The 57671-nt window shown below is 44.2% G+C and carries 51 protein-coding genes and 2 riboswitches (2 of these 53 only partly in view); of the genes, 34 read left to right on the forward strand and 17 right to left on the reverse strand.

Annotated elements, in window-relative coordinates:
* On the reverse strand, positions 1-1506 hold the 5' end (the start) of the coding sequence (smc, locus tag ACAX20_RS09720; protein ID WP_371185811.1) for a chromosome segregation protein SMC. 2010 nt of this gene lie to the left of the window's left edge; 1506 of the gene's 3516 nt are visible here — the first part of the coding sequence; its start codon is at positions 1504-1506; the stop codon falls past the left edge of the window.
* Positions 1507-1810: 304 nt separating this feature from the next.
* Between smc and cysZ the strand changes: the two genes are divergently transcribed.
* Positions 1811-2560 (forward strand): sulfate transporter CysZ, encoded by a 750-nt coding sequence (gene cysZ, locus ACAX20_RS09725; RefSeq protein ID WP_371185813.1) that lies wholly within the window; start codon positions 1811-1813, stop codon positions 2558-2560.
* Between the two features lie 147 nt (positions 2561-2707).
* Complete coding sequence (locus tag ACAX20_RS09730; RefSeq protein ID WP_371189635.1) at positions 2708-4051, forward strand: anti-phage deoxyguanosine triphosphatase; 1344 nt, start codon at positions 2708-2710, stop codon at positions 4049-4051.
* Positions 4052-4096: 45 nt separating this feature from the next.
* Here the strand turns inward: ACAX20_RS09730 and ACAX20_RS09735 are convergent, their stop codons facing one another.
* The 3 genes from ACAX20_RS09735 to ACAX20_RS09745 form a co-directional block, all read right to left on the reverse strand.
* Complete coding sequence (locus ACAX20_RS09735; RefSeq protein WP_371185814.1) at positions 4097-5212, reverse strand: patatin-like phospholipase family protein; 1116 nt, start codon at positions 5210-5212, stop codon at positions 4097-4099.
* Positions 5213-5575: 363 nt separating this feature from the next.
* Positions 5576-7411, reverse strand: a complete 1836-nt coding sequence (locus ACAX20_RS09740) for a protein kinase domain-containing protein (RefSeq protein WP_371189636.1) — start codon at positions 7409-7411, stop codon at positions 5576-5578.
* Positions 7412-7645: 234 nt separating this feature from the next.
* Positions 7646-7783, reverse strand: coding sequence for a hypothetical protein (locus tag ACAX20_RS09745; RefSeq protein WP_371185815.1), 138 nt, complete (start codon positions 7781-7783; stop codon positions 7646-7648).
* Between the two features lie 13 nt (positions 7784-7796).
* Here ACAX20_RS09745 and ACAX20_RS09750 point away from each other — a divergent pair, with 13 nt between their 5' ends.
* Positions 7797-9848, forward strand: a complete 2052-nt coding sequence (locus ACAX20_RS09750; RefSeq protein WP_371185816.1) for a transporter substrate-binding domain-containing protein — start codon at positions 7797-7799, stop codon at positions 9846-9848.
* A gap of 159 nt (positions 9849-10007) precedes the next feature.
* On the opposite strand, the gene ACAX20_RS09755 is transcribed toward ACAX20_RS09750, so the two are convergent.
* Entirely contained in the window at positions 10008-11069 is a 1062-nt protein-coding gene (locus ACAX20_RS09755; protein ID WP_371185818.1) for a CNNM domain-containing protein, read from the reverse strand.
* 349 nt (positions 11070-11418) lie between these two features.
* A complete protein-coding gene (locus tag ACAX20_RS09760; RefSeq protein ID WP_371185820.1) occupies positions 11419-13041 on the reverse strand; it encodes a GMC family oxidoreductase in 1623 nt (540 codons plus the stop codon).
* A gap of 410 nt (positions 13042-13451) precedes the next feature.
* On the opposite strand from ACAX20_RS09760, the gene ACAX20_RS09765 reads away from it, so the two are divergent.
* From ACAX20_RS09765 to nth, 8 genes are all read left to right on the forward strand, one after another.
* Positions 13452-15359: an EAL domain-containing protein gene (locus ACAX20_RS09765; RefSeq protein ID WP_371185822.1), complete on the forward strand. Its 1908-nt coding sequence runs from the start codon at positions 13452-13454 to the stop codon at positions 15357-15359.
* A gap of 212 nt (positions 15360-15571) precedes the next feature.
* Positions 15572-16150 carry an electron transport complex subunit RsxA gene (gene rsxA, locus ACAX20_RS09770; protein ID WP_371185823.1) on the forward strand — a complete coding sequence of 193 codons (579 nt, stop codon included), beginning with the start codon at positions 15572-15574 and terminating at the stop codon, positions 16148-16150.
* Between the two features lie 12 nt (positions 16151-16162).
* Positions 16163-16717, forward strand: a complete 555-nt coding sequence (gene rsxB / locus ACAX20_RS09775; RefSeq protein ID WP_371185825.1) for an electron transport complex subunit RsxB — start codon at positions 16163-16165, stop codon at positions 16715-16717.
* 11 nt (positions 16718-16728) lie between these two features.
* A complete protein-coding gene (gene rsxC / locus ACAX20_RS09780; protein WP_371185827.1) occupies positions 16729-19074 on the forward strand; it encodes an electron transport complex subunit RsxC in 2346 nt (781 codons plus the stop codon).
* 2 nt (positions 19075-19076) lie between these two features.
* On the forward strand, positions 19077-20135 hold the full coding sequence (gene rsxD, locus ACAX20_RS09785) for an electron transport complex subunit RsxD (protein ID WP_371185828.1): 1059 nt from the start codon (positions 19077-19079) through the stop codon (positions 20133-20135).
* 9 nt (positions 20136-20144) lie between these two features.
* Complete coding sequence (gene rsxG, locus ACAX20_RS09790) at positions 20145-20792, forward strand: electron transport complex subunit RsxG (protein WP_371185830.1); 648 nt, start codon at positions 20145-20147, stop codon at positions 20790-20792.
* On the forward strand, positions 20776-21483 hold the full coding sequence (locus tag ACAX20_RS09795; protein ID WP_371185832.1) for an electron transport complex subunit E: 708 nt from the start codon (positions 20776-20778) through the stop codon (positions 21481-21483). The genes rsxG and ACAX20_RS09795 overlap by 17 nt, the downstream gene beginning before the upstream one ends.
* A 72-nt stretch (positions 21484-21555) precedes the next feature.
* Positions 21556-22188 carry an endonuclease III gene (gene nth / locus ACAX20_RS09800; RefSeq protein ID WP_371185834.1) on the forward strand — a complete coding sequence of 211 codons (633 nt, stop codon included), beginning with the start codon at positions 21556-21558 and terminating at the stop codon, positions 22186-22188.
* Between the two features lie 106 nt (positions 22189-22294).
* Here the strand turns inward: nth and ACAX20_RS09805 are convergent, their stop codons facing one another.
* Together ACAX20_RS09805 and ACAX20_RS09810 are read right to left on the reverse strand one after the other, a co-directional pair.
* A complete protein-coding gene (locus ACAX20_RS09805) occupies positions 22295-22810 on the reverse strand; it encodes a methylated-DNA--[protein]-cysteine S-methyltransferase (protein ID WP_371185835.1) in 516 nt (171 codons plus the stop codon).
* Between the two features lie 39 nt (positions 22811-22849).
* Positions 22850-23611, reverse strand: coding sequence for an isocitrate lyase/phosphoenolpyruvate mutase family protein (locus tag ACAX20_RS09810; protein ID WP_371185836.1), 762 nt, complete (start codon positions 23609-23611; stop codon positions 22850-22852).
* 161 nt (positions 23612-23772) lie between these two features.
* Between ACAX20_RS09810 and ACAX20_RS09815 the strand changes: the two genes are divergently transcribed.
* From ACAX20_RS09815 to ACAX20_RS09825, 3 genes are all read left to right on the forward strand, one after another.
* On the forward strand, positions 23773-24669 hold the full coding sequence (locus ACAX20_RS09815; protein ID WP_371185837.1) for a LysR substrate-binding domain-containing protein: 897 nt from the start codon (positions 23773-23775) through the stop codon (positions 24667-24669).
* A complete protein-coding gene (locus ACAX20_RS09820) occupies positions 24639-25181 on the forward strand; it encodes a hypothetical protein (RefSeq protein ID WP_371185838.1) in 543 nt (180 codons plus the stop codon). The genes ACAX20_RS09815 and ACAX20_RS09820 overlap by 31 nt, the downstream gene beginning before the upstream one ends.
* 105 nt (positions 25182-25286) lie before the next feature.
* Positions 25287-26048: a DUF2268 domain-containing putative Zn-dependent protease gene (locus tag ACAX20_RS09825; protein WP_371185839.1), complete on the forward strand. Its 762-nt coding sequence runs from the start codon at positions 25287-25289 to the stop codon at positions 26046-26048.
* A 75-nt stretch (positions 26049-26123) separates the two neighbouring features.
* Here ACAX20_RS09825 and ACAX20_RS09830 read toward each other — a convergent pair whose 3' ends face one another.
* The 4 genes from ACAX20_RS09830 to ACAX20_RS09845 all read right to left on the reverse strand — a co-directional run bounded on the left by ACAX20_RS09830 (position 26124) and on the right by ACAX20_RS09845 (position 30712).
* Complete coding sequence (locus tag ACAX20_RS09830; protein WP_371185840.1) at positions 26124-26990, reverse strand: alpha/beta hydrolase; 867 nt, start codon at positions 26988-26990, stop codon at positions 26124-26126.
* Between the two features lie 17 nt (positions 26991-27007).
* On the reverse strand, positions 27008-27886 hold the full coding sequence (locus tag ACAX20_RS09835; protein ID WP_371185842.1) for a polysaccharide deacetylase family protein: 879 nt from the start codon (positions 27884-27886) through the stop codon (positions 27008-27010).
* 295 nt (positions 27887-28181) lie between these two features.
* A complete protein-coding gene (locus tag ACAX20_RS09840; RefSeq protein WP_371185844.1) occupies positions 28182-28964 on the reverse strand; it encodes a penicillin-binding transpeptidase domain-containing protein in 783 nt (260 codons plus the stop codon).
* Positions 28965-29125: 161 nt separating this feature from the next.
* Positions 29126-30712: a Na/Pi cotransporter family protein gene (locus ACAX20_RS09845; RefSeq protein ID WP_371185846.1), complete on the reverse strand. Its 1587-nt coding sequence runs from the start codon at positions 30710-30712 to the stop codon at positions 29126-29128.
* A gap of 175 nt (positions 30713-30887) precedes the next feature.
* Between ACAX20_RS09845 and ACAX20_RS09850 the strand changes: the two genes are divergently transcribed.
* Positions 30888-31403: a hypothetical protein gene (locus ACAX20_RS09850; protein WP_371185848.1), complete on the forward strand. Its 516-nt coding sequence runs from the start codon at positions 30888-30890 to the stop codon at positions 31401-31403.
* A gap of 375 nt (positions 31404-31778) precedes the next feature.
* On the forward strand, positions 31779-32657 hold the full coding sequence (locus tag ACAX20_RS09855) for a hypothetical protein (protein WP_371185850.1): 879 nt from the start codon (positions 31779-31781) through the stop codon (positions 32655-32657).
* Between the two features lie 206 nt (positions 32658-32863).
* Here the strand turns inward: ACAX20_RS09855 and ACAX20_RS09860 are convergent, their stop codons facing one another.
* Positions 32864-33916, reverse strand: a complete 1053-nt coding sequence (locus tag ACAX20_RS09860; protein WP_371185852.1) for a fatty acid desaturase — start codon at positions 33914-33916, stop codon at positions 32864-32866.
* A gap of 5 nt (positions 33917-33921) precedes the next feature.
* Entirely contained in the window at positions 33922-34965 is a 1044-nt protein-coding gene (locus ACAX20_RS09865; RefSeq protein ID WP_371185854.1) for a flavin reductase family protein, read from the reverse strand.
* A gap of 461 nt (positions 34966-35426) precedes the next feature.
* Between ACAX20_RS09865 and gloA the strand changes: the two genes are divergently transcribed.
* The 8 genes from gloA to ACAX20_RS09905 all read left to right on the forward strand — a co-directional run bounded on the left by gloA (position 35427) and on the right by ACAX20_RS09905 (position 46224).
* Positions 35427-35816, forward strand: a complete 390-nt coding sequence (gloA, locus tag ACAX20_RS09870) for a lactoylglutathione lyase (RefSeq protein WP_371189638.1) — start codon at positions 35427-35429, stop codon at positions 35814-35816.
* A 58-nt stretch (positions 35817-35874) separates the two neighbouring features.
* A complete protein-coding gene (locus ACAX20_RS09875; protein WP_371185856.1) occupies positions 35875-36411 on the forward strand; it encodes a YaeQ family protein in 537 nt (178 codons plus the stop codon).
* Between the two features lie 2 nt (positions 36412-36413).
* Positions 36414-37772: a M28 family peptidase gene (locus ACAX20_RS09880; RefSeq protein WP_371185857.1), complete on the forward strand. Its 1359-nt coding sequence runs from the start codon at positions 36414-36416 to the stop codon at positions 37770-37772.
* Between the two features lie 208 nt (positions 37773-37980).
* Positions 37981-39840 carry a DUF885 family protein gene (locus ACAX20_RS09885; RefSeq protein ID WP_371185859.1) on the forward strand — a complete coding sequence of 620 codons (1860 nt, stop codon included), beginning with the start codon at positions 37981-37983 and terminating at the stop codon, positions 39838-39840.
* Between the two features lie 153 nt (positions 39841-39993).
* Entirely contained in the window at positions 39994-42381 is a 2388-nt protein-coding gene (locus ACAX20_RS09890; protein WP_371185861.1) for an ATP-binding protein, read from the forward strand.
* Positions 42382-42842: 461 nt separating this feature from the next.
* Positions 42843-43217, forward strand: a complete 375-nt coding sequence (gene rcsF, locus ACAX20_RS09895; protein ID WP_371185863.1) for an Rcs stress response system protein RcsF — start codon at positions 42843-42845, stop codon at positions 43215-43217.
* A 25-nt stretch (positions 43218-43242) separates the two neighbouring features.
* On the forward strand, positions 43243-43962 hold the full coding sequence (gene tsaA / locus ACAX20_RS09900; RefSeq protein WP_371185865.1) for a tRNA (N6-threonylcarbamoyladenosine(37)-N6)-methyltransferase TrmO: 720 nt from the start codon (positions 43243-43245) through the stop codon (positions 43960-43962).
* A gap of 546 nt (positions 43963-44508) precedes the next feature.
* Entirely contained in the window at positions 44509-46224 is a 1716-nt protein-coding gene (locus ACAX20_RS09905; protein ID WP_371185867.1) for a proline--tRNA ligase, read from the forward strand.
* A gap of 100 nt (positions 46225-46324) precedes the next feature.
* Here the strand turns inward: ACAX20_RS09905 and ACAX20_RS09910 are convergent, their stop codons facing one another.
* Positions 46325-46759 (reverse strand): GNAT family N-acetyltransferase, encoded by a 435-nt coding sequence (locus tag ACAX20_RS09910; RefSeq protein WP_371185869.1) that lies wholly within the window; start codon positions 46757-46759, stop codon positions 46325-46327.
* A gap of 262 nt (positions 46760-47021) precedes the next feature.
* On the opposite strand from ACAX20_RS09910, the gene ACAX20_RS09915 reads away from it, so the two are divergent.
* Positions 47022-48128, forward strand: coding sequence for a hypothetical protein (locus ACAX20_RS09915; protein WP_371185871.1), 1107 nt, complete (start codon positions 47022-47024; stop codon positions 48126-48128).
* Positions 48129-48232: 104 nt separating this feature from the next.
* Here ACAX20_RS09915 and ACAX20_RS09920 read toward each other — a convergent pair whose 3' ends face one another.
* Entirely contained in the window at positions 48233-48427 is a 195-nt protein-coding gene (locus tag ACAX20_RS09920; protein ID WP_371185872.1) for a hypothetical protein, read from the reverse strand.
* A gap of 793 nt (positions 48428-49220) precedes the next feature.
* Here ACAX20_RS09920 and ACAX20_RS09925 point away from each other — a divergent pair.
* Both ACAX20_RS09925 and ACAX20_RS09930 read left to right on the forward strand, forming a co-directional pair.
* A complete protein-coding gene (locus ACAX20_RS09925) occupies positions 49221-49577 on the forward strand; it encodes a rhodanese-like domain-containing protein (RefSeq protein ID WP_371185874.1) in 357 nt (118 codons plus the stop codon).
* Between the two features lie 160 nt (positions 49578-49737).
* Positions 49738-50400 carry a cupin domain-containing protein gene (locus tag ACAX20_RS09930; protein ID WP_371185876.1) on the forward strand — a complete coding sequence of 221 codons (663 nt, stop codon included), beginning with the start codon at positions 49738-49740 and terminating at the stop codon, positions 50398-50400.
* Between the two features lie 48 nt (positions 50401-50448).
* On the opposite strand, the gene ACAX20_RS09935 is transcribed toward ACAX20_RS09930, so the two are convergent.
* Positions 50449-51039, reverse strand: coding sequence for a hypothetical protein (locus tag ACAX20_RS09935; protein WP_371185877.1), 591 nt, complete (start codon positions 51037-51039; stop codon positions 50449-50451).
* A gap of 177 nt (positions 51040-51216) precedes the next feature.
* On the opposite strand from ACAX20_RS09935, the gene ACAX20_RS09940 reads away from it, so the two are divergent.
* From ACAX20_RS09940 to ACAX20_RS09970, 7 genes are all read left to right on the forward strand, one after another.
* Positions 51217-52446 (forward strand): pyridoxal phosphate-dependent aminotransferase, encoded by a 1230-nt coding sequence (locus tag ACAX20_RS09940; protein ID WP_371185879.1) that lies wholly within the window; start codon positions 51217-51219, stop codon positions 52444-52446.
* 7 nt (positions 52447-52453) lie between these two features.
* The gene (gene yfbR, locus ACAX20_RS09945) at positions 52454-53062 is read left to right on the forward strand and encodes a 5'-deoxynucleotidase (RefSeq protein WP_371185881.1); all 609 of its coding nucleotides are present in this window, start codon (positions 52454-52456) and stop codon (positions 53060-53062) included.
* Between the two features lie 88 nt (positions 53063-53150).
* Positions 53151-53428, forward strand: a riboswitch (cobalamin riboswitch).
* 174 nt (positions 53429-53602) lie between these two features.
* Positions 53603-54409 (forward strand): ABC transporter ATP-binding protein, encoded by an 807-nt coding sequence (locus tag ACAX20_RS09950; protein WP_371185883.1) that lies wholly within the window; start codon positions 53603-53605, stop codon positions 54407-54409.
* Positions 54399-55412 (forward strand): FecCD family ABC transporter permease, encoded by a 1014-nt coding sequence (locus ACAX20_RS09955; protein WP_371185885.1) that lies wholly within the window; start codon positions 54399-54401, stop codon positions 55410-55412. The genes ACAX20_RS09950 and ACAX20_RS09955 overlap by 11 nt, the downstream gene beginning before the upstream one ends.
* A gap of 53 nt (positions 55413-55465) precedes the next feature.
* Entirely contained in the window at positions 55466-56095 is a 630-nt protein-coding gene (gene cobO, locus ACAX20_RS09960; protein WP_371185886.1) for a cob(I)yrinic acid a,c-diamide adenosyltransferase, read from the forward strand.
* A 9-nt stretch (positions 56096-56104) separates the two neighbouring features.
* Complete coding sequence (locus tag ACAX20_RS09965) at positions 56105-57049, forward strand: cobalamin-binding protein (protein WP_371185888.1); 945 nt, start codon at positions 56105-56107, stop codon at positions 57047-57049.
* 45 nt (positions 57050-57094) lie between these two features.
* A riboswitch (cobalamin riboswitch) is annotated at positions 57095-57295 on the forward strand.
* Between the two features lie 27 nt (positions 57296-57322).
* Positions 57323-57671, forward strand: partial view of a TonB-dependent receptor domain-containing protein gene (locus ACAX20_RS09970; RefSeq protein ID WP_371185890.1) — the beginning only. It continues 1586 nt past the right edge of the window; only the first 349 of its 1935 coding nucleotides appear in the window; its start codon is at positions 57323-57325; its stop codon lies beyond the right edge, outside the window.

The following is a 57671-nucleotide window of genomic DNA, read 5'->3' on the forward strand; positions in this document are numbered from 1 at the left end:
TTCCGTGACGGTAACCAACGCATCATAACGCGCTTGGCACTGCTGTATTTGTTGCGTCAGCTTAGCAACCTGCTGTTGCTGCTCGGTCACCGCAAGCTGTTGCTGTTCGACACCATCATCGATTTGATCTACGCCATCTTGTAGGGTCGCTAACTGCATCGCAATATCTTGCTGCTCATTGCTCATGTTGGTCAATTGTTGTTGCAATGCTTGATGCTTATTATCATTAACTTGGCCGCGCAATTGCTCGATGCGTTGCTCCGTTTTTGCCATCAACTGTTGCGTCGATTCGATATGGGTGCGATTAATACTGACGTTTTGCTGAAAGGAGGCGTGCAACGTTTGTAATGTATCCCAATGTTGTTGCCATGCCTGCTGTCGGGTGATCACATCATCGAGTTCATCACTGATATTGCGCGCCAATTGTTGTTGTTTTTCAAGCTCTGGACTGAGCTTTTCAAGCAAGGCTGTCGCACTGTGGCGCACGTTATCAACGCTTTGCATGTGTTCTTTAAGTTGCGCTCTTTCTTGTTGATGACGTTCGATTGTCTTTTGCAAACGGGTACGCTGTTGCTTATTGTGCTCGATACGCTGCTCTAGCCCCGCAATAGCTGAGGTTAGCTGTAACTTTTGTTGCGTTAACTGGTTAAGCTTTTCGCTGCCATCATCTTGTTTAACCCGAGCATCGACAATATGGCGCTCGGCGGCACGTTGTTGCGCTAACAACTGTTCAAGGATGTTTTTTTGCTGGCTTTGTTGCTTTGCCAATGAGTCAAGCTTTTGCTGACAGTGCTGAAAACGAATAGCGGCAAGTTCCGCTTTGACGTTTCGCTCATCAGCCTTAAGCGCTTTATAGCGTATCGCCGCTTGTGATTGGCCATGCAATTTTTCAAGATTAACCGCTAGCTCTTGACGAATGTCAGCAAGGCGCACAAGATTGTCGCGGGTGTGACGAATACGGTTTTCGGTCTCTTTACGGCGCTCTTTATATTTTGAGATCCCGGCAGCTTCCTCAATAAAGACTCGTAGCTCTTGTGGTTTTGACTCAATAAGCCGAGAGATCATGCCCTGCTCGATAATGGCATAACTGCGTGGCCCCAGCCCTGTACCAAGGAAAATATCGGTAATGTCTTTACGACGACATTTACTGCCATTAAGGTAATAGGTGTTTTGCGCATCGCGATTGACCGTGCGACGAATGGATACCTCACTGCGATCCGCCATAGAGCCTGATAAACTGTTATCGCTGTTATCAAATACCAATTCAACACTGGCTTGACCAACCGGTTTACGTGCGCTGGAGCCATTAAAAATGACATCCGTCATTGCGTCACCGCGCAAGTTTTTCGCCGAGCTCTCACCGAGCACCCAACGTACTGCATCGATAATATTTGATTTACCACAACCATTGGGGCCAACAATCGCGGTCATATCTTGCTCAAAGGGTACGTGCGTCACATCAACAAAAGATTTAAAGCCAGCAAGTTTAATTTTTTTTAAGCGCATACAAGCAAATTATCGTCAAAAGTCAATATAAAAGGGCATCAAGGTAGCTCATTCATATCGGTTAGATACACTCAAAATCCCGATATCACCTTAATAAAAACTGTTTGCCACTGTAGCAAATAAACACATGCTTTGTAACATTTTTCGTTGTTGTCGCGTCCCCCAGTTTGGGTATACTAAAGCCTATTGACCTTGCTCGATTATATTTCATGCTAAACCGTTAAAATTTAATCGATACGTCACTGAACAAACATTGCTTATTGACGCTGCAAATGCAGCGAACCGACGTTCTAAGGAGTGATTTATGCGTACGGCACAGCTTGAACCTTCAGCCAACAGTGGGATCGGCTATTTTCTTAAAGGCTTTGAATTAATTCGCAGCAAAGGTATTCGCCGTTTTGTGTTCGTGCCATTGGCTGTTAACCTGATTCTTTTTTCAGTCGCATTTCATTACCTTAGCCTCCATATTGCAGAATGGGTAGCCGCCTTTGACGCATGGTTGCCTGACGGTTGGGCTTGGCTAACGACTTTTGTTGGGCCCTTAATGTACATCAGCGCGTTAGTGATTTTTTCATTTTTTTTCTCCACGTTTGCCAATTGGATCGCTGCGCCGTTTAACGGTTTGCTCAGTGAAAAAATGGAACAAATGCTCGCCGGATACGAGATCAGCGATAGCGGTTTTTTGGATGTGGTTAAAGACATTCCGCGTACGTTAAAACGCGAATGGCGTAAGCTGATGTACTACCTTCCTCGCGCCATCGGCTTTTTTATTTTACTATGGCTTATCCCTGTCTTTGGCCAGCTGATCTGGTTTTTATTCGTTGCTTGGATGATGGCAATCCAATACTGCGATTACCCTTTTGATAACCGAAAAGTCGCTTTTGAAGACATGACCGGCAAACTGGCCGAGCACAAAGGTAAATGCTTTAGCTTTGGCAGCGGGGTGGCGATTGCGGCGATGATACCTATCGTTAACTTGGTGGTAATGCCAGTAGCGATTTGTGGCGCAACGGCGATGTGGGTTGACCACTTTCAACAAGATTACCGCGCCTAAAACATATGTATTCATCACCGCGACGGCGCCGAGAAAACATATAAATTAACGATAATTTATAACAACTTAGCAAGCGTGTTAGGTTTGCCAATTGCGCAAAACTTGGGTATGTTAAAAAGACCAACTGCCCAAGTGATGCCGCCTATGATGATGAATGAGAATTGGTTACAACGACGTTCAGAGCACGCCTTTCGACGGTCAGATCATCGCTCCCCCTTTCAACGTGATAGAGCGCGCATACTGCACTCTGCGGCGTTTCGTCGCTTGCAAGCCAAAACACAAGTGATGGGCGTAGGGAAAAGCGATTTTTATCGCACTCGATTAACACATTCCCTAGAGGCGGCACAAATTGGCTCGGGCATTGTTGCCCAATTGCGATCCAAATTTGCTCGCCACTGTGAGTTTTTACTGCCAAGTGACGATGCCCTCGTTGAAGCCTTATGTCTGGCTCACGATATTGGTCACCCGCCGTTTGGTCACGGTGGTGAAGTTGCCTTAAACTACATGATGCATCAGTTTGGCGGCTTTGAAGGTAACGGCCAAACCTTGCGCATCGTCAGTAAATTAGAACCCTATACCGAACACTATGGTATGAATTTGTCACGTCGTACATTACTCGGCCTATTAAAATACCCGCAACTTATCGACCGCTTAACCAATCAACAAAACCGAACTCCCCCCGTTAATTTTCGCCAGCTCAAGGCCAATGATTGGTTGCCACCTAAAGGCTTATTTCATGACGATCTCGACATCTTAGAGTGGATTCTGTCACCGCTTAGCGACCAAGATAAAGAGCGCTTTCAGAGCCATCAAGAAAACTCCCGAGGTCATCATAAAACGTGTTTTAAATCATTCGATTGCTCCATTATGGAGCTCGCTGATGACATCGCCTACGGCATTCATGATCTCGAAGATGCCATCGTAACCGATGTGGTCAATTACGACAGTTTTTATCAAGCGGTGGTGATCCCATTAAAAAAAATCGATGATGCCTTTATTGATAGGCATAGCGATGACATCACCGAAAAACTGTTTTCAGGTAAGCGGTATTTACAAAAAGATGCGATCGGCATGTTAGTTAACTATTTGATCACCGCTATCGAGTTGGTCGATTTAAATGATCAACCGCAGCACACATTTCAAGAGCCGTTATTGCGCTACAATGCCGCCCTACCTCCTGCCCAAGCAAGCGTATTAAAACTGTTTAAAGATTATGTTTATCGTTATGTGATCAAGCAAGCAGACATCCAGCGCATGGAATACAAAGGTCAACAGATTATCATGGAGCTGTTTGAAGCGTTTGCCAGTGATCCTGAGCGGTTATTGCCACCGCAAACCAGTGCCCAGTGGCTTAATGCTTGTGAGCGAGGATGCAACCCACAACGAGTTATTGCCGACTATTTATCCGGCATGACCGACGCGCATGCCATGAAAGTCTATAACAGTTTATTTACCTCAGTTGATTCGGTGGCCAGCAAAGATCATTACTAAACAATGACCTTGCCATGCCTGCGACCAATGTCAACAGCGCAAGGCTTAGCGAGACTGTTCTGGCACCGTCATGAGTTGTACATGTTGGTGCGCATCAGCGCGGCCAACCAAGTTCGAAAACTCATCCGCTAACTCATGACTCAGGCTGATAACCTGACGCCAATAACGCATGCGCTGCTCATCGTTAAGGTGTTTAAAGTCTTCACGATCGGGAATTTTTTGGTACGGTAAACGACCAACAAAGTCGGCCGTTGGTGACAATACCAGCACGTTATCAAAATACGCAGGGTTGGCTTGTCGTTTCGGTAAAAACTTATCAAACCAGCCGGGTTTGAACTGATGATAAAAGTGCGGGTACAGCACCAAGCCCGGCTTGCCAAGCTCATTAACACGATCGGCACAGGTTTGTGGTGCTAAGAATGGCTGGTCAAAATGATAGTCAATAATACCACCATCTCGATACATCCCCGAACCGGCACCGGTAATATCTTGCACGCCATGAACCAACAAAGGGATCGCGCCAGTCGCTAATAGCGCCTGATAGGTGTTGTCAGCCGTCAATGATACCAACTGAGTATCGATACCATCATGGTAATTAAACGGCACTTGCTGGGGGTTGCGACTAAACACTAGGCGTTGATAATGACGAGACAAACGGCGCCGGTCAATGCTGTTACTGAGTGCACTGTGAAGTAAACCCAGTAATTGTACCGGTTTATTTTCATAGCGGGTTAAGCCTTTGGATTTGGCCACTACGATATGATTTTCAAATATCGGATTATTGGCGATCTGTGTGGCGCCATCTTGGCCCAACACATCCGCCAACAATCGCTCACTTTGGATCGATATTTGTTTCATAGTCGCGTTGTTGGGATAGTGTAAGCTCGCATACCCGTCAATCAAGCGGTTCATTGCCGCTAGCGGATCAGTCTGACCATAGCAGGCAAATCGCCAGGCACCAGCAGATGAGCCAAGCGTATATAAAGGCGATTGACGGTTGTTAAAAAACTCGCCACAAAAATAGCGATCAAGACCGGCCAACACAAACCACTTTGGTCCGCCACTTGCCCCAATTAACGCTTTAAAAAGCCCTTGCTGTAAACCATGTTGTTGAATTTGCTCATAAGCGGTTTTACCCGCATGTAACTGCAGAGCGGCCATTGCGTTATTCCTTGACGGCGTTTGCTGGTGTCGATGCCGATAAATGATACTAAAGCTTACCGCGTGAACCAAGAATAAATTACCAGACTAGGTAGAGTTAGAGTGCGCGTGCGTCACCGGCTAAGGATGATTGCTACCGCTTTTAACGCATCGTCTTAGGCCCTGTTAACCATTATTTAAATTTTCCACAATGAGCGATTTTTGTAATCGCAAAACAGAATGAACCACGTTTTGGTTGTTCGATATGAAAGCATGCTAATACAACGAGGCCGAAAAACAGCCAGTGCCGCTTGGGTTGAGGCTAAAATCGTTTTAACCAAGGCAACACTGATGCCATCTCTCAGTAGACTGATTCAGCAAAAATTAACACGCCCTAGGGTTTTTCGGATAAAACTGCTCAGGCATTTGGTTAATGTGCTCAAAAAAGCGTGTATCCTTGTACGGTAATTTCATAAATCCAGCGATACCGAGTTGATCAATGGTCGGCAGTAGCGCCAATAAATCAGCCAAGCAACGTTCGAATTCTGGTTGCTTTTGATGATCGAGTAGCATTAGATTACTGTGGATTTTCAAGTGCTTTTCCAGCACCTCAAAAATGATACAACCGGTATGATGGATGCCATTTAAGGTTTTCAATACGCGCATTATATCATCAGGCAAATGCAGATACTCGTCAGGATCTTTACCGTCTTCAAAGTAAGAGTGCAGTTTACTGACGTTATCAATATCGGTCGTTGCGGATACATCAAAAGGGATCACCTGCTCATCATTAACAAACGGCTTACTGGCATCATCACGCTCAAAATGCAGGGTATCTTTGGCATTAAACAAGCAAGATTTAAAAATACCGACACGATGGATCCCTTGTGCCAAGCGGATCATATTATTGACCGCGGATTGAAACGCATACTCTAGCGCGGGGTCAAACAAAGTAATATTGGAATCAACGTAGACTCCATCTTTTTCCCAACGAATAGCCAGGCCACCTACAACGGGATATTTGGCGAGACGACTGACTGCGGCGATAAACGCCTTTTCGGTTGCGCCCATGCCCGCTAAGTAATTCTTATAATATTTTTCCAGCTGCACATCGTCAACGTCGATAAGGCTTTGATCGCTGCCTTGTTCACGTAAAAACGATTTACGCGAACCATAGACAACCGTGTCCATATCCTCATGGTGGTGCTTAAGCTTTACAGGGATGAGCGGTTCAGCGCGTGGTTTGGTTGGCGTATCTTTAAGAACCAGACGTTTTAACAACGGTAAATTCGCAAATAAATAATCCGCAGCTTGGCGACGGAATATGGGATCATCACCTAACATCACATCAAGAGATTTAGCCAATATTTGCGGTAAGCCAAGTGAGCTTGCGGTGATCACTTTATAACCGTAGCGACACGATTGGCCCGATGCTAAAGCGTAAATGGTTGCCGCCATACCTTGCTCATCAAACCGTGGTGACGATAACGCACCATGGAGCTGTTCCTCGCCAATGAAATAGATATCTCCCATACGGGCATTGGTTTGCTGTAAGTCGCTACTCATCAAGTCCATAACGTTATTTGCCGTTGTTTGACCTTGTTTATCGACTTGCGCCCAAACCGACGAGCCCCAATCAATTAACTGCAGTTGCTGCGTTGCCTCGTCCCAAACCATATTCGACGGCTTGATATCACCATGCACTAACGGCTTACCAACACGATTATTGCGCGGATCAGCGATGTATTGCAGTAACGTCATAAGTTGCACCGTAATGCAGACCACTTGTTCCGTAGATAGTGGCCCCTGACGCAAAGAAATCACATCTAAATCTTCACCAATGGCGCGGCTCATGTGAATAATCGACTGGCGTTTTATTTTCAGATAATCGTATATTTTGGGAATGGCGACGTGCTCTATGGTCGCCTGCATTTGCGCTTCCTCAGCCAACCTATCCTGAACATGCATCGGCAAATCAAGTCGCGAGAATTTAAAGACCTCCGACGCCCCCTGCTCATTAATACCGGCAAACACAAAGCCATAAGCGCCTTTGCCAATCATCTCAACATCACGATAACCTAAACGATTAAGCTGACGCACACATAAATCTATCCATTTCTTTAACTTTGCAGCATCTTTTGAGCTGAGCAAATAAATCGATTGATCTTCGGCAATGTAAAAGTGTTTTAATTTTTGTTCTGCCACAGCGAGTTCCAACATATATCGTGCACGCATAATATCTTATACCAATCCCACTAGCTTTTACCCCGTTCAGAGTGAGCAAAAGTTTAATGGGATTGGTATTATCCAATAGTGAGCAATATATCCTTGTTCCGCGCAACAATCTATCCCCAAGAGACACAATCTCATCACTCGCCTCAAGTGGCATGATGCGGGTGACAGATCCATCATCAACGGCGATTTATTCGATAAATCGTCATCCCTTCACTATGCTTAACTCATAATCAACAACAATGTTAGACCACATAAGGTCGCTACGGGGTATTCATTGAGGTATTCGGTTACCACTGACATACTGACTAAAATTAACAATAACGCAGCATGCAAGCCGAATACGATTACCAGGCTCATCGCGGCATTATTGTTGGTTTTTGCATGCCATACACAAGCCATCGCCAAAAATATTGCCGCCACATCACCAAAGTCAGGTGAGTTGCGAGTGCTGGTATGGCAAGGTGCTAACGATTTTGTCTCAACAGCCGATTCGTTTGTCGCCCGCGACCAGCAATATTTGCAGCGTTACGCTAAGCAACATAATCTCACTTTGCGCTTTATCCGTAAGCAACAATATGACCAGTTAATCCCAGCGTTACTTGCTAACGAAGGTGACGTCATTGCCGCCAACATGGCAGTTAGTGATCTGCGCAAGCATCATGTAGATTTTACCTTGCCAATTGTTGATAGCACGGAATACATCATCCATGGTCGTCACAGTGAGTCGCTGCATCAAGCAACGGATTTGGCCGGGCGGACCATCGCCGTTCAAGCGGGTACCTCTTATGCAATAACGGCCATTGGCTTAGCAAAGGTTTACCCTGACATAAATATCGTTGAAATTGCCAGCCACAAGTCACTTAATGAGATATTAGAAGGTGTTGCTACAGGTCAATTTGACTTGACCATTATCGACAGTCATATCCTCAAATCCGCATTAAAACACCGACGAGATATAGTTAAAAGTATCCAAGCCAATCGTGCCAAAGACATCGCATGGGCAGTGCGCAAGGAGTCATTTGCCCTTAAAAACAGCCTCGACCAGTTTCTTCGTCAACAAGGTTGGACAACCGTGACCTCAGACGAAGGCAAAACCTCTTGGGATGATATTAGCGAGCGGCGCACCATACGCTTTGCCATGCAAAACGTCATGTCGTCGTATTATCTATGGAAAGGTCAACTGATGGGGTTCCATTATGAGTTGGCGCGTGACTTTGCCAAGCGTCACAACCTGCGCTACGAAATCGTCGTTGCCGCTAACGACAGTGAACTCTTTGAGCTGGTAAAAACCGGGAAAGCCGATATTGCCCTTGGTTTTCATTCGCCACAAGCACATCATCAACAAGGCTTTGCCTTTTCACGGCCCTATCATTATGCGACCGAGCAAATTGTTACGGGTGCTGACGATCCACCTATCCGTAGCCTCGAAGATCTTAAATATCGCAACATCACCGTTGCAAAAGATAGCTCTTATTGGTTTACGTTAAAAGCATTGCAAGAGCACATACCGCAGATGACCGTAACCGCAGCCCCCGAAGGCTTCGATACGAGCCGTTTAATCGCCGCTGTTGCCAACGGCGATGTTGATGTAACGCTGGCTGATAATCACCTTATTGGCCTTGAGAAAAAACTCAACGAAAACGTAACGCCAAGTATTTTTATCGGTGAACGAAAACCGCAAAGTTGGCTGTTTAAACAAGGGTGCAAAACCCTACAAGCAAAAATTAACGGTTACATACGAACCACTTACCGTAGCGTATTTTACAATGTCATTCACAATAAATACTTTGAGAATAACCGTTTGATTAAACGCCACCGTGATGCCTATTATGCTCTGCAAGATGGCGGAGCACTGTCCCCTTATGATGCACTCGTCGAAAAGTACGCCATCAAGTACGACTTTGATCCCAAGCTATTAATCGCGCAAATGTATCAAGAGAGTCGCTTTGATCCCAATGCCCTTTCTGATGCTGGCGCTCAAGGGCTGTTTCAAGTGATGCCGCAAACCGCACAACAACTCAATATAAACAACATAACAACGCCAGAAAATGGCATTCATGCGGGGGTCAAATATATGGCCTGGGTAGCCAAGCAAATCAAAGAGCTAGATATTCCTGAAGAGCAACAAATTTGGTTCACCCTAGCATCATACAATGCGGGTTATGGTCATGTTCTTGATGCTCGTCGATTAGCACGCGACAAAGGTTGGCAAGATGATGTGTGGTTTGGTCACGTTGAACGTGCCATGTTGCTATTATCACAAGCGAAATACGCCTCGAAAGCACGTTATGGTTATGTTCGTGGAGCAGAGCCTGTCAATTATGTACGCAACATCCGCCATAAATACGACATCATTAAACGAGCACCTCGTGAAACACCGGCCACGCAAATAACACAAGCGTCTTACCAACTTGCTCGCTGAGCATCAACGCCTACCGATCACCGACCGGGTCATTGCACCTAATGGCGTACTGGGATTAACTGCAGCGCCAATGTGCGCCTAAACATGACGCATGTTATCAGCAAACCAAAAAAAGCCCGCGTCATAGAGATAGTGCGCGGGCTTGTTGTGATTTTTACCTTAATCAGTCAGTTGGTCGGCGTTCTGTCGGCGTAGTTTTTCTCGCAGACGTTGTCGATACTTAGCTTTCGCCAGCTTTTGCATATCTTCGACTTTATCACTTTCATCAACGATTTCACGACCTAATATGGTTTCGATGGCATCTTCTAATGTCACGATACCCGCCGTTTGGCCAAAGTGATCTTCCACTAAAAATAGGTGTTCATGACGCTTGATAAACAAGTCGAGCAAATTGAGTACCGGGAAGCTCTCAGAAATACGATAAACCGGCTTAGCAATCGCCTTCAACGGTAAATCGCCCTTACCCTGCCTGTCGTTTTCATACAACTGACCTTTGATGATCATACCGGTGATATTATCGATACTGTCCTTATAAACAGGAATTCGCGTAAAGTTTGCGGTTTGCTCTATCGCTAGTGCATCGGCAACGCAGGTATCTTCATTTAGCGCATGTACTACCGAACGTGGTGTTAAAATATCTTCCGCCTTCGAGTTACGTAGGTTAAGGATATTTTCGACAAGCTGGTTTTCTTGGCTGACCAAAGAACCATCTCGATAGCTCAAACTTGCCACCGCAAGCACTTCTTCACGCGATGTACCATGATTATTTTTCCCTGAAAACAACTTGGTTAAACGCGTTGAAATCCACACCAGCGGGAACACAAGCTTGACGAGAATTTTGATCAAATAAGCCGATGGCACGGCTAATTGTCGCCAGAATGTCGCGCCCAAGGTTTTTGGGATGATCTCGGATAAATACAAAATCGCTAACGTTAATAAAAACGCAATTAACGTTTCCCATTTTTCGCCAAAAACACGGATAGCCTGTGCACCGACACCTGCTGCCCCCATGGTGTGAGCAAAGGTGTTTAAAATGAGGATGCTCGATATAGACTGATCGAGGTTTTCTTTAATGTCCGCGAGCATTTTGCCACCACGGGCCTGTTCACTCTCTTTTTGGGCAATAAAGCTGGGCGTGATCGACAGTAAAACCGCCTCGAGAATAGAACAAAGAAACGATACGCCAATGGCGATACACAAATAAACAATAAGTAGAGTCATAAAAGGTTACGTATTAAATCATGTATGAATGTGCAAGCGCCAAAAACAAGCAATGGCCGAGTCGTGTTGAAGTCGATGATGATAAAGAGTTCCCAACAAATAAAAGCTCAGTTAAATGTACTGTGTTTGACGCCGAGGTGACAACAAAAGTTCACCTCTTTCTGTCAGTTTACCTAAAATTGTCGTAAACGGATATGACTAAAGCGTAATAAATTGGCATTTTTTGGTAAATAATCAACGGCGTTACCAATTGGCTCTATTCATTACATATCAATATCTTAGTGTGTATTTAAGACGATGCAGACAATAAGGTATAACGGCAAAGATGCTTGCCAAACGACAGGCTCGGCTAAGATGTAGCCTTTGTCTGAGCATACTGATCAGCCAAGACCATATCTGCACACTTTTCACCTATCATAACACACGCTGCATGGGTATTGCCGGAAATAATCTCTGGCATAATTGAGGCATCGGCGACTCGTAACCCTTGAACACCATGAACTCGCAACCTTGGGTCAACCACGGCCATAGCATCGTGCCCCATCTTGCAACTCCCCACCAAATGGTGAACAGGCTCCCCTGTTGTCTTAATATACCTTAAGATATCATCATCTGTGACAACCTCTTTACCCGGCTTAAGCTCACTGCCACCCAGCTTATTCATTGCTGAGGCTTGGACAATGTCACGCATCTTTTTAAATGCTGCAACCGCCACCTGCTGATCATAGTCACTGGTCAAATAGTTCACTTGAATCGCAGGTTTAGCATTCATATCGCGACTTGTCACATGGACGCAACCGCGACTGGTTGGTCGCAGTCCACAGGCAGCAACCGTAACGCCATCAATCGGTACCATATTACCGCGTTTATCGACTTCGCTGGCGGCTGGGGCGAAGTGGATTTGTGCATCAGCGCGGTCCGCATCGTCTAATGCTTCATAAAAAACACTGACCAGTGCAGCCGGGTTTGCCAAAAAACCTTGCCGCTTAAAAATATATCGAAGCATATTGTGAAGTAACTTTATTGGCTTACTCTCATGGTAATAGGTTGCTCCATACTGGGTACTTTGCACCAAATAACAATTCCAATGATCATGAAGATTTTCACCAACACCGGGCAAATTAATCAACGGCTCGATACCAAGTTGGCTCAAGCGCTGAGATTGGCCAATGCCTGATACTTCCAATAACTTAGGGGAGTTGATTGCACCGGCAGATAAGATCACTTCGACATTGGCGTTGAGCTGTGTCTGTTGCCCGCGATATCGATATACGACTCCGACGGCGCGATTATTTTTCATAACGATCCGCTCCGTACACGCATCCGATATCACCTGTAAATTCGTCAATGCTTTTCCAGCACGCAAAAAGGCGCTGGCGCTACTTAAACGACGACCTTGTTTAATGTTGGTAGGGAACCACGCTACGCCACCTTGGCTAGCGCCATTGATGTCATTATTAAAGGCATGACCAGCATCAGCCGCTGCTTGGATAAAATCGTCACATATCGGGAAAGGCGTGTTGATGCCAGCAACGTGTAAGGGACCTTTAACACCATGATAGAAGTTTTGCCCAGCAGCATGGTTTTCTGAACGTTTAAAATACGGCAACACATCAGCATAAGACCAACCTTCATTACCCAACTCAGCCCAACGCTGATAATCTTCAGCCTGACCACGCACATAGACCATACCATTTATTGCGCTACAGCCACCGAGTACCTTGCCACGCGGGAGTGCCACTCTTCGATTAAACAAACCTGGTTCGGCTTGTGTCACTTCATCCCAGTTATTTTTGTGCGGCTTTTGTAAAAACGCAAAGCCGAGGGGAATATGTAGCATGGGGTTACGCGCCCCGCTGCCTGCTTCTAACAGTACCACGCGTAAATTAGATTGTTCAGCAAGTCGATATGCTAGCGCACAGCCCGCCGAGCCTGCACCGATCACGACAATATCACAATTTTCTACATTCATTAGTTCGCTTCCTTGATAATTCTCGTTACGCTAGTGTGCGATCATGTACCATTAGCCAACTCTAATTTATCAAACTAAATCATATAGATAGTATCCTCTTTTAAGACGATGACAAATACCAGACGGATTGCATCGGCCAATAAACGTCAAGCGCCCGCCACTTACATGGGTTAGCTATTTGTTCTATGTAGTGCTAATAATTCATTGCTTTTACTAACAATTTTTAATATTTTATAGCAAGCTGATATAGGTCTTAGTGGCTAAATTTTGTAAACTGTCAGCAGCGAGCATGATGCGCATACGAGCAACAACACGTACAATGCTCGAAATAGGGATAAGAACATGGTAAATAAGATGGATTTTCAACCCAAATTCGCCAAAACAATAAAATTAAGGAACGGGCAATAAGCATGTCGTCATTTTCACGTATCTTTTTAAAAAACCTGATCATTACCATGATCATGGTTGCGGGATATATTTATTACAGCGCAACTACGCTTAACGGCTTTATTGAAAATGCCCAACAAACTCACAAGCAAAGTTTAACAAATATCTTAGAAAGCTATAACGGTAGTGACCTAAAAGCTTTATCGAAGCAACTTAAAGATACGTTTCGCTATGACAGCCTTGATGTTACGGACTTAAACAATCAAGCGATTTATCGTTATCAAACCAACCAAGATAGCCACCCACTATGGCAATTACTCGGACGCAACCTAGCAACGACTAAAACGACGAATGAAAATTTAGGTATCGCCGTTAATTACCAACTTAATCACGATGACGTATACGCAGTCTACAATCGTATTTCAGGATTTATTTTAGGTTTAGCTCTCTTAATGTTGATGATGGGGAGCATCATCACCCATTCACTGACTAAACGCTCATATCGCAAAGCCTCGAGACAAATATCAAAAAACATCGCCAGTGAAATTAAAACGACGATAAACAACAAAGAAACCGACAACGCGCTGCGCTTACCAACCGAATTTGATGACGTAAATAAAGAGCTGAGCGAGCTCAAAACGTTTATCGCCAATAAAATGATACGCACCCAAAAGCTCGAACAAACGGCGTATGTCGATTCCTTAACGGCGCTTGAAAATCGCAGCGGTTTTATTGGCTTTTATGAACAATATATTGAACAACATAATGGTAGCGCGTTTGGTGCATTAGTGATCAGTCGTTGCGCCGAGTTAGCAACGATAAATAAAATTCACGGTTATCAAGAAGGTGATCGTTACGTCAATCAAGTAGCAAATATTCTAAAAAAACAAACGCAAAATCTAGAAGGTGCCAAGGTATTTCGTCTTAATGGTGCAGATTTCGCGACGTTTTTACCTAATATCACCATCAAAGCAGCACAAACGTTTTGTAGCGAGCTCACCAGCATATTTAACGAATACCAACAACTATCTGATTATGACTCTATTGCCTATTCAGGCATCGTAAAAATCGACGCCTCACGGGGCCTAGGCGAGTTGCTTGCATTAGCGGACTCCGCCATAAGCATTGCGCAAACGCGTAATAAAAATGCTTGGTATATGCAACAAGAACAGAGCTTATTAAATAGTCACTCTGCCAGCTTTGGTAATCAAGATTGGAGTCGTGAAATTGACTTTGTGATTGAAAATCAAAGCGTATCGATGCGACAACAAATCATTCAACCCAGTGGTCGTAACAATCGTATTTATCACGAAATTTTATCTCGTTTTGAAAGCTCTGAAGCAGAGCAATTGCCCACTGCTACCTTTATCGCCATGGCCGAGAAACTGGATAAAATAGTCCTCGTCGATCGCTTAATTATTGAAAAGTCATTAGCGGTAATAAAACAAAGGGTCTTAACCGACCATATGTTTGGTATCAACTTATCGATTCGTTCTATTCACGATCAACACTTTATTATTTGGCTTGAACGACGTTTAATGCGTGATCACGACATTGCCAAACGCTTGGTATTTGAAGTCAGTGAATACGGCCTTGAGCAGAATATCGCAGCGAGTCAGTACTTTATTGAAATGGCTCACCGTGTTGGTGCTCGCGTTTGTGTTGAACATTTTGGCAAGAGCATGACCTCGTTTAAGTTCTTTCGTGATTTATCACCCGATTACGTAAAAATTGACGGTAGTTATACACGCGATATACATAGTGATCGAAACAATCAATACTTCCTGCGCTTAATTATCGATTTAGCACATAGACTCGGTATTCGAGTGCTTGCCGAAGCAGTTGAAACGCAGCAAGAAAAACACGCCTTCGATGCAATATTTATTGATGGTTGCCAAGGCTACTATTTAGGTAAACCAGAAGCGCTTTAAGCGCTTCTGTGGTTTTTGTTGGCCGCTATTATCGCTGTGCATACGGTATTTGCCCTGGCGATAATAACCGTATTGCCAAGCAACTAGACAGTGCTTTGTCATTATTTTAAGTCTAAAAATCAACCAATCAGGAATAACCTTACACACTACGAGTTGTTAAATTGCCAATAAACTAGGATAATATTCGCAGGCATTCTAAAAATTAAACATAAATGACTGATTATATTTTACTTTTGGTCGGAACCGTACTGGTCAACAACTTTGTTTTGGTTAAATTCCTTGGCTTGTGCCCATTTATGGGGGTTTCGTCGCGCACGGAAACCGCTGTGGGCATGTCATTGGCAACCACCTTTGTTTTAACCCTGGCTGCGCTGCTCAGTTATTTATTTTCCACCTATGTACTCGAACCTCTTGGCCTAGAGTATTTAACGACGATGGGCTTTATTTTAGTAATTGCCGTGGTCGTACAGTTTACCGAAATGGTGGTGCAAAAAACCTCAGCCAATTTATATCGCTTATTGGGGATCTTTTTACCATTAATCACCACCAACTGTGCCGTTTTGGGTGTTGCCCTACTCAACCTATATGAGCAACATAACTTTTTCGAATCGATTGTCTATGGCTTTGGTGCTGCCGTGGGTTTTTCTATTGTTCTTATCATGTTTTCCGCTATGCGCGAACGATTAGCAAGTGCCGATGTGCCAAAACCTTTTCAGGGCGCAGCAATTGCTATGATCACTGCGGGCCTGATGTCATTAGCCTTTATGGGCTTTACCGGTTTGGTGAAATAAGGAAGCAGACTCATGGAATTTTTTATCGCCGTTGCCGTGTTTGCTGTTATCGCTGGATTATTTGGTGCTTTACTAGGCTTTGCTTCGGTCAAATACAAAGTCGAAGGCGACCCCTTGGTTGAGCAAATCGATGCCCTACTGCCGCAAACACAATGTGGTCAATGTGGCTATCCGGGTTGTAAACCCTACGCTAATGCGGTAGCAGAAGGCGACGCCATCAACAAATGTGCCCCTGGTGGTGATGACACCATCAAAAAAATTGCCGATTTAATGGGCGTTGAAGCGATCCCAATGGATGAAGCGCACGAAGCTGATAACACCCCAAAAGTTGCGCTGATTATTGAAGAAGACTGTATTGGTTGTACCAAGTGTATTCAAGCCTGTCCTGTTGACGCCATCACCGGTGCTGCGAAACAAATGCACACGGTAATCGCCGATGAATGTACGGGTTGTGATTTATGTGTTGAACCATGCCCAGTAGACTGTATAAAAATGATACCAATTGCCCAAACGCCTGAAACATGGCAATGGGACCTTCAACGTATCGACGTTGTTCAGATAGATTAGTGAGGTAGTAAGTGGAATCTGTCATTGAACGCATCAAACAGAATCGATTTTTTAAATTCCCAGGTGGTATCCATCCACCAGAGCAGAAGTTTTTATCAAACGATAAGCCAATTCGCAACTTAGCACTCCCTAAGCAGCTGATCTTGCCACTTAAGCAACATATCGGTAAACCAGGTGACTTGCTGGTTAAAGTCGGCGATAAGGTGTTAAAAGGCCAACAACTGAGTAAAAACGGTAACCCCATGGCCGTTCCGGTGCACGCACCAACCTCAGGAACCGTCACCGCAATCGAATTAGCAACGATTGCCCATCCCTCGGCGATGCGTGATCTGTGTTTATTTATCGAGCCTGATGGCGAAGAACGTTGGCGTGAACGTCACATTGTTGAGGATTTTCATCAATTTAGCAAAGCAGATTTAGTCGACAAAATTGCCGAAGCTGGTATTGCAGGTATGGGTGGTGCCGGCTTCCCAACCAATATCAAGGTCAACACCAAACCAGGTATTAAATACTTGATCATCAATGCCGCCGAATGTGAACCGTACATCACGGCTGACGATTTGCTGATGCGCGAGCAATCGGCAGCGATTGCTAACGGCATCGATATCCTCGATTACTTATTAGAGCCCGAACACATATTAATTGGTATCGAAGACAACAAACCCGAAGCCATCGCGACGCTGAGAAAGTCATGCGCTGCCAACCCCAAAGTTCAGGTTTGTGTGTTACCAACGAAATACCCAATGGGTGGTGAAAAACAACTGATTAAAGCGCTGCTTAATGAAGAAGTACCCAGTGGTATGTTACCTGTGCATCTTGGCATCGTGATGCAAAACGTTGCGACCGTTTTTGCCATTAGTGAAGCGGTATTAAATGATACGCCGCTCATTCGCCGTGTCGTCACCGTAACCGGCAATTCGATTAACAAACCACAGAATTACTGGGTGCCGTTAGGTACGCCGGTTTCTCATATATTACAGCAAGCCGGTTTTACCCCTGCACAAAAACAACGCGTGATCATGGGCGGCCCGCTAATGGGCTTTACGTTACCAAACCTTAATGTACCAATCGTCAAGATAAGTAACTGTATCTTAGCGCCAACAGAAGCCGAGATTGCCGCGCCACAAAAAGAAATTGAATGTGTGCGCTGTGGTCAATGTGCTGATGTTTGCCCGTCAAGCTTGTTACCACAAGAACTGCAGTGGTACGCCAAAGCTCAAGATCATGAAAAATTGCAAGAGCTGAACCTATTTGATTGTATAGACTGTGGCGCGTGTGCTTTCGTCTGCCCTAGTCATATACCATTGGTGCATTACTATCGTGTTGCTAAAGCACAGATCCGTCACAGTAAATTGCAAGAAGCCAAAGCCGAGCGTGCCAAAGTGCGTTTTGAGGCGCGTAAATTGCGTCTTGAGAAAGAGAAAAACGAGCGTGAAGAAAAACATCGTCAAGCAATGGAAGCACGCCGTGCGGCAATGACCAAGGAACAATCTAGCGCGTCAAATTCAGCGGTAGCGGCGGCGCTAGCGCGTGTAAAAGCAAAAAAAGCCGCAACGACAACCAATCATGCAAGTGATAGTTCAACCAGCAGCGATTCGTCACCACAAGCCGATGCCAAATTAAGAGCCAACGAGGCAATTGCTCGTGCCAAGGCGCGTAAAGCGGCACAGCAAGCAAACGTAAGTACTGACACATCAAACGACTCGGTTGATGCAACATCAACGACAGATAAACAAGACGCGAAACAACGGGCTATAGCTAAAGCGAAAGAGCGAGCCGCTCAACGCCAAGTGCAATCGAGCACAGCCCCCGAACAGGCTAACGCATCGTCAGGCAGTGACGCGTCAGTTGAGGCAACGACAAACAAAGCAAACAAGGCAGATGACGCAAGGCAACGTGCAATCGCTAAGGCAAAAGCTAAAGTGGCCGAGCGCAAAGCAGCACAGCAGACCGACCAAGGAGCTGAACAACACGTTCAGCAAGACGCGACGCCAAATGACAGCCGCGAAGACGCCAAACAACGTGCTATTGCTAAGGCAAAAGCTAAAGCTGCCGAGCGCAAGGCAGCGCAGCAAACAACATCGTTAGAACCAGACGCGGCAACACAACCTGATGCCTCGGCGTCACAAATTACTGATGATAAAAAAGCCAAGGTCGCAGCAGCTGTTGCTAAAGCCAAAGCAAGAAAGTTAGCTGCACAGCAGAAAATGTCTGACAGCGTAGCAAGTGATGATAACGTGCAAGCTGAGGCAAACGAGGCATCGATCAAAGCGGCTGACGATAAAAAAGCGAAAATTGCGGCGGCAGTAGCCAAAGCCAAAGCAAAAAAATTGAACAAACAACAAGGTGATTCATAACCATGGCTTATTGGATAGCAAGCTCTCCACATAATCATATTCAAGCAAAGACACCGGTACTTATGCGTACCGTTATCCTTGCAGCCATCCCGGGTGTGGCAGCGCAGTACTATTTCTTCGGTGCCGGTAGCCTGATCCAGATTTTATTGGCCATCGCTTTTGCGGTACTTGCCGAAATCACCTTTTTGGCGATACGTGATAAGAACATTAAAGCGCAAATCACCGACTACTCAGCCGTTTTAACCGGCTTGTTAATTGGTATTTCGGTACCACCAATGGCGCCTTGGTGGATTACCGCCATTGGTAGCGTGTTCGCCATTGGCATCGTCAAACAACTATACGGTGGCTTAGGCTTTAACTTATTTAATCCAGCAATGGCAGCCTATGTACTGTTACTTGTCTCTTTCCCTGTCGAGATGACCTCTTGGCAACCAACAGCGCAATTAATGCAGCACGATGTAGGCTTTGTTAACCATTTTTGGCTTATTTTAACGGGCTATACCTGGGATGGTTTTACCGTTGAGCAATTGCGTATGAATATCGATGGTATCACCATGGCAACGCCATTGGACACCTTGAAAACCGATTTAAGCATGGGACTTACCGTACAAGAAAGCATGCAAAACCCGGTATTTGGCCGCTTTTTCAGTGCCGGTTGGGAATGGGTTAACTTAGGCTTTTTCCTTGGCGGTTTGTACCTAATCGCGAAAAAAGCCATCGACTACATCATCCCGTTAAGCTTTTTACTTACTCTCTGGGTGGTCACCTTTATTGCCTATACAGTGTCGCCAGATAGCAGTCCATCAACGCTATTTCACTACGTCAGTGGTGGCACCATGCTTGGCGCGTTTTTTATTTTGACCGATCCAGTGTCTGCAGCAACCACCCGTGTAGGCCGCATCATTTATGCCGCCTTTATTGCCTTAATGGTATTTATTATTCGCACCTATGGCGGTTACCCAGATGCAATCGCCTTTGCTGTATTACTGGCCAATATGGCAGTACCGTTAATCGATCAGTACACGCGACCAAGAACGTACGGTCATAACGTAGGTAAATAGAGAATATCAATGAAACTTGCTATACAACATAACGCCAAAATACTGGCCCTATTCGCCGTTGCTTGCACTGCGATGGTATCGTTGATCTATTTATTGACCAAAGACACCATTGCCCGTCAACAGCAGTTGCAATTATTGGATACCTTACACCAAGTGATTGCGCCGCAGCGCCTTAACAATGATTTATATCTCGATTGTCAAATCATCAGTGATAGTGACTTGCTCGGCAGTGCGCTACCACAAAAAGCCTATGTGGCACGCTGGGACGAACAAGCCGTGGCTGTGGCAATGACCACCGTGGCGCCAAATGGTTACAACGGTAACATCGAGATCTTAGTCGCAATTAATATCGATAGCAGCATCAGTGGTGTACGAGTATTAAAGCACAATGAAACACCAGGCTTGGGTGACAAAATCGAGCTACGTAAAGATGATTGGATATTGGACTTCGACGGCAAAACATTAACCGACAGCAACCAGATGATGTGGACGGTGAAAAAAGATGGTGGCCAATTTGATCAATTTACCGGCGCCACCATTACCCCGCGTGCGGTTGTTCAAGCCGTGACCAAGGCGCACCTTTTTTGGCAACAAAATCAGCAGCAAATGTTAAACTCACCACAAAACTGCCTAGGAGCTGATGATGACAGAGCGTAATGAATACAAAGAATTAGCCTGGCAAGGACTTTGGAAAAACAATCCGGGTCTGGTGCAGCTACTTGGTTTGTGTCCGTTGTTGGCAGTGACATCCACGCTCACCAATGCAATAGGTCTTGGCTTGGCAACATTGATTGTTCTGGTGTGCTCTAATGCCACCGTCAGCGTGATCCGCGAATATGTGCCCAAAGAAGTGCGAATTCCCATCTTTGTACTGATCATTGCCGCCTTTGTGACCTGCGTGCAATTATTGATGAACGCCTTTGCCTATGGTTTATATCAGTCACTGGGTATTTTCTTGCCACTGATCGTGACCAACTGTGCCATTATTGGCCGAGCGGAAGCGTATGCATCGAAAAATCCACTGAAACAAGCCTCATTCGATGGCTTAATGATGGGTATTGGTTTTGCATTGGTATTGATGGCCTTAGGTGCAATCCGTGAAATACTTGGTCAAGGGACACTGTTTGACGGTGCCGATCTATTACTGGGTGATTGGGCTTCGGTGTTGCGCATTGAAGTGTTTCAGTTTGATAGTAAGTTCTTACTGGCCATTTTGCCACCGGGCGCGTTTATTGCGATGGGCTTTTTGATCGCCGCGAAAAATGCCATTGACGATCGCCAAAAAGCCAAAGCGCCAAAACCTGAAAAGGCGAGCATTGAGCGAGTTCGCGTAAACTTTGACGGTTAATGTACTAACAACATAAATCACTGATAACAACTGTGATATTTGACACCGACATTTCGTTAGCAACAAGTAGTTATGAATAAACAAAAACGATTAGAAATACTCACTCGCCTGCGCGATGACAACCCTAACCCAACCACGGAGCTAAACTTCAGTTCACCGTTTGAGTTATTGATAGCGGTATTACTTTCTGCGCAAGCAACCGATGTCAGTGTTAACAAGGCAACCGATAAATTATTCCCGGTCGCCAATACCCCACAAGGTATTTTAGATTTAGGCTTAGATAAACTAAAAGACTACATCAAAACCATTGGCCTGTTTAATTCAAAAGCAGAAAACACCATTAAAACCTGCCAAATCCTGATGGATAAACACAATGGTGAGGTCCCAGAAAACCGCGAAGCGTTAGAAGCCCTACCTGGTGTTGGCCGTAAAACGGCTAATGTGGTACTTAATACCGCCTTTGGCTGGCCGACCATCGCCGTCGATACCCACATTGATCGGGTGTCCAATCGTACTAAGTTTGCCATGGGCAAAAACGTTCGCGAAGTGGAAGAAAAGCTATTAAAAGTCGTGCCGAAAGAATTTAAAGTCGATGTCCACCACTGGCTGATTCTTCATGGCCGCTATGTGTGTACCGCCCGCAAACCAAAATGTGGTGCGTGTATTATTGAAGACTTGTGTGAATACAAAGACAAAACAGAGTAACAAAATTTAAAGGCACTATTTTTTAGTGCCTTTACTTAAAAACGTGTTTTAAAAAAATACACTGTGACAATACTTTGTAAGAAATGGCAGCGTACATTCAATCTACCTAAAACTGAAAGCCTTGTTCCAATTCCAGAATCTTTCTTTTTAATGGTAACCCTCCACCATAACCAACTAATTCATTATTTGAGCCTATAACGCGATGACAAGGAACAATAATAGCAAGGGCATTTGCACCATTTGCAGAAGCGACGGCTCGCACAGCACGTTTATTACCAATTGCTGTCGCAAGATCCTGATAGGTTGTCGTATCGCCATATTCAACAGCCATCAAAGCGCGCCACACTGATCTTTGAAATTCTGTCCCTACATGTAACAAACGCATATCGAAGGAATTTTTTTGCCCTAAAAAGAACGCGTCAAGTTGATTTTTAGTTTGCTCTAGCACGTCGTCATTCTGCTCTACGAAACTAGCGTTTAACCCACGCTGAATTCTTTTATCAACGGTGCGTCTCATTTTTCTATAACGAAAGTCACACAAACATAATCGATTATCATACGAGCCTAAAATAAACTCTGCATAAGGGTGTTTATGGTATTGAATGTTAATTCTATTTTTCATGATGCTCACTACAGCAGGCAATGATTAGTTACGAAAAAATTAAGTAAACAGCGGCTGACAAGAGTTTTTATGTTTAATATCAACCAAAAGATTTGTTAGTTGCCCGTAAATTTTGTCGTGAGAAAAGTTGCCTGTGCTGACACGCTTAACACCTAAATCGGCTAGTACCGTAATATCCGGCAAATCAGGCATCGCCATAACATTTAGCGGAAGGGTTGTCGCCTCAACTATTGCGCGAATATCTTCTTTACAGGTGACGCACGGAAAGAACACCCCGTTCGCTCCAGCATGTTGATAACTTTTAGCCCTCAGAATCGCTTCTTCACGCGCCCCTTCGATCCCCAACAAAAAAACATCACTGCGTACATTGATGAAAACATCACCCCCCCGTTCGGTAAGATATGTTCGCAAGCTACGTATTAGCTCAGAAAAGCTTTCACGTGCTACTAATGTTCTTGTTTCACCGACTAAACTGTCTTCGATATTCACACCAATAACCCCAAGATTGCATAGTTGCTTAATATGCTCGGCGATAACCTTAGGATCTCTGCTATATCCTGCCTCGATATCAACCGTTAAAGGCAGTGAGGTTGTCGTAGCGATGCGCTCAATCATAAAAGCCAATTCATCAAACGGCATCCGTTCTCCATCGTCATAACCAAGTACGCTAGCTATCGCCGCACTCGACGTACCTAAGGCGTGATACCCAGCTTGCTCTGCGCATGTAGCACTTGATACATCCCAGACATTAGCGAGTAATAACGGCTTATCTTGTTGGTGTAGATTTTTAAACCCCTGCATATAATTTCCTCTGTGTTATTTAAATCGACTTATTGCAAAGCACTCTTTATCAACTAAAGATCATTCTCGTTATTCTCAATACTAAACACCAACGATAAAAATCGACTTGTTATATAAGAAATACTTATAATGCTAGACATAAGTCTCACGGAGCGCAGACAGTGTTTAAAAATATAAACTTACTTGTGACCTTTGAATGTGCAGCAAGGCACAAAAGCTATAGCATTGCAGCACAGGAGCTGTGTATATCTCAAGCTGCGGTTAGTCAGCAGATGCGACAATTAGAGCAAGCACTTAATACAAAGCTATTCATCCGTAAAGCCAAACATATGCACCTTAGTCAACAAGGGAAAATTTTGTTTGATTCCTCCAAGAACGCGTTGAGCATGATTAACCAAGGCATAAGCCAAATTTATCAAGAAGATATAGCAGGAGAGCTTACGGTGACGTCGACGCAAGCGTTTACGTCACTGTGGCTAATGCCGAGGCTACAAAGCTTTGCGAAATTGCACCCTAATATCCAGATCAGATTCCTTCCCTCTGCTGGCTTTGAAGACTTTAAGCAATCACACATCGATTTAGCGATAAGATTTGGCACTCAAATAACACAGAACACACCTAAAAATTTGGTTTGTGAATACTTTGGCGAAGCCTCTGTTTACCCGATTTGCTCGGCTGAATTAGCCAATTCCTTAAGCTTAACCTCACCAGTCGATCTCCTGTCTACATGGTTAGTAACACTCGAGGCTCCCGGCGCATATACCTGGCAAGCTTGGTTCAACAGCGTCAATGTCACTGGTTATGAGCAACATAAACAATGGACAAAAGTGAATAGCACTGATACCGCACTTACCGCGGTATTAAATGGTCACGGGGTTACGTTGGCAGCGCCTTATTTATGTAAGCAACAGCTAGACTCGGGTGAGTTAGTCATCCCTTTTAACTTGCCTCATCCTGCAACCGTTAAGCGCTATATGGTTTACGACCAAAACTCGAGCAGATTAACAAGGTTAAAAGTATTTATGGAATGGTTAAAACAAGAAACATCACTGATGTAACATTCAATCAAAACAAACAGCTGACTTCTTTTATTCTGTTTTTAGGGCAAACAGGCACTGCATTAATTACGATCGGCTGGCCCATCATTACAAAACAGATCAAGCATAACAACCGTTTAGAGCAAGAGGTGCTCAATCTTTTGCTTTCACAAAAGCGGACGTCTAAAATTTCAATGTTTACAGCCATCATTAGCGATAAAGCGCTCAACCTAAATGTAAGACACGTCGATCAAACTGACTCAAATTATATCTTAAATTCAATACGATATAGAGGCTTCGCTGCTTCGAGCATTCCATTAGTACGTGCAAATATTTTCATCACCGTTGCAAACTTTTTTAGTCGTTGTCTCGACTTAATAGATATGCTCAGCGTGATAAAGAACATAAAGACTATGCATTTAAAAACATCTATCAATTTAATTTTTAAATTGGATGGTTACGAGCGATGCGGGTTAACTAAGCACAAAACTTATAAAAACAGCGACTTATCACACTACATCAATATGGTTTAAGGAGAGATTTATCCTAACGCTTAGCAAAGTAACTATGCCACTACACTAACCAATTTATCAACAAAAAGAACGATCATTCATCATCAAATAACACAAGGATCTCCAATGAATCGCATTCGCTTTATAGTCGTTTTAATCACACTTAGTGCCCTGTCGACATGTAAGGTAGTTGCTAGTCAAGGCTCAACCGACGAGGGACCGCAATTTACCTTTGTTGCCAGTGCAACAGCAGACTTCACAGCGGCACAACAAGAGCGTATTAAAAAACTTACCGTGAAGGTCATTACCAAAATGCGAAAATCTTTCCCCGCATTATCAAACAAAATTCATTTCAATATGTTGATGGTGGATCGTGATTTAACACTCGTCAATGGTGTTGCTGGCCGAGCAGATCGCGCAAATGCTATTGAAATCAATATATCATCCCTATATGCAGGGGGTGTGGACAAAGCAATCGAGGATTCACTGACGGTGGCATTGTTCCACGAATTACACCACGTCGTTCGCGGCTGGTTGGTGTTAGAGAATAAGTTTGAACACGGTATTGATATTGCCGCCATTAATGAAGGTTTAGCGGAAGTCTACTCTGAGCTTGAAGCAGGACACCCCCATGGTAATTATTCGACTACCGCAGACTTTGATGCATGGACGAAAGAAATTTTGGCCCTGCCTGTTGAAGCCCACGGTAAATACGCACAATGGATGTTTCAGCACCCTGATGGTCGCCAAGCGATTGGCTACCGCACCGGCGCATGGATCGTTAAAAAAGCCATGGCGACTTCAGGGAAAGGCATCGTAGAGCTGACGCAAATGTCGGTAAAAGATATATACGCCCTTGCGGGGTATCAGTTTAGAAATAGCAACTAATTTGTTACTCGCTCAGATCGAGTCTGAACGAATACACTGTTACATTTCGAAGACGCTCAGTTGTATTTGTTCAGACTAGTGCAATTTCAATTGTTCATAAACAAACATCAAGCCCTTAGACAGTCCAACTGGGAAGGTTGAGTAATGATCTGTGCCATCGATTATTTCGCCCACTAATGTCAAGCCCTGATAGTTCCGAGCGTGTAAATGGTTGACGAACCGAGTCTGGTCAACAGCCATGTCGTTATTCATGCCATTATTTTTTGTTTCTAGCGCCCCCGTAGCGATGTAAACATTCGCGTTTAATTGTTGCGTTCTGGCGTGGTAATTATGTTCAATGTTATAAATTAAATCATTTTTATACCAAAGTGACGGGCTGGTAAGTATGTAGCTAGAAAATAACTCGGGCTTTGACAGCAATACCCACGCACCAAATGATCCACCTAACGATTGGCCTGATAAAATTCTTTGATTGGTATTTACTCGGTAGTTATTTTCCACGTATGTAAACACCTCATCTTCTATAAACTGAAGATAACGCGGTGCACCGCCGGTTTCGTATTTTGTCCAAGACGTATCTTCTTCAGGAGTGAGATCTCGCACACGACTATACTGTCCGTTTTGGCCTTTGGCGAAAGAGATCCCGACAATAATCACTTTATCCATTTGCTTCATATGAGTCACACCTGCAGCAACTTTAAATGTGTACGGACCATCATTTAAAAACAGCACCGGATACTTTTTTGCGCGATTGTTTTGCTGGCCGTAGTCCTTAGGCACTTTTATAAGCAAATCGTATTTTCGTCCCAATACCTTAGAATCAATGGTCACTATCGCACTGTTATCAATTGCAACGTGATGACTTTGGGCAAGTGCCGTATTATTCCAGTACATAAATGTGCACAGAGCCCAAGCAAAGCTTGCCGTAAAAAACACCTTCATTATATTTTTCCTCGACGTTATTTAAACACATGGTATTGTGCAAAGAGCTGATCTATGTAATCCGTGTTTTCACTCTCGTGGCGCAGCTCGGCGGTATCAACCCCGCTCGAGTGTAAGATAGAAGCAACTCTACCTTGTTTATTAAATGTCGATGATTTCGCGTCGTAACGTGCCGCAATGGGATCGGTATAAGCGTGTTGCGGCGAGATAATCTCCCAGCCTTTTGCCCGTATATGCTGAATCAGTTTGTCTAAATACAGCGCAGCGACTTCATTTTCATGCAATAACAAAACATGTTTAGGCGAGCGCTTTAAATGTTTTTGAGCTAGCGAGTCATAAAACTCGATGCTAGCCCAAAGCGCATCAACATAAAGTTGGCCAAGTTTTTCATAGTCGACCTGCAAGCCACTCGCTTGCGCATTTACCAATTTGGCATTTATGTACCAATCGTAATTATCTACCGTGACATAACCCAATTGGTAGCCTTTACGTTTCAAATGGGTCGCGATGGCTTCGCGCTTATTCACACTCTGACCATAATGAAGATAAGGGTGGCGATGAAACTTCAATACCCCTTGGTATTTCTGCAACATTGCATGGGATGTATCAAAATCATCTAAATAAACTTGAGTATCAACCTTATTAGCCGATATGTGATTATGGCTGTGATGTGCAAGGTGAAACCCAGCGTCGGTATATGCTTGTAATCGATGTATGTCCGATTCGGTATGTATATTCCCAGTGGTAACAAAAAACAAAGCGTCCGACACCTTGTTATCTTTTAAGTGGTTGATAATTAGCTTGGTTTTTTCCTTCCCTGCCATTAAATGACTGCCACTTAATGGTGCATCATCAAAGGTGATCGCTATTTGTTTTGCATCAGACGGACTCGACAAAAACACAATTAATGAGATTGTTGCTATTTGACACCATTTCACGATTAGTACTCCACGGCTTTTATTGTTCTATGCATGCTACCTTTTGTGCGTCTCGCCAAGGTTCAAAACATTCAGTTACGGCGATATCAGTTCTCCGTCCCAATATTGCTTTTAATGCGTGAGGTGGTAGCGAACACATCACCATTATGTGCTTTTGCTCAGTATGTTCACGACACACTCTTGCTGTGCGCCCTTGTGTCGCGATAAAGTGCACTAAAGCAAGCACAAGTCAATATGGATAACACACCAACGCTCATATCACTTTTGCCAGTTGCAATTGTTGCATAACGGCATCGATCCGCATTTTCCCGACTTCTTTAAAGGACGGGCCGTCTATATTCAAAGCAAAATAATACACACCGTCTTTATTTTCAACAAAGCCAACATACCAACCGAGGTACTGTCCGTTGCCAATGCCCCCTGCCCCTGTTTTCGCATACAGTTTATAATCACTGGTCGATGTCACCAACATGATGCGCTTTAACTGCGCCAGCGCATTGTCCGAAACCGGTAGCTCTCGTTGGTACATGCGCTGTAAAAAGTCCACCTGCTCTTTGGCACTAATTTTTATACTTTTGTTAAGCCAGAAATTGTCTATACCAGAGGAGATGTCTTGATTGCCGTAGGCAAATGCTTTTAGGTATTGATTCATCTGATCCTGACCAATTTTTTTAGCCGTTGTTTGGTAAATTGGGAGTGCTGAATATTTAAACGCCGTTTGCAAAGAAATCGGTTTTTTGTACCAAATTTCAGGCCACCAGTTTTCAACAGGATAACGTTCCCTATCAAACGTGAGTACAACCTCGGTATTTTCAATTATCCCTAAATCTAGCGCTATCAATGAGTTGGGGATTTTAAATGTAGACCACGGGGTCATACGTTGCTGAGCACGTTCAGCATTGACAATGGTGTACTCGCCATTATCTTCACTTTTAAGTACAAAGGTGCAGTTACGCTGACACAAGGTATCTGCTGACGAGGGCGATGAACATAACGCGATAGCGAGAAAACATAAAATATAATTTAAGCGATGCATTAACTTACCTGTTAAATGTAAAAGAAGTTGACCAGAAGTTAAACTTAACCCTTTGATAATCTGCACCTTATTTAGTTCAATCAGTTCGCGATAAATTAATGTGTACGAGCTCTTTCAATACCGCGAACCTCGAAACCTGTTAGTATCTGATACACGCTTGATCATTCTTGGCCATTTTGAGACGACACTTTGTGTAGGTTTAATAGCTTATCTTTAAGGCGTTGCGAATAGGTTACGAAGTTAGTTAACGTACCCGCATCTTTTCGGTCGGTATCCGCAAGCAACAATAAGATCTTTCGTTGAGCTTGATTTAGGTTCACTTGTAATCGCTTAGCTGCCTTATCAATTTGCTCACTTTTCGGCTCACACAAGTGCTCACTTATTGCCGTGAACAACTTCAATGTATGATTTGATAACTCTCTAATTAAAATAACAATATCACTTTTCAATTCAATATATTGTTTGGTCATTATTCGTTTACTTTCAAATAAGTCAGTAATCGAGTCATGGATTTGGAACAAGTAATCGTATCGATTAATGTGCGTTATCAGATCTTTTGACTGTTCTTCATCATTAATCTTGCAAACCGTCGACGTGAAGTACGCCATATATTCTTTTTCGAGAAAATTGACGTACTCTATTCGCTTTTGCGCCGTATCTTGAATGCCCTTATAGTTCGTTTCTAAACTTAACGTCACCTGATTGTAGTTCTCTTTCAAAAAATTAAGGACCTGCTGATTACCCTGTTCAAGGCGTTCAACGATGTCTTGAAACGCCTCATCGTCCTGAAATGTGGGCAATTCCAGGCGCTCGAAATCCATTTTCCCTTCGCCTAATAAAAAATCAATAAAGCGCGTGAACGGGGTCACAAAAACAATAAAGATCAGGCTGGCGACAATGTTAAAAATAAAATGGATATTCGCTAAGGCTATCGCAGGATCCAACGTCACGTCACTGAGCTTATGACCGAAGAATAAAACGACCGGTAAAAATATCAACACGCCCCCCACATTAAATAAAAGGTGACTTAGTGCTGTCTTTTTCGCCGCCACATCCATGCCAAATACGGCGATCATTGCCGTTGCCGTTGTGCCAATATTGGCCCCCATCATAAGTGGTACAGCATTTTCAAGCCCCAATACACCTTGCTGAGTAAGAATAATAGCAAGACCTGTGGTTACAGAGCTCGACTGCACTAATGCCGTAAAAAGACAACCGAGTAAAATAGCAATCAGTGGGTTTTGCGGCTGAGTTAAAATACGAATTAGCTCGGGATTCTCTTGCAATGGTGCAAGTGACGTGGAAATAAGATTAAGGCTGAAAAAAACAAAGCCGAAATAAAAAACCGTCTTACCTAAGATGGAAAACCTGTTTCGAGTTAACGAGAGGAAAAAGCCAATGATAATGATCATTGGCGCAAAATCTGTGAGCTTAAAAGCCACTAACTGTGCAGTGATCGTGGTGCCGACATTCGAACCAAAAATAATACCGACACTATTTTTAAAGGTTAACACACCCGCGTTTACTAAGCTGATGGTGATAACGGATGTGGCCGAACTCGACTGAATAAATGCCGTAACAATGGCGCCAATAAGAACCCCTAAAATCGGCATGCGGGTAGCTTGAGAGAGTGACTTTCGAAAGCGCGCAACAGAAATACGTTCTATTTCACGCGAAAAATTCTCAAGGCCAAAAATAAAGAGAATTATGGCGGTTAACCCCGCCATCACAACAGTCAGGGTTTCCATATCATTCCCAGCGACACTAAATTTACGAGTATTCTAGAAAAAGCATAGGTTTGCCAGACACGTAGTGCAATGTGGGCACCAAAGTAATGTTGGTCCATACTCTACATATGACAATTAATGATATAGCTTGTGAAAACAGCCCAAGAGATCCGAAAACAAGCATACTGGTGACGCAGTGAATCAAAACGAGAAGGACAAATTACGACTGGAGAGGCAAGCAGCTGAATTATTTGCTGATAACTTCGCTCGGCTGTTTGATCACCAATTAAATTTTACATCACACAATGCGCCGCAAAAACCCGATGTCAGCTACCAACTCGATAACGAACCTATCGATTTTGAAATTGCCCATTTATATGGATCGCAAGCGGAAGCTCAGCACATATTGGGAAAGTCTCTCGATGCCCAAACTCAACAAGAGCTCTATCAACTCGAAGCAGAAAACAACACTGATCAGCGTTTAGTCAAAGCCCTTAATCGCATTTTATGTAACAAATCGAAAAAGCAATACGACAGCCAGCGCGTTTGGCTTGTGATACGCAATGCGAATCCGTTATGGTCGAAGCAAAGTATTTTAACGAACGTGGATAAAATCAACGTGCCAAGAAAGCACCCGTTTGAACAGATCTGGTTGATTGCCGACTTTGAAGGTAAAACGGGTTTAATTCCGCTAATCAATAAGACAGCTTAGTCCTGGATTATACACAACAAGTAAACTTAACGTACATGGCTACTGTCCATAGCCTATACTTGTCTACGCAGCGCAATTAGTGTTAATTGCAACCACGAAGCCTTTCAGATAAATGGACACAACCTAAGGCTGTGTTCAGCTCATATTAACCAAAACGATTGCCTTGTCCGTTTTCTCTATTTTAGGTGACTCATACCTGTTGTTCGAGTGCGTTTATAAACCACAGAGTTCTATGGAATTAATCGTCTCTCACTACTTGTTTGAACTATTAAAACACTGGTCTGCAGTTACGTCCTAAAATACGTGAAAACTACTCTAACCGTATCGTTATTGAACGATAGTAAGTTTGTAAAATACCGATTTGGAGTTCTTAATATGAAACAAATCATACGTGTAGTCAGTCTTAGTCTAGTCGCTTTTTGTACTGGCGACTTATTGGCAGCCCCTAATAATTCGAATAATGCCAATAATCCCTTTGTCGAGTTAAATGGTGAATTAATCACTGTCCAAGGGGCTGTTTCTTCGTTACAGGATCAGATTGACGCTCTCGTAGGTAGAGTGGAAACGGTTGAGCAACGAGTAGCGGCCAATGAACAAGGGATAAATTCCCTTCAGTCACAAAATGCCATGCTAGAGTCTTTGATTCAGCAAAATCTTGTCGATATAGCATCCATCGAAGCAACCATAACATCATTGCAAAATGACATAGATGCCAACGCAGGATTAATCACGAACTTGCAAAACGCGCTTATCGCTGTTGAAGAAGGTGCTATCGACCTTGAACAAAACTTACAAAGTCAGATAGATAATAACCTTGCACTGATTGGTGCGATTGAATCAGAAATTAGCTTGATAAATAGTGCCATTGCAACACATCAGTTAATTGTTTCCGGAAATTGTCCAGCAGGGCAAGCTATTAGAGAAATACAACCAGACGGCAGTGTATTGTGTGAAATAGTCGATTCCGGTGGTTCAGAAACATCCATTCGCCAATACAGGATCCATATAACCACACAGGTGGCTCAGTATGCTAGTGGAAGTATCATTATGACTTGTCCATCTGATACAATTTTAATGAGTGGTGGCTTTACCCATTCTCTTGGTGGTACGAGATACTTATTCAGTTACCCGCCTCTGGGTATTACCGGTGATCCAGCGCCTTATGGCGAAGGCTCGAGACGCTGGCGTGTATATGCCGGACCTGCCGAATATGCCGGATATTTAAATGGATACGCCATTTGTATTGGATTTTAAAATCAACTTGCTAGGGGCTGTGCCCTAGGTCTTGATCATTTTATTATTGATTAACTAGACGAGCTAGTGAGTTGGGGCTATCTAACTGACAATATCAAACACCGATATTAGTACGAGTTACTGTGTCTGAGTTGAAGAAACGAAGTCGGTATCACGAACACAGACACTGTGTATTGAGACACCGACAACTAACATCCCCTCACAGGCTATGGGAAAGAATAACGAATGATGCGTTTCAATACCGAGCCATATTGACTGAAAAAATTCCCTGTGTTGTACTGAATGCCATGCTGGGTAAGAATGTTTCTCACCTGAGGCGCGATGTCGCGATAGCGTTTGGCTGGCATATCGGGGAATAAGTGATGCTCAATCTGAAAACTTAGATGCCCCGTCAATACATGGAACCAGTTACCACCTTGCAAGTTGGATGATCCCAATGCTTGACGATAATACCACTGCCCTTTGCTTTCATTTTGGCATTCTTGCTCAGAGAAGGTTTGCACGTCGCCGGTGAAATGGCCACAAAAGATAATGGTTGATGTCCATAAATTTCGTAAAATATTCGCGATAAAGTTACCAGCCAACACCCACAAAAACAGTGGACCAGCCAGTAGCGGAAACAATAAATAATCTTTCACCAATTGTCTGGCGCCTTTACTGAAAAAGCGCTTTTTTAACTCAGCATGAGATACCTTGTTATCACGATTGTCTTTTTTCTTACCAAAAAATACCCGCTCTGCTGCCATCTCATGGTAAGACACGCCCCATTGAAATAACACACTCAAAATAACGTAGGTGATAAATTGCCAGAGGTTTTTTACTCGCCATCGAAAATCGTTCGACAAACGCAGTAAGCCATAACCAAAGTCTCTGTCTTTACCAATAATGTTAGTGTACGTATGGTGTTCATAGTTATGTACTCGATTCCAACTGGCCCCATCACAGGCGATATCCCATTCGTACGATTTGGAATTGATGTGTTTATCATTCATCCAGTCGTACTGACCATGCATCACATTATGACCGATTTCCATGTTATCTAATATTTTGCCAACGGCCAGTGCCAGCACCCCAACGCCCCATAGCACGGGGGTGATGAAGCCAAGTAGCAATAACAAACGGCCAGACCACTCACAGACGCGTTGCAAAACAATAATGCGTCTTATGTAATCGGCGTCATCTTGGCCGACTTTCGCCATGGTTTTGGCTCGCAGCGCATCGAGTTGCTCGCCCAGTAACTCATAATTTGGTTTGCTCATGTTGCTCATACCTTTAACTCCACATCAGTCATCAGTTGCGACACACATAATTGGATCAGCTCTTCTCCTCGATCAGACAATTGACCAGTGAGGACGTTTTTCACCACACCACGTGTTTTTGTGCACTGACATTGATGACATATCCCCATCTTACAGCCATACGTTACCGGCTCACCGTGTTCGATAAGTTGGGTTAACACCACAGACTGATTACTTAGGGCAATGGTTTTGCCATTGATTGATACATCAAATTGCTGTTTTTCGGTGGTATCTATTTGTGCCAGCCCAAAATGCTCTGAATACAGTTCGTTCTGCTGAGAATGGGCATATTCGGCAATACCTTGATAAAACGGTGCCGGACCGCATACGTAAAACGGTATTGCGCCATACTCAGCTAATTGCTGCGTCACATCACCATGACTCGTTCGTGTCATTAACGCGTAACTAAACCCTGGTATCGCCCCGCTCAGCGCCTCAAGCTCATCGACCAGCAAATGCTCGCCTGGTTTGGCGTAATAAAGTAAATGCATTTCTTGAGGTTGATGAGTTGCGCCTTTTAAAGACGATATCATGGCAATAAATGGCGTAATACCTGAGCCAGCGGCGAGTAGTAGTGATTTATCAACCAACTTTTCCGCGACAAAGTCCCCCATAGGGGCCGATATATTTAGCCACTGACCAATCACCAAGTCATGCAGCGATGACGTCAACTGACCGTGTGATTGTTGCTTAATCACCAAACGAACCATACGCTGCGTCTCTACCAGCGACGGCGATGACGCAATGGTAAACACACGAGTTACCAACTTACCGTTAATTTCTAGCGTTAATTCAATATGTTGCCCAGCCTTATGGACGGGCCATGAGCGATCAACCTGCAACGATAAGGCAACCGTATTGGCAACGAGCGAATCCACGCCAACCACCCTAGCTCGATAGAAACCCGCTCGCCACGCAGGTTTAATCGTTTGAACAACGGGTTCCAAATAAGCGCCAAACGATGCATGATGCAAAAATTGTTGGCTCAGCCAATTACAATACTTCTTCATTAATAAAATTCAGCTTACACTTGTACACTACATTAAGCGCACAAGTCTAAGCTTAAAAAACTAAAAATCAACAGTTTTAGATTTCAAAACATGTGGTTTTTGGTTATTTAGTAGAGAAAAGCGATCTTTACACGCCAAATTCACGGTTTTAGGCGTATGTAAATATGAATAGGATCACTATATCTCTCGCCTTACAAAAGAGAATAATGGCATACACATGTTCACCGAATACACAAAAGAATAGATATGCTCTTGCATGCCTATGAACAAAAAATAACGACAGAGAATTGACGTATAACCTCTCGATCAACCGGATGATGAGCCGTACTTATGGCGAAAACCTTGGCAAGTTGTCACTGTCCAGTCAGCTTTACATCTTACGGGTTTACCGCTTTTGCTATCTAGTCGCTAAAATTGCTACACTTTGGCTAAGCCGTATTGCAATCAAAGGAATATTAACCATGCGTATTTTACATACGATGCTTCGCGTCGGAGACTTAGAACGTTCGATTAAATTTTACCAAGACGTATTGGGCATGCGCTTATTACGTCAATCTGATAATGAACAGTACAAGTATACCCTCGCCTTCTTAGGCTACGACGACATGGACAGCTCAACGGTATTAGAGTTAACGTACAACTGGGGCGTGGACAGCTACGATTTAGGTGAGGCATTTGGCCATATTGCTATCGAGGTAGATAATGTGTATACCGCTTGCGATACAATTCGATCGCTGGGCGGAACAATTTCTCGAGAGCCTGGCCCTGTAAAGGGTGGCACCACTGAAATCGCATTTGTTAAAGATCCTGATGGCTACGCCATCGAATTAATCCAAGCCAAACACCCATAAACCACACAAATAGGCGCTTCAACCGAGCAACGTGCTCGGTTTTTTCGTATGAGACACTATGGCACTAAAAGCAACCATTAATAAAGCCCTGATCCATGTCAGCGATATGGACAGGCACGTATACGACACATTCAATCTTACCATCGCCCAGCATCCGTCGGAGACCGATAAGCGCATGATGGTGCGTCTACTTGCGTATGTTCTCAATAGCCGTGAGCATTTGCGCTTTACCAAAGGATTATCTGAAGACAGTGAACCAGAAATTTGGGCGATTGATTACAGTGATCAAATTCAACTTTGGATTGATTTAGGCGAAGTCGATGAAAAGCGCATCAAAAAAGCCTGCGCTCAATCGCAACAAGTGATCGTCTACACCTATCACAGTACAAGCGAAGCATGGTGGCAAAAAATGTCACAAAAAGTCCATCAATTTGATAACTTAAAAGTTGTCGCACTAGATGACGAGCAATGTGAACAATTGGCGAATTTTGCCGGTCGAAGTATAGATTTAACTTGCACCATTGACTCCGGTCACATTTATCTTAACAATGACAATCAAGCGTTAACCATTACTCCAACTACGTTAAAGGATTGACCATGACATTTCGGCGTTTATTTTCTCTACTGGCTTTTTCAGCGTATACGATAACCTCGACCGCACAAACCGTTACCATTGATGCCGTCAGTGCCGATATGCAGATACTGGCTTCCGATGACATGCGCGGTCGCGCGATCGGTAGCCCTGAAATAGCGCAAGCCGAGCGCTATATTGTCGCGCAATTGCAACAGCACGGGTTACAACCATTAGCAAGTATTGGCAGTTATCGACAAGCTTTCACGCTAAATCACTATCAGCCAACCACAGCCTCTTTGCGCATTAACGGTACGGCCATTGATGATGGTGACATTGCCCTGAGTGGTAATATGCCAACATTTTCGTTAACTCATGCCGATTTGACAATCAGCCAAGTCGGCAAAGAGCAAGATCTGCGTGGCGCTCTTAGCGAGTTAAACGAACGTGGCGGTAAACACCTGGTATTGATTGACGAAACCCATCGTGCCCAGTTTTTGCAATATCGAAACTACCTAGCAAAAGGGAAAAAAGCATTAACCCATGCGAGTGATGACGTTTTGGTGTTAGCGATGGCGCCAGCATCGATAAATCAGGACATTAATGCCGTCAAACGTGTCCAGTTGACTGGTAAAATCAAGCATAAAAAAATTGATTTAGCCAATATTGTTGCCGTTTTGCCAGCGCAAACTGAATCTGATGAATACGTTATTTTTTCCGCTCACCATGACCACGTCGGCGCGACACAAGCAACCGACGCGTCGCAAGACGTGATCTACAACGGGGCGAATGACGATGCTACCGGGGTAAGTGCGGTACTTAACTTAGCGCGAGCCTTTAGCCAAGCAAAAGACAATGGTCAACTGAATTTGCAGCGCAATATCATGTTTGTCAGCTTTACCGCCGAAGAGAGCGGACTGATCGGCTCGAATGTGTTTGTCGAGCAGGTTAATACCGACAATGTTGTCGCCATGCTTAACATCGAAATGATCGGCAAGGCCTCACAATATGGTCCAGGACGTGTGTGGATGACGGGCTTTGAACGGTCTAATTTGGGTGCATTATTAAATAGCGAATTAGCCAAACAAGGTAATGAACAGCATGCTATTTTTGCCGATCCGTACCCTAACTTCCGCCTATTTTATCGTTCAGATAACGCATCGTTAGCCAAGAAAGGCGTTCCTGCGCACAGTATATCGAGTACGCAAATAGACCAAGATAAGGACTATCATAAAGTCACGGATGAAATCGACACCCTTGATTTAGTGCAAATGACCGATATCATCAACAACTTGTTTATTTCCAGCAAACCCTTGCTAGAAGGTACGGTAACCCCAAAACGTTTGGACAAAGTTGCCGGTCGTCCAATTGGCGTGTTTTTCTAATCCCTAGTCGACTCGCATGTATTGCAAGGGTAATAACGCCATTACCCTTGCATAGTCTTATATGTTGAAAACATTCTAGCCCGTTTCCCTAAATCCTCGTCAGTCACGACCATTTATCGTGACTTTTTAGCAAACTGTCGGCACTTTGTTGAAAAAATCAATAAATTAAGGCACTCTCTGCGACAGATAATTTCAAATAGGTCAAATTATGAAAACAACAAAATCCCTAATTGCTATGGCACTGTCAACAGCACTTTTAGCAGCCTGTAACAACACAGTTGATGCCCCTGCAGCATCAACAGATGTTCCTGCACAACCGGTAGCAGTCGCAGAAGTTAAACAACAAAGTGAAACCGAAAAGTTAAACGCGTTTTTTGAAAAGGTGTTTATGGACACAGTTATGCGTTCACCGCAAATGCAGACCTACTTAGGCATTCGCCAAGACTACGATAAGTGGGATGAATACACGGAAGAAAATAGCGCCAAAGAATTAGAAATCACTAAAAGTAACTTAGTCGCCTTACAAGCTTTTGATTTCGATGCCCTTGATCCGCAAGCTAAGATTTCTTACCAGCTATTCAAACAATCACTAGAGCAAGAAATTGCCAACTTCAAATGGCGTCATCATAACTACCCTGTAAACCAAATGTTCGGTTTACATTCAAACGTACCGTCATTTTTAATTAATCAACACACCGTCACGAATGCCAAAGAAGCCGCTGATTATGTTGCGCGTTTAAACGGCGTAAAAACCGTGATGGATCAGTTAGTGGGGCAGCTAAAAATCCGTGAAGACAAAGGCATTATTGCCCCAGACTTCGTGTTTCCTCACGTTATCCGCGATTCACAAAACCTGATCAACGGCGCACCATTTACCGAAGGTGACGACTCAACGCTACTGGCCGACTTTAAACGCAAAGTGAATGCGCTTGAGATCGACGACGAGAAAAAAGCCGATTTAATCGAGCAAGCGACACAAGCATTGTTAACCAGCGTGCAACCAGGTTACCAACACCTGATCGATTACATGATTGCGCTTGAGCCAAAATCAACCCACGATGCCGGTGCATGGAAATTCCCAGAAGGTGCAACCTTCTACAACAATGCCCTGAAAAACACCACAACAACTTCGTTAACGGCAGATGAGATCCATGACATTGGTTTATCTGAAGTGGCTCGTATTCACGACGAAATGCGCGTCATCAAAGATAAAGTTGGCTTTAAAGGTGACTTGCAAGCGTTTATGCAATTTATGCGTAGCGACAAGCAGTTCTACTACCCAAATACTGAAGAAGGCAAGCAACGCTATCTTGACGAAGCAACCTACTGGATAGATGACATGAAAGGTCGTCTTGATGAGTTGTTCTTAGTTAAGCCAAAAGCGGATTTAATCGTTAAGGCGGTAGAACCGTTCCGTGAACAATCTGCTGGTAAAGCATTCTACAACCGCCCTGCGCCAGATGGTTCACGTCCGGGAATTTACTACGCAAACCTGTACGATATGGAAGCGATGCCGACCTATCAAATGGAAGCGCTAGCCTACCACGAAGGTATCCCAGGTCACCACATGCAACTGGCGATTTCTCAAGAGCTAGAAGGTATCCCAACGTTCCGTAAATTCTCAAGCTACACCGCCTACACGGAAGGCTGGGGGTTATACTCAGAATTACTGCCAAAAGAAATCGGTTTATATAAAGATCCGTATGCTGACTTTGGCCGTCTGGCAATGGAATTATGGCGCGCTTGTCGCTTGGTCGTGGATACCGGTATGCACACCAAAAAATGGACTCGTGAAGAAAGCATCGATTACTACGTGAACAATACACCGAACGCGAAATCAGACGCGGTGAAAATGGTTGAACGTCACGCGGTGATGCCGTCACAAGCAACCGCTTATAAAGTGGGTATGCTAGAGATTTTACGTATGCGCGATATGGCCAAAGCTGAACTGGGCGAGAAGTTTGACATTCGTGAATTCCACGATGTGTATCTTAAAAATGGCCCGCTACCGCTTGATGTCATGGATCGCATGATGAAAAACTACATTGCAGAGAAAAAAGGCGCGTAAGCCCTTTCTCAACAGTGACTCTGTGGTAAAAAGCCTGCTGATGCAGGCTTTTTTGTTTTTATGGCGAAACAGCGTCTATTATGTAACATAAGTCAAGTGCTTGGTGTATAATGCCGCGCTTTTAGTTAGCCCGTTACCATAAAGACACTTACCGTGACCCTGAATCGCTCCTTTGCTCGCTTTTTCTTGCTACTGTTATTGTTGATCACCGCCAATATTTCGGTGTTTTATTACTTGCAAACAACCGCACACCGTCAGCAAGCACTTAATAACGATCGCCTTGATGTCATGGAACTCACCAATATGGTTCGTGACACGTCAAATAAACTCACCAGAACCTCACGCACCTATGTGGTCACGGGTGATGAAAGCTACTTACAGTACTATCAAGAAATCTTGCAATATCGTAATGGTGAGCGAGTAAGACCGGAGCATTACTTTAGTATTTACTGGGATAAACGACACACTCAGCGAGAAGAATCCATTACCCGAGAAAAACCCATCGCCCAGTTAATTGAACATTTACTGGCGAAAGAAGAGCATCTATCCATATTACGTGATGCGGTTGCTCATTCAGATGCATTAACTCGCATTGAGCAACAAGCGATGGCCTTGTATCAACAGGATCCGACAGCAAATAAATCGCAAGCCATTGATATGCTTTACGGCCAACAGTATCTTGCCGCAAAAAGCCAAATTATGAGCAAAATTGATGAGTTTGTTCAGGACTACAATGATTGGCATTATCAGCTCAGTAGCGATATTGCCCGTACCATAAAAATTGGCCGATTCATCAACTTATTACTGCAAATGTTATTTATTCTGGCGTTGTTGTGGATCCGCTTTTATGTGCTCAGAGAGATATCATCGCCGCTAGAAACCTTAACTCAGCTTGCCATGCGCATCGCTAAGGGCGACTTTAAGCAACGCCCAAAACTGCAAGGCAAAGCGAAGGATATTCACGTGCTACTCGATGCCATGAATCGTATGCAAGATCAGGTTGAGCAAACGCTGATTAAGTTTGAACAACAAGCCAACATTGCCGATAAAGCCAAACAAGAAGCCGAAGCCGCTAACCGTACCCGTGGTGAATTTTTAGCGAATATGAGCCATGAAATTCGCACGCCAATGAATGGCATCATAGGACTTTCTCAGTTATTACAGAACCAACCTTTATCGAAAGAGGATAAGGTTTACGTCAATAAAATATTGGTTTCTTCGCAGCATTTGCTGGATATACTCAACGACATTCTCGATTTTTCGAAAATTGATTCTAACAAGATGACCATCGACAAAGTTGAGTTTGATCTGGTCAGTTTATTTGACCGTCTCACCAATGTATTGGCATTAACCGCCGACACCAAAGGTCTCGCGTTTCAATTTTCAACGGCGCCTGACTTAAATCCACGCTACTTTGGCGATCCGGTTCGTATTGGTCAGATATTGATTAACTTAACGTCGAACGCCATTAAGTTCACTTCAGAAGGCAGTGTTACTGTCAAAGTGGCGCCACGTGGTAATGAATTGCACTTCGCGGTAATTGATACCGGTATAGGCTTGAGTAAAACTCAGTTAAAACGTATTTTTAAGCCGTTTTCACAAGCAGACAACTCCATCACCCGCCGCTTTGGTGGCACCGGTTTGGGTTTAACCATTTGTCATAAGTTAGCCAACTTAATGGGTGGTCGCATCGAGGTTGAATCAACCCTTAATCAGGGCAGTACATTCTCGTTGATTTTGCCTATTGAACAACCACTACCGTATGCGTTTCATATTCCAGAAAATATCCGCATTATCGTATTTAGTGACAGTGCTCATCACCAACATGGTTTTCGTGAGCATTGCAAACACCATAACGTCAACTTGGTTATTTTACCCACTAACACGACGCAGTTTCCTGACATCAGCAGTAACGATGTTTTAGTGATGGACCTGTGTGACCTTGACGAGCAACAAGTTAGCCACTTAAGTAAACGTTGCCAACAAACCATTGGCGAACAGGCCATCAAAGTGTTATTGCTGAGTAAAATGGGGCAAACAGAGGCCCGTAACACCTTCCATTTTGCCAAGCAACGTTACCAATTAACCTGGCCACTGACGTTTAAGCATGTAATAGAAGCATTAGAAGACGAACCTAAAGATGCGCAACAAAAGGCGCAGCTGAGTCAGTTTAGTGGCATCAAGGCCTTGATTGCCGAAGATTTTGCCATTAACCAAATTGTTGCCAAAGGTTTATTAGAAAAGCTTGGCCTGACTGTTGATGTTGTCGATGACGGTAAACAAGCTGTCGATGCCATTTTAAATCAACACTATCACATTGTGTTTATGGATGTTCATATGCCAGTTATGGATGGCCATCAAGCTACTCGTTTGATCCGAAAATTCAGCCAATATGATGACTTACCCATTATCGCTTTAACGGCCGATGCGCAAAATGAGCATGTTGAAAAGTGTGCCGAGTCGGGCATGAATGACTTTGTTTCTAAACCGTTTATGCTAGCGGATATTGAAAAAATCATCCACAAACACTTGCACTATTAATAGCAAAAAGTAATCGAAAAAGCCCTTGTTCAGTGCCGTGAACAAGGGCTTTCTATTACACCAGTTGGGCGTGTACTTTGTTATCAAGAGAGCCAGATAAACGTGTTAATAGCAACGCAAAAATCACAATCAAACCACCAATCCATGCGGATCAGGGCGTTTTTAACGTTTTTTAGTGAAAGACTTTCATTATGAACCGGTATCCGCGTCATAAAAAAGCCAGCACAAGGCTGGCATAAGGGGCATCTATAACGTATAGATTAAGAGTCATCAGAGGCTTACCATCTGATTTTCGAACAATCTATGCGAGTGGTGAGCATAAACTATCCGACAAGGGGCATAGTACATGCTCAACATGACAGTTTTATGATATAAATATGACACAATGATTTCAGTCTATAGAATAACAAAGTATGTGTGTGTCCTCGTCTTATAAACATTTTAAGAAATTTACGCGCGCTGTGCGCACTATTGGCGCGGTAATAGGTTTATTTGTTTATACCTTTATCAGCTTTGGTTGCACCAGCGTGCCAGCCGTTAACACCAACCTCGATAAAGAGAATTTTCACGACTACTTTTCTGTCAGTCAGGTCACTGTATACCAAAAACATACTCTGCCGACATCAGCCACATACATCGGATTAGTTGAAGGCAACAGCTGTAAGCTCAACAGTAATGACAAACCGGCTAACGACAGTGACGCCCGTACCGTGGCCCGAGCACAAGCAGCCAAACTGGGTGCACAAGGGGTGGTGTTTAGTGCATGCACTGAGGTAGCTGACAATCAATGTTTGCAGATGAAAGTCTGCTACGCGCAAGCATATCGCATTAAATAGCGAACAAATGAGGTAGCGTCACTCTATGAGCCATGATTTATCCATTAACGTCGACATCATCGGCAAGGTCCATTCCCCCTATAAACAAAAGTTTGCTATCCCTCGTCAACCCAATTTAGTCAGTGCCGCAGAAGGCTCTATTGAATTATTACTTGATTGCCAACAACACGAGTTAGTGCGCGACCTTGAACAGCACAGCCACCTCTGGGTACTGTTTATCTTTCACGGTACCATGGCGCATGGCTGGAAACCCTTAGTTAAAGCACCACGATTAGGCGGTAATAAAAAAACCGGGGTCCTTGCAACGCGATCGACATTTCGCCCGAACCCGATTGGTATGTCGGTGGTTAAGCTAGAAGGGATCAGTAAAGTCAATGGCAATATATGTATTCGCATTAGCGGCCTTGATTTACTTGATGGCACACCAGTGATTGATATTAAACCGTATATCCCCTACTCTGACAGCGTACCACACGCTCAATCAGACATGGCCCCTGCCCCACAGAGTAGCCCGATGACGATTACGTTTAGTGATAAAGCCAAACAACAATTGGCCTCCTTGGGTGAACAGTATGGGCATTTAGCGTTATTTATCGAGCAAGTTTTACAACAAGATCCACGTCCTGCCTATAAAAAACAAGATGATACACTGCAAGAATATGGCATGAGTTTGTACGATTTAAATATCCGCTGGCAAATCAGTAGCCAACAAACCTTGGTCATTGATATCGAGCCACACACTTAAGCGTCAAAATTCTCGCTGTTCAGTGCCACAACGCAGACATTTTCAGCGCTATGCGACTCACGTGCTTGTCCGGAAGAATTCGTGACACAAATTTGAAACAATGACAGAACGGGCGTATTATTGTACACACATTAACCACCAGTATTCATTGGTCATCGGTTAACGTTTCTCGTTTTCAACGACATTGCAGGTTAAGTTATGATTCGCAAAGGTTCCAGCGTCAACACGTTTCAGGATGAGCCAGGTGATTCAACGGACGATGCTATAGATAAAGTAGAGTATGATTTATATAAACCCTACGGGACTGTGCCTTGTCCAAGAGCATCAACCTACAATGATAGATGGTGGCTTAATGGCAACCGTCGCCGTCATAAACGGGTTGCAATAAAACGCAGTATTTTTCGTCGACGAAAATGATAACCTGCACACCACCAATTAATAATTTTTAGCAAAAACTCACCGTCTAGTCATTTGTTTATACTCGCACTGCTGTTAGAATAGCGCTAATTTTATTGATATTAATTACAGTAACGGAATTGCATCGTAATGCGTACTAGCCAATATTTACTTTCGACCCTTAAAGAAACGCCGGCCAATGCCGAAGTGATCTCTCACCAATACATGTTGCGTGCCGGTTTGATCCGCGCGGTAGCATCGGGTATGTACACATGGTTGCCGACCGGTCTAAAAGTATTGAAAAAGGTCGAAAACATTGTACGTGAAGAAATGAATCGCGCTGGTGCTATCGAAACCTTAATGCCAATGGTTCAACCTGCCGACTTATGGCAAGAGTCAGGCCGTTGGGAAGATTACGGCCCAGAGCTACTGCGCCTAAAAGACCGTCATCAACGTGACTTTGTATTAGGGCCCACGCACGAAGAAGTGATCACTAAGCTTATTAGCTATGAAATGAGCTCATACAAGCAACTACCAATTAACTTGTATCAAATTCAAACCAAATTCCGTGACGAAATTCGCCCTCGATTTGGGGTGATGCGTGGTCGTGAATTCTTAATGAAAGACGCCTACTCATTCCACATGTCACAAGAGTGTCTGCAAAACACCTATGATGCGATGCATGCAGCGTACTGTCGCATATTTGAGCGCCTTGGTTTAGATTTTCGTCCAGTAATTGCCGATACGGGCTCTATTGGTGGTGATGCATCACACGAGTTCCACGTACTAGCCGACTCTGGTGAAGACGATATCGCTTTTAGTACCGAAAGCGACTACGCGGCAAATATTGAAAAAGCCGAAGCATTAGCACCACAAGGTGACCGTCCAGCCGCAACGCTAGCGTTAAACAAAGTAGCGACGCCAAATGTGCACAGCATTGAAGAAGTTGTCGCGTTCTTTAACACCAGCGCCGATAAAGTAGCAAAAACATTATTGGTGTTAGGCGAGCACGAAGAAGGTGAAACCGCACCTATCGTCGCCTTGGTACTACGTGGCGATCATGAACTGAACGAAATCAAAGCGGAAAATTTAGCCGGTGTTGCTACGCCACTAACCATGGCAACTGACGAGCAAATTCAAGCGGCGGCAAGCTGTGACGCAGGCTCTATTGGCCCAGTTGGTTTAAATATTAAAGTATACGTTGACCGCAGCGCAGCGCATTTAGCCGACTTTATCTGTGGTGCAAACGAAACAGGCTTCCACTACACGGGTGCAAACTTCGACCGTGATATTAGCGATTACGACGTGGCCGATATTCGCAATGTGGTGGCTGGCGATCCAAGCCCATGTGGTAAAGGTCAGATTGAGATCAAGCGCGGTATTGAAGTGGGTCACATTTTCCAACTAGGCGATAAATACGCTCAGGCGATGAACGCCGCGGTACTTAACGAGCAAGGTAAAAACCAAACCTTGACCATGGGTTGTTACGGTATTGGTGTATCACGTATTGTTGCGGCAGCTATCGAGCAAAACCACGACGAAAACGGTATCATCTGGCCAGAAGCGATCGCGCCGTTTAAAGTCGCGATCATCCCAATGAACATGCACAAATCAGCACGCGTTCAGCAAACCGCTGAAGCCTTATATGCCGAGCTAACAGCGGCAGGCGTTGAAGTATTATTCGACGATCGTAAAGAGCGTCCAGGTGTGATGTTCAAAGACATGGAATTAGTGGGTGTGCCACATTCTATCGTTGTAGGTGAGCGCAACTTAGACGCCGAAGAAGTGGAATACAAAAACCGCATCACTGGCGAAAAATCTATGTTGAAAATTGCCGATGTGGTTGATTTTATTAACAACAAATAGCATGAACTGAGCAGTACAATACTGCCGAGAATATACAAACAGCGCCTATTACTTGCATATTGAGTGATAGTGCGCTGTTTTTTTATGTTTGTATCTATGACTAATCGTTCAGGTTGGTCATGGAAAAATGATGACTGGCAATGTTAAAACGATTGCTTAAATAAAACCGATGCGCAGCAAATTTTTGCACGCCTGAATCCAAGTGTAACTGCTGACAGCCAAGCTCTTTACCATGCGCTTTGAGCCAATCAATGAGCAAGGTGCCGACACCTTGACTGCGATGCGCTTCATTGGTCACTAAGTCATCGACGTAAATATGCTTTCCCCACGCCAGCTTTTGTGCCACCACAAAGCCTGCAACACCTAAGATGTCTTCGCCTGAGTTCACATAGGCGATTTGATAGCCCATCGTTTGCTGTTTTTGAATCTGTGCAACCAATTCATCGCAACGGTACTGCGGACGAAGTTGCTGTAAAACCTTAGCAATCGCCGGCAGTTCAGTTGTCGCATCGGCTTTTAATAATACAACGTTCATTTAAATACCTCTTATTTAACACACAGAATAAACCACTAAACTACCACAACCATGGGACGACCTCATTACTGTTATTAACCTCTCGACGTAATTGATGTACTTAAAAAATCGGAGAGCTTTCTAAACTCGATGCCATATCTTGATATTTACCACAACTAAACGCATGATATGATATAGATGGGTTTGAGCCAGATTTTGTCATAAAATCAAGAAGTTGGTCATGACATATTGCAAATAAAGGTAAGTAGGATCGAAATTTACAATGAAAATGACAGCAATTTGGCTATTAACAGGCATTCTGGCAAACGTTTTTTTGGTGCAAGTAAAAGCGGACACGACAACCAATTTGCAAACACCTTGGGGGCCACCGGTAACCGTAAAACCGTTTGAGAGACCGCTAAAGCCCAATCAAGTTTATCGGGTACCAGCCAATCCGAATGCGGGTTTTTTCTTTCCCTATTTTTTTTCAGTTCCTGCTGAGTTCAAATCTGATTTACCTATCCTCGTAAATCCCAATAACGATGGAAAAGTTGGCGTTTCTCAAGCGCAACGAGAGTATTTTGCCAGCATTTTAAACGAACAAATGGCCTATATATTTGGACGGACGCTTGGTGTGGTGACATTTTCACCTTCATTCCCACGACCCAAACTCGATAATTCAATTGGCAATCTGTATATTCATGCACTTAGCCGAGAGGCCATATTGACAAAACAGCCACAGCTGCAGCGCGTTGATCAGCAATTACTCTCCATGCACATGGATCTTAGACAACGCTTGTCTTCTATCGGCAAAAATACCAGCAACACTTTACTACTCTATGGGTTCTCTGCTGCCGCTGATTTTGTCACAAGGTTTGCCACCATACACCCAACTAAGGTAAAAGCGGTTGTCGCTGGCGGCTTAGGCGGTCTGCCGATATTACCTGTTTCCCAATTAGACGGGCAACAATTAACATACCCTGTCGGTATTGATGATTTTCTTGAAATTTTTGGACGACCATTTGAACAAGAAAATTTTTCAGCGATTCCGATGCTCTTCGTGCAAGGGGACGATGATGAAAATGATTCTGTCCCAGAAGGTATTGAAATGCAAAGTAGAGAGAATTTTCGCTCCGATTCTTATAGCTTTGACCAATCTCTGTGGATTAACGAATATTTTGGTACGCTACCCATCAACCGATTAGCGCGTGTTCGTGATGTTTACCAATCTGTTTCACCTGTCGATTTTGCTTACGCATCTATCGCCAATGAAAAACACACTGATAAACAAATCAAGCCTAAAGCCATTGCCTTCTTTAAATGCGTTTTATCTGCAGACACCTTATGCGCCGATAAAATAAAAGCAAGCATCGAACGAACACAGCCATAAAAATATCACAACCATGAGTCGACCTCATTGCTTTTGTTGTTCTCTGCACACCCGATGATGATTGTGAGTATTTGAGGGGCCGAATTGTGCCATAAGCAGACATACTAATAGCCGTATTTCTTTGGTTCTTTTAATATTGCAGTAACAGTATTTTTCGCTGCTTCTCTTGTTAAATCGCACTGTTCTAATACTTTTATTGCAGCTTCAATATTGTTTTGGCTAATCGCTAAATCAAAGTCATCAATTTTGTTCATGACAACTAGCCTTTCATTTATAGTCATTCCATTTAAGTTAGTCATAAGGTTTGCCTTGTCCGTGCTATTAGCAGAAATTACATCGCGTATAAAAAGCTTACCAGCATTATTGTAAATGGAGTTGAGACAATAACTTTAAATGCAAGGCTATGTTTGCGCCAACTTTTCACTAATACCACTAAAAATGGAATCCATATGAAGAAAGAGTATGCACACATTATCCCCACAACGATTAAACCTTCATGGCTTCGCGGGTTGCCCGTATCTAGAGAGGTTATAATTCCAGTGATGCAAAAATAAGTTGGGAATAAAAGAACAACAGCTAACAATATCAGCCATATTTTTGAACTTAACTTAGAATCCGATTCTTTCAATGAGCTAATCCTTTAAGTTTTTATTTCCGCTTATCGCTCAAAGCAGATGCCTGTGCCTACCATGTAACTTAATGATAAATGGTTGAAAGTCAAACTAGCTCCCCTAAATAACAATTAGCGCTAATGAATACCAAGTAGCACTTGCCAGTAAGTTTTTAATTCGTTCAAACACCAAACTCTACTTATTGTGCTAACGCATGGTCATCAGCTTGATTATTTATGCCATTAAGTATTTGATTTAAATTACGTTAATCTCATAAAAAACACAAATTCGTGATATTGCGTCAGGACGCCTTATCACGGCGTATTGCCTCCCGATAACAAGGTAACCTGCAATAGCGTCTTAGCGACTTCACCCTATCACCAATAAGCGGTATCATAGCCAAGTTTCAATACATGAATAGAGGCCTGTCGTTACTATGCGAAGTGCAAGATAACGACAAGCAAACGAATAAGGAATAAACATGTTAAAAAAGTTACCAGAATTAATTGCTGAAGCACGACTACACGTACAATGCCTAAGCGCTGCAGAAGCGGTACAAAAACGCCAAGGCATGGATAGCGTGTTAATTGATGTTCGCGAGCCAGGCGAATACGCTGAAAAAGCAGCAAACGGCGCTATCAATATTCCGTGTGGTGTACTTGAACCGAAAATGCTCGAGCTTTACCCTGATGCTGAAAAAGCGATCTTCATCCACTGTGCTTCAGGTGGCCGTGCGACATTAGCAGCTGAGCAATTGCAGCGTTTGGGTTACAACAACGTGTGGGCGATTACCTGTAAAGTAGACGACGTCATTACTGCTCATCAAGATCTGACTTAATGATTTAGCGTCACATTGATAACGGTGCCATGATTGCTATGGTGAATAACCGCTTATCGCAATCAATGCAAAGGCACCGTTACTAACAAACGCTAAACTATTTAGTCACTAACGCCGTATAGGTAGCGTTATTCCAACTCCTAACACCCAAGAGTCGTCAATGATTTCCAACCTACATATGAACTTTAGCCAACGTGTTGTTATCGATAGCAACCAACAACCTTGGCAACCAAGTCCCAAAAGTGGCGTTTGGCGCAAGCCTTTGGCTCGCGAAGACGCTGAGCAAGGCCATGCCACAAGCATCGTAAAATACGAACCCGGCGCATCATTTTCGGAGCACAACCACCCGCTTGGTGAAGAAATATTTGTTCTTGATGGGGTGTTTTCCGACCATACCGGGGACTACCCTGCCGGCAGTTACATCCGCAATCCGAAAGGCTTTGTCCATGCCCCCTTTTCAACACAAGGCTGTACCTTGTTTGTTAAGTTGCATCAATTTCAAGGGTCTGACACGGCTCAGGTTCGCATCAATACCACACGAACACCTTGGTTACCCGGGCAAGGTGGCTTAGAGGTGATGCCATTACACGAGCACCTTGGTGAACACGTTGCTTTGGTAAAATGGCCAGCCAATGAGCGTTTTGTGCCGCATCGTCACTGGGGCGGTGAAGAGATTTTGGTACTGTCTGGGGCGTTTAAAGATGAACACGGTAGCTACCCGCAAGGCACTTGGATCCGCAGTCCGCATTTGAGCATGCACCACCCGTTCGTTGAAGAGCCAACCATCATTTGGGTTAAAACAGGTCACCTACCCTTCGATTGATTCTGCAATCTATCTAAAATGGGATGATATGATAGGTATTGGCACCGGTTAGCGGTGCCATTTATCCCAATAAATTTTGCGGTCAAAACGCTTTGACAATCGCTTATTCAGCTCATAAAACGTGGTGACATCGTCTTTAAAACCACTGATACACTGCCAAGCAAAACGATGACAGTTATTGCGGATCAAATGATATGACTGATATTGGTATATCTGTTGACTCGCTCGCTCAGCGGTTAGCTCATCCGCAAGTGCTTCACCGTGAGAATCGCAGGCGACAAAAATATCTTGCCCTGAGCGCTCATGCAAAAAGCGTTCAGCGGAAATGGCTTTGATTAAACCGCTGCCGTGTAGCTCAACAATAATGTCATCATCGATCAAAATACCGGTATGATCGAGCACGTTCCCCAAGCCACAACATACTAACGCTCCTGGTCGCACCGTCGCCGGCATTTCGTTAACAAACACTTCACCAGGAAACTTGGCAACGCCACTGTCATGGTGGTCTAGTCTATCTCGCGTATGAGTGGTATCGAGTGCATGTCGCAAACCATCGTGGTTTTGACGATCGTCACTCAATTTTTTTATGGTGGCAACGCCGAGTATGGCAGCACCCGCCCAAAGTAACGGTAACGGCATAATACCCTCCCCATCAACAACAACTGTTTATGTTATATACGAAAGTTGGGCGATTTTCGTTGAAAAATTGTCAACAAGTGTTTCAATGGTGAATATTTCGTTATAACGTAAGGGTTGAAAACGAATTTATCGCAGTGGACGTAGCTGCTATAAGTAAGCAGCTACAAGTGAGTACCTATGAGTGAATATCTAAAGTCGAATAAATTATCGGGTGTCTGTTATGACATTCGTGGCCCCATCGCCCAAGAGGCAAAACGCCTAGAAGATGATGGGCATAAAATCCTCAAGCTCAACATTGGTAACCCTGCGCCATTTGGCTTTTTAGCCCCTGACGATATTTTACGTGATGTCATTCATAACTTGCCAACCGCACAAGGTTACAGTGAATCAAAAGGCATCTACTCGGCACGCGTTGCCGTGATGCAGTACTACCAACAATTTGGCATGAAAAACCTCAATGTTGAGCATGTTTTTATTGGCAATGGTGTCAGTGAATTGATTGTTATGGCCATGCAAGGGTTATTAAACCACGGTGATGAAGTGCTGGTTCCAGCGCCAGATTACCCTCTTTGGACGGGGGCTGTGGCACTATCGGGCGGCACTGCAGTACATTATCAATGTGACCAACGTAACGCCTGGTACCCAAATCTAGACGATATGGCGGCTAAAATAAACCAGAAGACCCGAGCGATCGTGCTCATTAACCCCAACAATCCAACGGGGGCCGTCTACCCCCCCAAGGTTTTGCACGCCATCATCGCCTTGGCAAGGCAGCATAATTTGATCATATTTTCCGATGAAATCTACGATAAAATTCTCTACGACGGTGCCGTGCATACGCCAACCGCCAGCCTAACCGAGGATGTGCTCGTGGTGACCATGGGTGGCCTGTCTAAAAACTATCGTATTGCCGGGTTTCGTGCAGGCTGGATGATGTTGACAGGCCCTTTGCATAAAGCACAAAGTTATCTTGATGGTTTAGAAATGTTAGCGTCGATGCGGTTATGCGCTAATGTGCCCTGTCAACATGCAATACAAACTGCGCTCGGTGGTTATCAAAGCATTAACGAGCTGATCCAAGACGGCGGGCGTTTAAAAAAACAACGTGATATTGCCTATCAAATGATCAACGACATTGACGGCTTAAGTTGTCATCAAGCCGATGGGGCGATGTACCTGTTTGTCAAAGTCGATAGCGACAAACTGGGTATCGTTGACGATCAACAAATGGTGCTCGATATATTACGACAAGAAAAGATCCTACTCGTGCAAGGTAGCGCCTTTAATTTACAAGATGGTATCTACTTTCGCTTAGTTTTTTTACCTCATAGTGACGATCTTAAAGCGGCGATAAAACGCTTAGCCCATTTTTTCAGTCATTATCGACAAACGGGAACAGCAGAGTAAGCAACTTATGACAGAACATACCGACAGTACCTTTTTGGCGTGGATGTTTCGCATGCCACTTATCAAACGCTGGGCATTAATGTATTGCGTAAAAACCGAAAACGTTGCCGAGCACTCGCATCAAGTTGCCGTTGTCGCGCACCTGTTAGCGGTGATCCGCAATAAAAAGTTTGCCGGTAACTTAAACGCCGATCGCGCCGCCACCATCGCTTTGTATCATGAAGCCGCAGAAACGCGTTATGGTGATGTGGTGAGTCCCACCAAATACGCCAATAAACAGATCAGCCAAGAGTTTAAAAAAATCGAAGCCATTGCTGAACAAGAATGCTTAGCCACGTTGCCAAATGAATTGCAAGACATCTTTGCCGAGTTAATCGTGCAAAACAATGTCGATGAAGAATACAAAGCCATCGTTAAAGCCGCAGATATTTTAGTCGCATACATCAAGGCCACTGACGAGCTGCATCATAACAATCAAGAGTTTAAACACGTAGAAGAAAAACTGCTCACTAAGCTCCAGCCACTTAAGCAAAACATGCCAGAAGTCGCCTACTTTATCGATATTTTTATTCCAGCGTGCACCGCAACCGTTGATAAATTATCACTCAACGACTAATGCCCATACTTGGATGTGTCGCTCTAAAAGATAGTCATTGTATTGCCAATCACTAAACCGCTATACTTTATACTCAGGATCGAAAGATCCTAAACACTATCGACAAGGTGCTCTGGTGAAATCCATGAGCTGGTAGCAAAGATTTTTGCTATTAAGGGAATGTGGTGTAAAAGCGCGTATTGTAAGCGGCTTTGAGTCCACAACTGTTCCCGCAACTGTAAATAAGGACGCCTTTATAAACCACTGGAGCCAGGCTCTGGGAAGGGTAAAGGCGAGAAAGCCCCCCTGCTGACTATGCATAGTAACCATAGCAAGGGGTATTTCACTTTATAAGTCAGGATACCTGCCTTGCCAGATAACGAGATCCGTGCGGGTAACACGAGCTGGTCGTATACATGCCATAAATCATCCCACTGCATTGGCCATAATGCAGTGTCTTGGTGTTGTCTGTTGACCAATTTTGTCACCTCTTAATTAACAGACAAGGTTTAATATCATTGAGATTAAATCTTTTATTGCGAAGCACCTTAAACAAACATTATGGGTAAACCGTTACTGCGCTGTCAGCAACTGAGTTGGCAGGTTGACAACAAAACCATCCTCAGCGATATCAGCATCGACATTAACACCGGTGAGCGAGTCGCAATTATCGGCCCTAATGGTGCGGGTAAAACATCGCTATTAAAAGTATTCGCAGGGTTAATTACACCAAGTGATGGTCAAATCGCTTGGCAAAACAAGGTTATGACTCAGCTGAGCGCTAAAGAGCGCGCCAAGCGTATTGCCATTGTCAGTCAACAGCAGCAAGCGCTGTTTGATTTAAACGGCCTAGACATCGTTAATATGGGACTTATTCCTCATAAAACGCTGTTTTCAAGCAATACCGAGCACGACAATCACCAAGTCCAGCAAGCATTAGCGCAAGTGGGTTTAGCCGACAAGCAATGGCAACCATTTAATACGCTATCTGGGGGCGAGCAGCAACGGCTGATGATTGCCAAAGCCATCGTCCAAAATGCACCGTTATTGCTACTCGACGAGCCAACCAACCACTTGGACGTGTATTATCAGCATCAAATTTTGCAACTTGCGGTATCACTGCAACGCACCGTGATAATGAGTCTGCATGACATCAACTTAGCCAGTGTATATTGCCAGCGTATCATCGTCATTAATGGCGGGAAAATCGTCGCAGATGGCTCGGTAAACGAGGTACTTAATGCCGCGCTACTTGAGTCGGTTTTTCAGCTGCCGTGTCACCTGAGTCATCATAACGATCGACCATTAGTGCACTTTGTACCCGCTGGCACCGCCATTGCACCGGAGTCTACACACCATGACCATTAAGGCACGGAACACGACTCGGTTTTGGCGCACTCAGGCATTTTTAGTGTGTCTTGGCGTTGCCCTATTAAGTCTATTTTTTGCCATGGGAACCGGTGTATCGGGAGTTTCATACCAACAACTGTTTGAGTGTTTAAACGGCTGTGACACGCCGCTGACGCAAACCATTTTATTTGATATTCGCTTACCGCGCGTGCTGACCGGCTTCCTCGCAGGCTTTGGCTTAGCCATGTCAGGGGCATTAATGCAGAACGTCACTCGCAACCCGCTCGCTGATCCGTACCTTTTTGGTCTTGTTGCTGGCGCAGGACTGGGTGCCACCTTAGCCACATTACTGCCTGTCTCATGGCAGTTCTTGTCGATACCCGTCGCCGCCTTTTTGGGGGCGCTTGCCAGCATTACGGTTGTGTTAGTGTTACTGCGACAAGCGCATTGGCATCGAGTTGAGCATTTGTTGCTCGCTGGCGTTGCCGTATCGTTTCTGTGCAGTGCCATAACCAGTTTTATTCTCTACATGGGCGATGCCTTTGCTGCCAATCGGGTTATCTTTTGGCTGATGGGTTCACTGGCCAATCACAACAAGTACGCTGTTGTCATCTTAGTTACGGTTATCGTCGTCAGCTTGCTGCTTTCTTTGGCTCTAGCAAGGCAACTCGATGCGTTATTGCTCAGTGATGAAAGTGCGCAAAGCTTAGGCGTTGATGTTAAGCGACTTCGCGTCATCATTCTGTTAAGTTGTGCGGCCATGTGCGCCGTAATTGTCGCCTTTTGTGGTGGTATCGGCTTTGTTGGTTTAATGATCCCGCATATCGTCCGCCACTTTTTTGCTAAGACAACCGCGAAACTGATTATCTTCTCCGGCCTCATTGGCGGTAGCTTTTTGGTGTGGGTCGATGTTCTTGCTCGCACCCTACTCGATGGCCAAGAAATTCCCATAGGTGTGATCACATCATTGTTAGGGAGTGTCTTTTTCCTGATCTTACTAAGGCAAATGAAGTCGAATTAGCCCATATGTAGCAATTTAACCGCATCTACCGATAACAAACGAGCAGCATAAACATGAATCAAGACAAAAAAAGCGATAGCCATAAACAGCAAATCAAACAAGAAAAGCACCAACAGCGTCAACAACAATTAAAACAGCAAGTGGACGATGGCATCAACAAAGCAACCGCAGATAAAGGCTTGTTATTGGTGATCACCGGCAATGGTAAAGGCAAAAGCACCTCAGGCTTTGGTACCGTTGCTCGCGCCGTTGGCCACGGTTTAACCGCGTCGGTCACTCAATTTATCAAAGGCACTTGGGACTGTGGCGAGCGCAACTTACTGGAGCAACATGGTGTATCGTTTACTGTTATGGCAACAGGGTTTACCTGGGAAACACAAAACCGAGAAGCCGATATGATGGCGGCTGAACAAGCGTGGCAACAAGCCGCAAGAGATTTAGCAAACCCAGCTCTGGATGTGGTATTACTCGATGAAATCACCTACATGCTCAGCTACCACTACCTTGATATCGACGAAGTTATTAACGCCATCAATAACCGCCCTGCACATCAACATGTGATTATCACCGGTCGTAACTGTCATCGTCGCTTAATGGACATGGCCGATACCGTCTCAGAAGTGCAATCGGTAAAACATGCGTTTGACAGTGGCATAAAAGCACAACGCGGTATTGATTGGTAATTTAACGCTATGTTCTGGGATAAAATACCAACAAGGTTGAAGCCGTGGCTGATCACCATATTAACAGCGTGGCTGTCTATGCTGTTGCCTTGGTCAGTTAATGCAAGCGACATCGACAAAAACCAGATCCGCAACATAGGGGATAACAAATACCCGCAGCGCATTATTGCCCTCGCACCACACGTTGTTGAGCAACTGCATGATATTGGTGCTTATTCGCTGTTGGTTGCCACGGTCGAGCATGCCGATCACCCAAGTAAAGCGAAGCAACTGCCACGTGTAGGCAATTACGCCAAACTCAATATCGAAAAAATCTTGCTGTTACAGCCAGATTTGGTCATAGCATGGCACAGTCAAGGCTTAGCCAACGACTTACAAACACTCAGCGAATACGGCATTAACGTGGTGTATTCAAACCCAAGAACGCTATCGGATATCAGTAAGGAATTGCGCTGGTTGGGCGAGCTAACGGGGTACCAGCAACAAGCAAACGTCCGTGCCAATGCCTTTGATGCCAAACTAGAACAAATTAAAAAGCGCTATCAACACAAACCACCGATCCGCGTTTTTTATGAACTCTGGCCGCAGCCACTAACGACGATTGCAGGTAATGCCTGGTCACAACAACAACTGACAATATGTGGCGCTGAAAATCCGTTTGCACAGCTTGACAGCGACTACCCTCAAATTAGCCTCGAAAACGTTGTTAAAGCGAACCCGCAGGTGATTATCCAGCCGCTATCATCTGGTCAAAACGTAAACAGTCAAACGCTTAGCAATCAGACTGATTGGCAACCATTTGCGGTGATTGATGCCGTGCGTCATCAACAAATCGTGCGACCAAATTCCGATAGGTTACATCGAATGAGCGTTCGCTTATTAGATGAGCTGGCGCTATTGTGTCAACAACTCGATACTGCGCGAGGGTTTTATCAAAGCCGGCGCGTTCGTTAACACACCGACTATCGGTGATTATCAAAACGCAGATATGTCTGCATATTAATAAAAGTGTTAAAGCGTTTGGGTTACACCCGTAATAACCAAACAAAAAGGGAAACAGGTGATGTTGGCCGTGACTTGCTTAACAACGTCATGTCATTGCTAACCAGTCCTGTGCTGCCCCCGCAACGGTAATAGGCTTGCTCGCCAAGAACAGCAAAGCCTTAAGCCCGGAGACCGGCTTTAACGATATTTTCCAGGTGCGGCGGGCACCTGTTGTGAGGAAATATGAACAAACAATATAAAAATAACGTAACGCCGTTAGTCATCACTTTAGGTGTGGTATTAACATCAATAAACGGTCAAGCCATTGCAACACCTGCTAGCAAAGAGGTTGATGAACACGTCATCATCACCGCCAACAGAAATGCGCAAGCGCAATTTTTAGCGCTTTCGAGCAGCGAGATCTTCACTGCTGATGACATTGGTGCATTACAAGCAGCCAATATCGCTGAACTGCTTGATACCGTTGCTGGTATCAACATTGCCAGCCAAGGTGGCGCGGGCCAAACACAATCGATTTTTACCCGGGGCAGTAATGCTAACCATACCTTGGTATTAATTGATGGTATTCGCG

Origin of the sequence: Thalassotalea sp. Sam97 (assembly GCF_041379765.1) — a bacterium.
GTDB lineage: Bacteria > Pseudomonadota > Gammaproteobacteria > Enterobacterales > Alteromonadaceae > Thalassotalea_A > Thalassotalea_A maritima.

Bases quoted from the DNA above. Each gene is read 5' to 3' on its own strand.
- cysZ (WP_371185813.1), top strand. From the start codon at position 1,811: ATGCGTACGGCACAGCTTGAACCTTCAGCCAACAGTGGGATCGGCTAT.
- ACAX20_RS09730 (WP_371189635.1), top strand. From the start codon at position 2,708: ATGATGAATGAGAATTGGTTACAACGACGTTCAGAGCACGCCTTTCGA.
- ACAX20_RS09735 (WP_371185814.1), bottom strand. From the start codon at position 5,212: ATGGCCGCTCTGCAGTTACATGCGGGTAAAACCGCTTATGAGCAAATT.
- ACAX20_RS09740 (WP_371189636.1), bottom strand. From the start codon at position 7,411: ATGTTGGAACTCGCTGTGGCAGAACAAAAATTAAAACACTTTTACATT.
- ACAX20_RS09745 (WP_371185815.1), bottom strand. From the start codon at position 7,783: ATGAGCCTGGTAATCGTATTCGGCTTGCATGCTGCGTTATTGTTAATT.
- ACAX20_RS09755 (WP_371185818.1), bottom strand. From the start codon at position 11,069: ATGACTCTACTTATTGTTTATTTGTGTATCGCCATTGGCGTATCGTTT.
- ACAX20_RS09760 (WP_371185820.1), bottom strand. From the start codon at position 13,041: ATGAATGTAGAAAATTGTGATATTGTCGTGATCGGTGCAGGCTCGGCG.
- ACAX20_RS09765 (WP_371185822.1), top strand. From the start codon at position 13,452: ATGTCGTCATTTTCACGTATCTTTTTAAAAAACCTGATCATTACCATG.
- rsxA (WP_371185823.1), top strand. From the start codon at position 15,572: ATGACTGATTATATTTTACTTTTGGTCGGAACCGTACTGGTCAACAAC.
- rsxB (WP_371185825.1), top strand. From the start codon at position 16,163: ATGGAATTTTTTATCGCCGTTGCCGTGTTTGCTGTTATCGCTGGATTA.
- rsxD (WP_371185828.1), top strand. From the start codon at position 19,077: ATGGCTTATTGGATAGCAAGCTCTCCACATAATCATATTCAAGCAAAG.
- rsxG (WP_371185830.1), top strand. From the start codon at position 20,145: ATGAAACTTGCTATACAACATAACGCCAAAATACTGGCCCTATTCGCC.
- ACAX20_RS09795 (WP_371185832.1), top strand. From the start codon at position 20,776: ATGATGACAGAGCGTAATGAATACAAAGAATTAGCCTGGCAAGGACTT.
- nth (WP_371185834.1), top strand. From the start codon at position 21,556: ATGAATAAACAAAAACGATTAGAAATACTCACTCGCCTGCGCGATGAC.
- ACAX20_RS09805 (WP_371185835.1), bottom strand. From the start codon at position 22,810: ATGAAAAATAGAATTAACATTCAATACCATAAACACCCTTATGCAGAG.
- ACAX20_RS09810 (WP_371185836.1), bottom strand. From the start codon at position 23,611: ATGCAGGGGTTTAAAAATCTACACCAACAAGATAAGCCGTTATTACTC.
- ACAX20_RS09820 (WP_371185838.1), top strand. From the start codon at position 24,639: ATGGTTAAAACAAGAAACATCACTGATGTAACATTCAATCAAAACAAA.
- ACAX20_RS09825 (WP_371185839.1), top strand. From the start codon at position 25,287: ATGAATCGCATTCGCTTTATAGTCGTTTTAATCACACTTAGTGCCCTG.
- ACAX20_RS09830 (WP_371185840.1), bottom strand. From the start codon at position 26,990: ATGAAGGTGTTTTTTACGGCAAGCTTTGCTTGGGCTCTGTGCACATTT.
- ACAX20_RS09840 (WP_371185844.1), bottom strand. From the start codon at position 28,964: ATGCATCGCTTAAATTATATTTTATGTTTTCTCGCTATCGCGTTATGT.
- ACAX20_RS09845 (WP_371185846.1), bottom strand. From the start codon at position 30,712: ATGGAAACCCTGACTGTTGTGATGGCGGGGTTAACCGCCATAATTCTC.
- ACAX20_RS09855 (WP_371185850.1), top strand. From the start codon at position 31,779: ATGAAACAAATCATACGTGTAGTCAGTCTTAGTCTAGTCGCTTTTTGT.
- ACAX20_RS09860 (WP_371185852.1), bottom strand. From the start codon at position 33,916: ATGAGCAAACCAAATTATGAGTTACTGGGCGAGCAACTCGATGCGCTG.
- ACAX20_RS09865 (WP_371185854.1), bottom strand. From the start codon at position 34,965: ATGAAGAAGTATTGTAATTGGCTGAGCCAACAATTTTTGCATCATGCA.
- gloA (WP_371189638.1), top strand. From the start codon at position 35,427: ATGCGTATTTTACATACGATGCTTCGCGTCGGAGACTTAGAACGTTCG.
- ACAX20_RS09875 (WP_371185856.1), top strand. From the start codon at position 35,875: ATGGCACTAAAAGCAACCATTAATAAAGCCCTGATCCATGTCAGCGAT.
- ACAX20_RS09880 (WP_371185857.1), top strand. From the start codon at position 36,414: ATGACATTTCGGCGTTTATTTTCTCTACTGGCTTTTTCAGCGTATACG.
- ACAX20_RS09885 (WP_371185859.1), top strand. From the start codon at position 37,981: ATGAAAACAACAAAATCCCTAATTGCTATGGCACTGTCAACAGCACTT.
- tsaA (WP_371185865.1), top strand. From the start codon at position 43,243: ATGAGCCATGATTTATCCATTAACGTCGACATCATCGGCAAGGTCCAT.
- ACAX20_RS09905 (WP_371185867.1), top strand. From the start codon at position 44,509: ATGCGTACTAGCCAATATTTACTTTCGACCCTTAAAGAAACGCCGGCC.
- ACAX20_RS09910 (WP_371185869.1), bottom strand. From the start codon at position 46,759: ATGAACGTTGTATTATTAAAAGCCGATGCGACAACTGAACTGCCGGCG.
- ACAX20_RS09915 (WP_371185871.1), top strand. From the start codon at position 47,022: ATGAAAATGACAGCAATTTGGCTATTAACAGGCATTCTGGCAAACGTT.
- ACAX20_RS09920 (WP_371185872.1), bottom strand. From the start codon at position 48,427: ATGACTAACTTAAATGGAATGACTATAAATGAAAGGCTAGTTGTCATG.
- ACAX20_RS09925 (WP_371185874.1), top strand. From the start codon at position 49,221: ATGTTAAAAAAGTTACCAGAATTAATTGCTGAAGCACGACTACACGTA.
- ACAX20_RS09930 (WP_371185876.1), top strand. From the start codon at position 49,738: ATGATTTCCAACCTACATATGAACTTTAGCCAACGTGTTGTTATCGAT.
- ACAX20_RS09935 (WP_371185877.1), bottom strand. From the start codon at position 51,039: ATGCCGTTACCGTTACTTTGGGCGGGTGCTGCCATACTCGGCGTTGCC.
- ACAX20_RS09940 (WP_371185879.1), top strand. From the start codon at position 51,217: ATGAGTGAATATCTAAAGTCGAATAAATTATCGGGTGTCTGTTATGAC.
- yfbR (WP_371185881.1), top strand. From the start codon at position 52,454: ATGACAGAACATACCGACAGTACCTTTTTGGCGTGGATGTTTCGCATG.
- ACAX20_RS09950 (WP_371185883.1), top strand. From the start codon at position 53,603: ATGGGTAAACCGTTACTGCGCTGTCAGCAACTGAGTTGGCAGGTTGAC.
- ACAX20_RS09955 (WP_371185885.1), top strand. From the start codon at position 54,399: ATGACCATTAAGGCACGGAACACGACTCGGTTTTGGCGCACTCAGGCA.
- cobO (WP_371185886.1), top strand. From the start codon at position 55,466: ATGAATCAAGACAAAAAAAGCGATAGCCATAAACAGCAAATCAAACAA.
- ACAX20_RS09965 (WP_371185888.1), top strand. From the start codon at position 56,105: ATGTTCTGGGATAAAATACCAACAAGGTTGAAGCCGTGGCTGATCACC.